At 56.1% G+C, this 55,560-nt stretch carries 57 protein-coding genes (1 of these 57 cut by a window edge); 26 read left to right on the top strand and 31 right to left on the bottom strand.

Annotation, left to right across the window (positions count from 1 at the left end; genetic code table 11):
• The first annotated feature begins 37 nt into the window (after positions 1-37).
• The 4 genes from rph to ACR0DG_RS14705 are packed head-to-tail and all read left to right on the top strand — an operon-like array spanning position 38 to position 2,861.
• Positions 38-751 carry a ribonuclease PH gene (rph, locus tag ACR0DG_RS14720; protein WP_480699372.1) on the top strand — a complete coding sequence of 238 codons (714 nt, stop codon included), beginning with the start codon at positions 38-40 and terminating at the stop codon, positions 749-751.
• Positions 748-1,362 carry an RdgB/HAM1 family non-canonical purine NTP pyrophosphatase gene (gene rdgB, locus ACR0DG_RS14715; RefSeq protein ID WP_480699374.1) on the top strand — a complete coding sequence of 205 codons (615 nt, stop codon included), beginning with the start codon at positions 748-750 and terminating at the stop codon, positions 1,360-1,362. The genes rph and rdgB overlap by 4 nt, the downstream gene beginning before the upstream one ends.
• Entirely contained in the window at positions 1,352-2,506 is a 1,155-nt protein-coding gene (gene hemW / locus ACR0DG_RS14710) for a radical SAM family heme chaperone HemW (protein ID WP_480699376.1), read from the top strand. The genes rdgB and hemW overlap by 11 nt, the downstream gene beginning before the upstream one ends.
• Position 2,507: 1 nt before the next feature.
• A complete protein-coding gene (locus ACR0DG_RS14705; protein WP_480699378.1) occupies positions 2,508-2,861 on the top strand; it encodes a YbaN family protein in 354 nt (117 codons plus the stop codon).
• Here ACR0DG_RS14705 and ACR0DG_RS14700 read toward each other — a convergent pair.
• From ACR0DG_RS14700 to ACR0DG_RS14670, 7 genes are all read right to left on the bottom strand, one after another.
• Entirely contained in the window at positions 2,851-3,744 is an 894-nt protein-coding gene (locus tag ACR0DG_RS14700) for a ParB/RepB/Spo0J family partition protein (protein WP_480699380.1), read from the bottom strand. The genes ACR0DG_RS14705 and ACR0DG_RS14700 overlap by 11 nt on opposite strands.
• Positions 3,745-3,763: 19 nt before the next feature.
• Positions 3,764-4,567, bottom strand: coding sequence for a ParA family protein (locus tag ACR0DG_RS14695; RefSeq protein WP_480699382.1), 804 nt, complete (start codon positions 4,565-4,567; stop codon positions 3,764-3,766).
• Complete coding sequence (gene rsmG, locus ACR0DG_RS14690; RefSeq protein ID WP_480699384.1) at positions 4,560-5,174, bottom strand: 16S rRNA (guanine(527)-N(7))-methyltransferase RsmG; 615 nt, start codon at positions 5,172-5,174, stop codon at positions 4,560-4,562. Before rsmG ends, ACR0DG_RS14695 begins: the two co-directional genes overlap by 8 nt.
• Positions 5,171-7,039, bottom strand: a complete 1,869-nt coding sequence (gene mnmG / locus ACR0DG_RS14685; protein WP_480699386.1) for a tRNA uridine-5-carboxymethylaminomethyl(34) synthesis enzyme MnmG — start codon at positions 7,037-7,039, stop codon at positions 5,171-5,173. Before mnmG ends, rsmG begins: the two co-directional genes overlap by 4 nt.
• 12 nt (positions 7,040-7,051) lie before the next feature.
• Complete coding sequence (gene mnmE, locus ACR0DG_RS14680; RefSeq protein WP_480699388.1) at positions 7,052-8,338, bottom strand: tRNA uridine-5-carboxymethylaminomethyl(34) synthesis GTPase MnmE; 1,287 nt, start codon at positions 8,336-8,338, stop codon at positions 7,052-7,054.
• 30 nt (positions 8,339-8,368) lie between these two features.
• Positions 8,369-9,640, bottom strand: coding sequence for a transcription termination factor Rho (gene rho, locus ACR0DG_RS14675; RefSeq protein ID WP_170771337.1), 1,272 nt, complete (start codon positions 9,638-9,640; stop codon positions 8,369-8,371).
• Between the two features lie 126 nt (positions 9,641-9,766).
• Positions 9,767-10,216: a CopD family protein gene (locus tag ACR0DG_RS14670; RefSeq protein WP_480699391.1), complete on the bottom strand. Its 450-nt coding sequence runs from the start codon at positions 10,214-10,216 to the stop codon at positions 9,767-9,769.
• Between the two features lie 404 nt (positions 10,217-10,620).
• On the opposite strand from ACR0DG_RS14670, the gene ACR0DG_RS14665 reads away from it, so the two are divergent.
• The 4 genes from ACR0DG_RS14665 to dnaQ are packed head-to-tail and all read left to right on the top strand — an operon-like array spanning position 10,621 to position 13,355.
• A complete protein-coding gene (locus ACR0DG_RS14665) occupies positions 10,621-11,220 on the top strand; it encodes a Maf family protein (RefSeq protein WP_480699393.1) in 600 nt (199 codons plus the stop codon).
• Positions 11,217-12,050 carry a shikimate dehydrogenase gene (locus tag ACR0DG_RS14660; RefSeq protein ID WP_480699395.1) on the top strand — a complete coding sequence of 278 codons (834 nt, stop codon included), beginning with the start codon at positions 11,217-11,219 and terminating at the stop codon, positions 12,048-12,050. The genes ACR0DG_RS14665 and ACR0DG_RS14660 overlap by 4 nt, the downstream gene beginning before the upstream one ends.
• Positions 12,047-12,640 carry a dephospho-CoA kinase gene (gene coaE / locus ACR0DG_RS14655; protein ID WP_480699396.1) on the top strand — a complete coding sequence of 198 codons (594 nt, stop codon included), beginning with the start codon at positions 12,047-12,049 and terminating at the stop codon, positions 12,638-12,640. Before ACR0DG_RS14660 ends, coaE begins: the two co-directional genes overlap by 4 nt.
• Positions 12,633-13,355 (top strand): DNA polymerase III subunit epsilon, encoded by a 723-nt coding sequence (gene dnaQ / locus ACR0DG_RS14650; RefSeq protein ID WP_480699398.1) that lies wholly within the window; start codon positions 12,633-12,635, stop codon positions 13,353-13,355. The genes coaE and dnaQ overlap by 8 nt, the downstream gene beginning before the upstream one ends.
• A 27-nt stretch (positions 13,356-13,382) precedes the next feature.
• Here dnaQ and secB read toward each other — a convergent pair whose 3' ends face one another.
• Together secB and ACR0DG_RS14640 are read right to left on the bottom strand one after the other, a co-directional pair.
• Positions 13,383-13,880: a protein-export chaperone SecB gene (gene secB, locus ACR0DG_RS14645; protein WP_480699400.1), complete on the bottom strand. Its 498-nt coding sequence runs from the start codon at positions 13,878-13,880 to the stop codon at positions 13,383-13,385.
• A gap of 64 nt (positions 13,881-13,944) precedes the next feature.
• Complete coding sequence (locus ACR0DG_RS14640; RefSeq protein ID WP_480699402.1) at positions 13,945-14,436, bottom strand: FxsA family protein; 492 nt, start codon at positions 14,434-14,436, stop codon at positions 13,945-13,947.
• Between the two features lie 108 nt (positions 14,437-14,544).
• Here ACR0DG_RS14640 and ACR0DG_RS14635 point away from each other — a divergent pair, with 108 nt between their 5' ends.
• The 3 genes from ACR0DG_RS14635 to ACR0DG_RS14625 are packed head-to-tail and all read left to right on the top strand — an operon-like array spanning position 14,545 to position 16,822.
• Positions 14,545-15,204 (top strand): Tim44/TimA family putative adaptor protein, encoded by a 660-nt coding sequence (locus tag ACR0DG_RS14635; RefSeq protein WP_480699404.1) that lies wholly within the window; start codon positions 14,545-14,547, stop codon positions 15,202-15,204.
• A 35-nt stretch (positions 15,205-15,239) separates the two neighbouring features.
• Positions 15,240-16,235 carry a murein transglycosylase A gene (gene mltA / locus ACR0DG_RS14630; protein WP_480699406.1) on the top strand — a complete coding sequence of 332 codons (996 nt, stop codon included), beginning with the start codon at positions 15,240-15,242 and terminating at the stop codon, positions 16,233-16,235.
• Positions 16,235-16,822 (top strand): Smr/MutS family protein, encoded by a 588-nt coding sequence (locus tag ACR0DG_RS14625; RefSeq protein WP_480699408.1) that lies wholly within the window; start codon positions 16,235-16,237, stop codon positions 16,820-16,822. The genes mltA and ACR0DG_RS14625 overlap by 1 nt, the downstream gene beginning before the upstream one ends.
• Here ACR0DG_RS14625 and ACR0DG_RS14620 read toward each other — a convergent pair.
• From ACR0DG_RS14620 to hslU, 3 genes are all read right to left on the bottom strand, one after another.
• Complete coding sequence (locus tag ACR0DG_RS14620; protein WP_480699410.1) at positions 16,819-18,039, bottom strand: MFS transporter; 1,221 nt, start codon at positions 18,037-18,039, stop codon at positions 16,819-16,821. The genes ACR0DG_RS14625 and ACR0DG_RS14620 overlap by 4 nt on opposite strands.
• A complete protein-coding gene (locus tag ACR0DG_RS14615; protein WP_480699412.1) occupies positions 18,036-19,133 on the bottom strand; it encodes an alpha/beta hydrolase in 1,098 nt (365 codons plus the stop codon). Before ACR0DG_RS14615 ends, ACR0DG_RS14620 begins: the two co-directional genes overlap by 4 nt.
• A 98-nt stretch (positions 19,134-19,231) precedes the next feature.
• Positions 19,232-20,539, bottom strand: a complete 1,308-nt coding sequence (gene hslU / locus ACR0DG_RS14610) for an ATP-dependent protease ATPase subunit HslU (protein ID WP_480699414.1) — start codon at positions 20,537-20,539, stop codon at positions 19,232-19,234.
• 180 nt (positions 20,540-20,719) lie between these two features.
• On the opposite strand from hslU, the gene ACR0DG_RS14605 reads away from it, so the two are divergent.
• Positions 20,720-21,961 carry an MFS transporter gene (locus ACR0DG_RS14605; protein ID WP_480699416.1) on the top strand — a complete coding sequence of 414 codons (1,242 nt, stop codon included), beginning with the start codon at positions 20,720-20,722 and terminating at the stop codon, positions 21,959-21,961.
• Here ACR0DG_RS14605 and hslV read toward each other — a convergent pair.
• Positions 21,950-22,510, bottom strand: a complete 561-nt coding sequence (hslV, locus tag ACR0DG_RS14600) for an ATP-dependent protease subunit HslV (protein ID WP_480699418.1) — start codon at positions 22,508-22,510, stop codon at positions 21,950-21,952. The two genes, ACR0DG_RS14605 and hslV, sit on opposite strands and share 12 nt — an antisense overlap.
• 197 nt (positions 22,511-22,707) lie before the next feature.
• Between hslV and ACR0DG_RS14595 the strand changes: the two genes are divergently transcribed.
• Complete coding sequence (locus tag ACR0DG_RS14595; RefSeq protein ID WP_480699420.1) at positions 22,708-22,902, top strand: DUF1127 domain-containing protein; 195 nt, start codon at positions 22,708-22,710, stop codon at positions 22,900-22,902.
• Positions 22,903-23,022: 120 nt separating this feature from the next.
• Here ACR0DG_RS14595 and trxA read toward each other — a convergent pair whose 3' ends face one another.
• The 8 genes from trxA to regB all read right to left on the bottom strand — a co-directional run bounded on the left by trxA (position 23,023) and on the right by regB (position 34,850).
• Positions 23,023-23,343, bottom strand: a complete 321-nt coding sequence (gene trxA / locus ACR0DG_RS14590; RefSeq protein ID WP_170397826.1) for a thioredoxin — start codon at positions 23,341-23,343, stop codon at positions 23,023-23,025.
• 60 nt (positions 23,344-23,403) lie between these two features.
• Positions 23,404-26,763: a double-strand break repair helicase AddA gene (gene addA / locus ACR0DG_RS14585; protein WP_480699422.1), complete on the bottom strand. Its 3,360-nt coding sequence runs from the start codon at positions 26,761-26,763 to the stop codon at positions 23,404-23,406.
• Positions 26,760-29,687 carry a double-strand break repair protein AddB gene (addB, locus tag ACR0DG_RS14580; RefSeq protein ID WP_480699424.1) on the bottom strand — a complete coding sequence of 976 codons (2,928 nt, stop codon included), beginning with the start codon at positions 29,685-29,687 and terminating at the stop codon, positions 26,760-26,762. Before addB ends, addA begins: the two co-directional genes overlap by 4 nt.
• Positions 29,680-30,366 carry a nucleotidyltransferase family protein gene (locus ACR0DG_RS14575; protein WP_480699426.1) on the bottom strand — a complete coding sequence of 229 codons (687 nt, stop codon included), beginning with the start codon at positions 30,364-30,366 and terminating at the stop codon, positions 29,680-29,682. The genes addB and ACR0DG_RS14575 overlap by 8 nt, the downstream gene beginning before the upstream one ends.
• Complete coding sequence (locus ACR0DG_RS14570) at positions 30,363-31,367, bottom strand: aminoglycoside phosphotransferase family protein (RefSeq protein ID WP_480699428.1); 1,005 nt, start codon at positions 31,365-31,367, stop codon at positions 30,363-30,365. The genes ACR0DG_RS14575 and ACR0DG_RS14570 overlap by 4 nt, the downstream gene beginning before the upstream one ends.
• Entirely contained in the window at positions 31,364-31,837 is a 474-nt protein-coding gene (gene tsaE, locus ACR0DG_RS14565; RefSeq protein WP_480707201.1) for a tRNA (adenosine(37)-N6)-threonylcarbamoyltransferase complex ATPase subunit type 1 TsaE, read from the bottom strand. Before tsaE ends, ACR0DG_RS14570 begins: the two co-directional genes overlap by 4 nt.
• Positions 31,838-31,878: 41 nt before the next feature.
• A complete protein-coding gene (locus tag ACR0DG_RS14560; protein ID WP_480699432.1) occupies positions 31,879-33,387 on the bottom strand; it encodes a PAS-domain containing protein in 1,509 nt (502 codons plus the stop codon).
• A 65-nt stretch (positions 33,388-33,452) separates the two neighbouring features.
• On the bottom strand, positions 33,453-34,850 hold the full coding sequence (regB, locus tag ACR0DG_RS14555; RefSeq protein WP_480699434.1) for a sensor histidine kinase RegB: 1,398 nt from the start codon (positions 34,848-34,850) through the stop codon (positions 33,453-33,455).
• A gap of 92 nt (positions 34,851-34,942) precedes the next feature.
• Here regB and ACR0DG_RS14550 point away from each other — a divergent pair, with 92 nt between their 5' ends.
• From ACR0DG_RS14550 to ACR0DG_RS14540, 3 genes are all read left to right on the top strand, one after another.
• A complete protein-coding gene (locus ACR0DG_RS14550) occupies positions 34,943-35,563 on the top strand; it encodes an SCO family protein (protein WP_480699519.1) in 621 nt (206 codons plus the stop codon).
• An 86-nt stretch (positions 35,564-35,649) separates the two neighbouring features.
• Positions 35,650-36,204: an ActR/PrrA/RegA family redox response regulator transcription factor gene (locus ACR0DG_RS14545; protein ID WP_480699436.1), complete on the top strand. Its 555-nt coding sequence runs from the start codon at positions 35,650-35,652 to the stop codon at positions 36,202-36,204.
• 144 nt (positions 36,205-36,348) lie between these two features.
• Entirely contained in the window at positions 36,349-36,720 is a 372-nt protein-coding gene (locus ACR0DG_RS14540) for a VOC family protein (RefSeq protein WP_480699438.1), read from the top strand.
• Between the two features lie 52 nt (positions 36,721-36,772).
• On the opposite strand, the gene ACR0DG_RS14535 is transcribed toward ACR0DG_RS14540, so the two are convergent.
• Both ACR0DG_RS14535 and ACR0DG_RS14530 read right to left on the bottom strand, forming a co-directional pair.
• Positions 36,773-37,579 (bottom strand): hypothetical protein, encoded by an 807-nt coding sequence (locus ACR0DG_RS14535; protein WP_480699440.1) that lies wholly within the window; start codon positions 37,577-37,579, stop codon positions 36,773-36,775.
• Between the two features lie 151 nt (positions 37,580-37,730).
• The gene (locus ACR0DG_RS14530) at positions 37,731-38,324 is read right to left on the bottom strand and encodes an HD domain-containing protein (RefSeq protein ID WP_480699442.1); all 594 of its coding nucleotides are present in this window, start codon (positions 38,322-38,324) and stop codon (positions 37,731-37,733) included.
• Between the two features lie 205 nt (positions 38,325-38,529).
• Here ACR0DG_RS14530 and ACR0DG_RS14525 point away from each other — a divergent pair, with 205 nt between their 5' ends.
• The 3 genes from ACR0DG_RS14525 to ACR0DG_RS14515 all read left to right on the top strand — a co-directional run bounded on the left by ACR0DG_RS14525 (position 38,530) and on the right by ACR0DG_RS14515 (position 41,100).
• Positions 38,530-38,850 (top strand): hypothetical protein, encoded by a 321-nt coding sequence (locus tag ACR0DG_RS14525; RefSeq protein WP_480699444.1) that lies wholly within the window; start codon positions 38,530-38,532, stop codon positions 38,848-38,850.
• 101 nt (positions 38,851-38,951) lie between these two features.
• Complete coding sequence (gene ahcY / locus ACR0DG_RS14520) at positions 38,952-40,340, top strand: adenosylhomocysteinase (protein WP_480699446.1); 1,389 nt, start codon at positions 38,952-38,954, stop codon at positions 40,338-40,340.
• Positions 40,341-40,353: 13 nt separating this feature from the next.
• On the top strand, positions 40,354-41,100 hold the full coding sequence (locus tag ACR0DG_RS14515) for an extensin-like domain-containing protein (RefSeq protein WP_480699448.1): 747 nt from the start codon (positions 40,354-40,356) through the stop codon (positions 41,098-41,100).
• A 36-nt stretch (positions 41,101-41,136) separates the two neighbouring features.
• On the opposite strand, the gene ACR0DG_RS14510 is transcribed toward ACR0DG_RS14515, so the two are convergent.
• Positions 41,137-42,213: an L-dopachrome tautomerase-related protein gene (locus tag ACR0DG_RS14510; protein WP_480699450.1), complete on the bottom strand. Its 1,077-nt coding sequence runs from the start codon at positions 42,211-42,213 to the stop codon at positions 41,137-41,139.
• A gap of 92 nt (positions 42,214-42,305) precedes the next feature.
• Between ACR0DG_RS14510 and ACR0DG_RS14505 the strand changes: the two genes are divergently transcribed.
• Complete coding sequence (locus ACR0DG_RS14505) at positions 42,306-43,208, top strand: LysR family transcriptional regulator (protein ID WP_480699452.1); 903 nt, start codon at positions 42,306-42,308, stop codon at positions 43,206-43,208.
• A gap of 115 nt (positions 43,209-43,323) precedes the next feature.
• Positions 43,324-43,665, top strand: a complete 342-nt coding sequence (locus ACR0DG_RS14500) for a DUF2853 family protein (protein ID WP_480699454.1) — start codon at positions 43,324-43,326, stop codon at positions 43,663-43,665.
• 200 nt (positions 43,666-43,865) lie between these two features.
• Here the strand turns inward: ACR0DG_RS14500 and ACR0DG_RS14495 are convergent, their stop codons facing one another.
• The 4 genes from ACR0DG_RS14495 to tsaD are packed head-to-tail and all read right to left on the bottom strand — an operon-like array spanning position 43,866 to position 46,607.
• Positions 43,866-44,288 carry an EVE domain-containing protein gene (locus tag ACR0DG_RS14495; protein ID WP_480699456.1) on the bottom strand — a complete coding sequence of 141 codons (423 nt, stop codon included), beginning with the start codon at positions 44,286-44,288 and terminating at the stop codon, positions 43,866-43,868.
• Positions 44,288-44,557 carry a YciI family protein gene (locus tag ACR0DG_RS14490; RefSeq protein WP_480699458.1) on the bottom strand — a complete coding sequence of 90 codons (270 nt, stop codon included), beginning with the start codon at positions 44,555-44,557 and terminating at the stop codon, positions 44,288-44,290. The genes ACR0DG_RS14495 and ACR0DG_RS14490 overlap by 1 nt, the downstream gene beginning before the upstream one ends.
• Positions 44,558-44,559: 2 nt before the next feature.
• The gene (locus tag ACR0DG_RS14485) at positions 44,560-45,516 is read right to left on the bottom strand and encodes an NAD(P)H-dependent glycerol-3-phosphate dehydrogenase (RefSeq protein WP_480699460.1); all 957 of its coding nucleotides are present in this window, start codon (positions 45,514-45,516) and stop codon (positions 44,560-44,562) included.
• On the bottom strand, positions 45,513-46,607 hold the full coding sequence (tsaD, locus tag ACR0DG_RS14480) for a tRNA (adenosine(37)-N6)-threonylcarbamoyltransferase complex transferase subunit TsaD (protein ID WP_480699462.1): 1,095 nt from the start codon (positions 46,605-46,607) through the stop codon (positions 45,513-45,515). Before tsaD ends, ACR0DG_RS14485 begins: the two co-directional genes overlap by 4 nt.
• A 97-nt stretch (positions 46,608-46,704) precedes the next feature.
• Here tsaD and ACR0DG_RS14475 point away from each other — a divergent pair, with 97 nt between their 5' ends.
• Genes ACR0DG_RS14475 through ACR0DG_RS14465 form a run of 3 tightly spaced genes read left to right on the top strand, consistent with a single transcriptional unit; the run spans position 46,705 to position 50,215 of the window.
• The gene (locus ACR0DG_RS14475) at positions 46,705-47,418 is read left to right on the top strand and encodes a uroporphyrinogen-III synthase (protein WP_480707199.1); all 714 of its coding nucleotides are present in this window, start codon (positions 46,705-46,707) and stop codon (positions 47,416-47,418) included.
• Between the two features lie 54 nt (positions 47,419-47,472).
• Positions 47,473-48,714, top strand: a complete 1,242-nt coding sequence (locus tag ACR0DG_RS14470) for a COG4223 family protein (RefSeq protein WP_480707197.1) — start codon at positions 47,473-47,475, stop codon at positions 48,712-48,714.
• A gap of 10 nt (positions 48,715-48,724) precedes the next feature.
• Entirely contained in the window at positions 48,725-50,215 is a 1,491-nt protein-coding gene (locus tag ACR0DG_RS14465; protein ID WP_480699467.1) for a heme biosynthesis HemY N-terminal domain-containing protein, read from the top strand.
• On the opposite strand, the gene ACR0DG_RS14460 is transcribed toward ACR0DG_RS14465, so the two are convergent.
• Genes ACR0DG_RS14460 through ACR0DG_RS14450 form a run of 3 tightly spaced genes read right to left on the bottom strand, consistent with a single transcriptional unit; the run spans position 50,212 to position 53,301 of the window.
• Positions 50,212-51,246: an ABC transporter substrate-binding protein gene (locus tag ACR0DG_RS14460; protein WP_480699469.1), complete on the bottom strand. Its 1,035-nt coding sequence runs from the start codon at positions 51,244-51,246 to the stop codon at positions 50,212-50,214. The two genes, ACR0DG_RS14465 and ACR0DG_RS14460, sit on opposite strands and share 4 nt — an antisense overlap.
• Positions 51,243-52,637 (bottom strand): sensor histidine kinase, encoded by a 1,395-nt coding sequence (locus ACR0DG_RS14455; protein WP_480699471.1) that lies wholly within the window; start codon positions 52,635-52,637, stop codon positions 51,243-51,245. Before ACR0DG_RS14455 ends, ACR0DG_RS14460 begins: the two co-directional genes overlap by 4 nt.
• Positions 52,630-53,301: a response regulator transcription factor gene (locus tag ACR0DG_RS14450; protein WP_480699473.1), complete on the bottom strand. Its 672-nt coding sequence runs from the start codon at positions 53,299-53,301 to the stop codon at positions 52,630-52,632. The genes ACR0DG_RS14455 and ACR0DG_RS14450 overlap by 8 nt, the downstream gene beginning before the upstream one ends.
• Before the next feature lie 198 nt (positions 53,302-53,499).
• Here ACR0DG_RS14450 and ACR0DG_RS14445 point away from each other — a divergent pair, with 198 nt between their 5' ends.
• On the top strand, positions 53,500-54,597 hold the full coding sequence (locus tag ACR0DG_RS14445; protein ID WP_480699475.1) for an MHYT domain-containing protein: 1,098 nt from the start codon (positions 53,500-53,502) through the stop codon (positions 54,595-54,597).
• A 138-nt stretch (positions 54,598-54,735) separates the two neighbouring features.
• Positions 54,736-55,560, top strand: the 5' portion of a protein-coding gene (locus ACR0DG_RS14440) for an FAD binding domain-containing protein (protein ID WP_480699477.1). The gene runs 9 nt beyond the window's last position; only the first 825 of its 834 coding nucleotides appear in the window; its start codon is at positions 54,736-54,738; the stop codon falls past the right edge of the window.

Genomic DNA, 55,560 nt, shown 5'->3' with positions numbered 1-55,560 from the left:
GGACGTTATCCCCAACCCAGCAAACAAAGGAAATTCCATGCGACCCTCAGGACGTAATCTAGACGAAATGCGCGCTGTTTCCATCGAGACAGGTTTCACCAAACATGCCGAAGGTTCCTGCCTGATCAAGATGGGCGACACCCATGTGCTGTGCACCGCCACGATCGAGGATCGCGTGCCGCCCTTCATCAAGGGCTCGGGCCTGGGTTGGGTCACCGCCGAATACGGCATGCTTCCCCGTGCAACCAACACCCGAATGCGGCGTGAGGCGGCCAGCGGCAAACAAGGCGGCCGCACCGTGGAGATCCAGCGCCTGATCGGCCGCGCCCTGCGCGCCGGCGTGGACCGGGTTGCTTTGGGTGAACGTCAGATCACCGTCGACTGCGATGTGATCCAAGCCGATGGCGGCACCCGCTGCGCCTCGATCACCGGCGGTTGGGTTGCCCTGCGTCTGGCGGTGAACAAGCTGATGAAAGCGGGCGACGTGATTTCTGACCCGCTGGTCGATCCGGTGGCCGCTGTGTCTTGTGGTATCTATGCCGGTCAGCCGGTGCTGGATCTGGACTATCCCGAAGACAGCGAGGCCGGCGTGGACGGCAACTTCATTATGACCGGCTCGGGCAAGCTGATCGAAGTGCAGATGAGCGCCGAAGGCTCGGTCTTTAGCCGCACGCAGATGGATCAGCTGATGGATCTGGCCGAAAAAGGCGTAGGCGAACTGGCTGCCGCGCAAAAGGCTGCGACCGCATGACCCGCAAGTTCGATAGCGACAGGCTGCTGGTTGCCACTCATAACAAAGGCAAGCTTGAGGAGATGGCGCATCTGCTTGAGCCCTTTGGTGTGACCGTGATTGGCGCGGGCGAAATGAACCTGCCCGAACCGGAAGAGACCGAGGATACCTTTGTCGCCAACGCCCGGATCAAGGCGCATGCTGCGGCCAAGGCGACCGGCCTGCCTGCCCTGTCGGACGATTCCGGGATCACCATCGATGCGCTGGACGGCGCGCCCGGCGTTTACACCGCCGATTGGGCCGAAACCGGAAATGGCCGCGATTTCCTGATGGCCATGACCCGCGCCCATGATGAGCTTGAGGCGAAAAACGCCCCCCACCCCCGCACCGCGCAATTCCGCAGCACGCTGGTGCTGGCCTGGCCCGACGGTCATGACGAGGTGTTCGAAGGCATCGCCCCCGGCCATCTGGTCTGGCCCATTCGCGGCGAAGGCGGGTTTGGCTATGACCCGATGTTTGTCCCCGACGGCTATGACATTACCTTTGCCGAGATGGATCGCTGGGAAAAGAACAAGATCAGCCATCGCGGCCGCGCGGTGGAGATGTTCGTGAAAGGCTGCTTTGGCGGATGATTGGCGCAACGGGGGCTTTGGCCTGTACGTGCATTGGCCCTTTTGCGAGGCCAAATGCCCCTATTGCGACTTCAACAGCTATGTTTCTCGTAATATCGATCAAAAACAATGGCTTAAAGCTTATCTGAGCGAGCTGCGCCGCTCGGCCGCGGAAACGCCGGACCGGGTGTTGAACACGATCTTCTTTGGCGGCGGCACCCCATCCTTGATGGACCCAGAAACCGTACTTGCCGTGATTGACGAGGCCCGCGCGCTGTGGCGACCAGCCAATGACATGGAAATCACGCTTGAGGCCAATCCCGGCTCGGTCGAGGCGGGACGCTTCGCCGCCTATCGCGATGCAGGGGTCAACCGAATTTCCATGGGCGTGCAGGCGCTGAACGACGAAGACCTGCGCCGTTTAGGTCGCATTCATACCGTCGCGGAAGCACGCGCCGCGTTCGACATCGCTCGCTCCTGTTTTGATCGAGTGAGTTTCGACATGATTTACGCGCGCCAGCACCAGACGCTAGATGCATGGCGCGCCGAACTGACCGAAGCCCTGTCAATGGCGGTGGATCACCTCTCGCTCTACCAACTGACCATCGAAGAAGGCACCGCCTTTGGCGACCGCTATGCCGTCGGTAAACTGCGCGGACTACCCGAGGATGACCACGCCGCAGACATGTATTTGGCAACCCAAGAAATCTGCGACGCACATGGCCTGCCGGCGTATGAGGTATCCAACCACGCTCGTCCTGGCGCGGAGTCGCAGCATAACCAAATCTATTGGCGCTATGGCGATTACGTTGGAATTGGTCCCGGAGCGCATGGTCGCATTACCATTCAGGGGCAGAAATTCGCGACTGAAACCTATCTGTCGCCGAACGCATGGCTAAATGCTGCCTCCAATGGATCCGGTGAGAAAGAAAGGGCACTCCTATCATCCCAAGATCAGGCCAATGAATACCTTATGATGTGTCTGCGTTTAGTAGAAGGTCTATATATAGACAGATTTAACCAATTATCTCTGCACCCGATACCGTTAGATAAGCTGGAAAACCTGTCAGAGCTTGGAATGATCGAACACAGAAACGGGCGTTTAGTTGCTACGACAGATGGGCGGGCCGTTTTAAACGCCGTGATCCGGGAATTGTTGGTGTAGAATGCAGTATATTTGGGCCGCTTTGGGATTGATCTGTGTGGCGCTTGCGTTCGTCGGAATCGTTTTGCCGCTGCTGCCCACCGTTCCATTTCTTTTATTGGCTGCCTTTTTCTTTGCGCGTTCATCCTCTCGGTTACACAACTGGCTGATGACACATCGTGTGTTCGGCCCGATGATACTGGATTGGCAAAGATCTGGTGCAATTCGTCCGGCCGCAAAAAAAGCAGCAACCGTTTCGATTGCCGCTGTCTTTGGGATTTCTATATTAATTGCCGTCCCGACTTACGTTCTGCTTATTCAGGCCGTGGTGTTGGGCGGCGTTCTGATCTTTATCTGGTCCCGTCCTAACGGCTGAGTTTAGCACAGAGATCATCCAGCTGATCGAGGTTTTCATAGGTCAGGACCACCTGCCCTGTTTCGGTCCCAGCCTTATGATTAATCGTCACCTTCATCGCCAAAATGGCGGACAAGTCCTTTTCCAAAGCCCTTGTATCTGCATCTTTACCCGCATCCAGATTTCGTGACTTAGGTACCGATTTTACAGGATCTTCGTTCTGCTTCTTGACCAAAGCCTCAGTGGCACGCACAGAAAGCCCGTCGCGCACGACAATTTTTGCCAGCTCAGACGGATCTTCGGCGGTAATAAGCGCCCGGGCGTGACCCGCCGAAAGCTTCCCTTCGATTACCAACTTCTGAACATCCAAAGGCAAAGACAACAACCGCAAAAGGTTGGCGATGTGACTGCGGCTTTTCCCTAGTGCCTCGGCCAGCTTTTCCTGGGTATGTCCAAAGCGATCCATAAGCTGCTTGTAACCCGCCGCCTCTTCTACCGCATTCAGGTCAGCGCGTTGGATATTTTCAATGATTGCGACTTCCAGAACCTCGGTATCGTCAAAATCACGAACAATAACCGGTATGTCGTGGAGCTGGGCCATCTGAGCGGCCCGCCAACGGCGTTCCCCTGCAACGATCTCATAATCGCCTTCCGAAATCTCGCGAACAATCAGAGGCTGGATAATCCCCTTCTCTTTGACCGAGGATGCAAGTTCATCCAGCTGTTCCCGTGAAAACGTTCTGCGTGGCTGATTGGGGTTGGCATGCAGCTTTTCAATCGGCACCGTCATATCGGGTCGCCGTGGTTCAATCGGAGAGCGGACTTCGGTGTCCTGAGTCACATCCGCCATCAGGGCAGACAAACCACGTCCCAGACCACGGGGTTTTGCTTTTTTGGCGGCCAAGTTGCCCTCCTCGTACCGCTCAGGCGGCGGCTTTTTTGTTTTTATGGATGACTTCTCGTGCCAAATGCCGATATGCCATCGCCCCCAGAGACCCGGAATCATATTGCAGCACAGGCAACGCATAAGACGGAGCTTCGCTTACCCGCACATTCCTGGGTATCTTGGTTTTAAATACCATCTCACCCAGATTGTCACGCGCGTCTTTTTCGACCTGTCGAGACAAGTTGTTGCGGTTATCATACATGGTCAACACAACACCTTCGATTCTCAGGTCTGGATTTGCTGTCTGACGAACCTCTCGGATCGTCAACATCAACTGGGACAAGCCCTCCAACGCGAAAAACTCACTCTGAAGCGGGACCAGAACAGAATGAGCCGCGACCATGGCGTTTACCGTTAGAAGGTTGAGCGATGGAGGGCAATCAATCAGCACAAAATCCAACTCGAACTTGTCGATTGCGGTTTGTCGCAAGGCATCATGCAACAAATAGCTCCGTTTTTCGTTGGATATCAGCTCAATGTCAGCTGAGCTAAGGTCAACAGTCGCCGGGATCACGAACAAGCCACCGATTTCTGTTTCCTGAACCACGGCTTCCAATGGGGCGTCATCCAGGATCAAGTCGTATGTTGTCCAATCCCGATCTTCGACCCCCAGACCTGTCGAAGCGTTTCCTTGCGGGTCGAGATCAACCACCAGCACATTGCAACCGGCCTCTGCCAATCCCGCCGCCAGATTGATCGCCGTCGTCGTCTTTCCAACCCCGCCCTTTTGGTTGGCTACCGCAATAATCCGGGGCCCGGCTGGACGAGACAGATCAACCACGAGATACTCCTTTGATCTTAAGGATAACGGCTTGGGGTTCAGTTAGACTTGTAATCTCCTCAGCATCGAATTTCCATTCCTGGCGGGCGTCTTCAACTTCTTTTTTCCAGTTTGCGCCTTTCGGCAACAATGCCACCCCGGTTGGGCTTAAATGTCTGTCACAAAACGAAAATAGCGTTTTCAAATCCGCCAAAGCACGCGCCGACAGTACCTGCGCATTCAACGGTTCAACGGCTTCGATACGTTTTGCGAGAATGCTGCAGTTTGCGCCACACTCCCGAGCTACGTTTCTTAGAAAAGCAGCCTTTCTTTGGTCGCTTTCCACAAAAACAAACTTTGCCTCTGGGTTTTCAATAGCGGCGATTATCGCACAAACCATACCCGGGAAACCGCCACCGCTGCCTAAGTCCACCCAGTTTTCAAAATGGTCTACGCATCGATAGACCTGAACGGAATCATTAATATGCCGGCTCCAGATGTCTTTTAAACTATTTCTGGAAACAAGATTTATCTTTGGGTTCCAGCGATTCACCAACTCAACATAGGTCTGCAACCGCTCAGATGTTTCACGTGAAACATTTAACTCTGCTAGAACGCCCTCGTTCATGCTTTCCGTACTCGTTGATCGCGACGAAGCTTAGCGAGAACCAAGGTCAAAGCAGCGGGCGTAACACCCTCTACGCGTCCGGCCTGGGCAATGTTTTCAGGCCGAGCTTTTGACAGCTTTTGCTTCATTTCCGACGACAATCCTTCCAACGCAAAGAAATCGAAGTCATTTGGTATTTCATAGGCTTCATCCCGCTTCATCGCTTCTACATCTTTTTTCTGTCTTTCGATGTAGTTGGCATAAAGCGCGTCTCGTTCGATCTGCTGACGGATGTTCTGATCTACCTGCTCCAATTCGGGAACCAATGGAATTACATCCTCAAAAGTCACGTCTGGAAATGCAAGAACTGCCATTCCGTCTCGTCTGTTTCCGTCCTGGTTCACGTTTATACCAGCTGAGCGAACTTCTTTCGGTGTAAAGGTATTCTCGGTTAACAAGGTTTTCGCAGAAGAAAGTTTCTCCATCTTTCTTGTGAATGCCAATTCTCTCTTGGGACCGACACATCCGATATCCAGTCCAGCCGGCGTCAGGCGCTGGTCAGCGTTGTCCGCACGCAATGAAAGACGGAACTCTGCCCTGGATGTAAACATCCGGTACGGCTCAGCGACCCCTCGGGTCGTCAGATCATCAATCATGACGCCAATATAGCTGTCAGACCGTGTAAAATGGATCGGATCTCGACCCGATACAGCCAGAGCGGCATTCAAACCCGCAACGAGGCCCTGCGCTGCTGCTTCTTCATATCCGGTTGTCCCGTTAATCTGCCCTGCAAGGTAAAGTCCCGGAACATCCGGCAAGGCCAAAGATGAACTCAGAACTCGCGGATCGACGTAGTCGTACTCAATAGCATATCCCGGTTGCATTATCTCAGCATTCTCAAGCCCTTTTATGGACTGGACATACTCTTTCTGAACGTCTTGGGGTAAAGATGTCGAAATACCATTCGGGTAAATCGTATTATCGTTTACCCCCTCGGGCTCAAGGAAGATCTGGTGGGACTCCTTATCAGAAAATCTTACAACCTTATCTTCGATCGACGGGCAATATCTTGGTCCCACGCCATCAATATGGCCGCCATACATAGCTGATCGAGACAGATTCTTTTCAATAATCTCATGTGTTCGCGCGTTTGTATGGGTGATCCCGCATGAAATCTGCGGAGCAGCTACTGATGTAGACATGAACGAAAACAGTGTTGGCACATCGTCTCCGTCCTGTTTTTCCAGACCTGACCAGTCTATTGTGCGACCGTCCAACCTGGGTGGTGTTCCTGTTTTCAAACGACCTAAAGGCAGTTGGAAACTGTCCAACCTCTCAGCAAGTTTGACAGAAGGCCGGTCCCCCATTCTGCCGCCTGGACGCGCAACATCGCCGATGTGGATGACACCACGAAGAAAGGTTCCGGACGTCAGAATAACCGCGCCGCAGTGGAGCTCGGATTCATCGGCCAGCTTAATACCTATCACTTTGGATCCGGACATCAGGAAGTCTACAACTTCTCCGACGATTACTTCCAAACCAGCCTGAGCCTGAGTTTCCTTTTGCATCGCAGCACGGTACAGCGCACGATCTGCTTGGGTTCTTGGGCCTTGTACAGCCGGACCTTTCCGGCGATTCAGCAGTCGAAATTGGATACCTGCCGCATCAGCGACACGACCCATAACGCCATCCAGCGCATCGATCTCACGTACCAGATGCCCCTTACCCAGCCCACCAATGGCTGGGTTGCATGACATGACCCCGATATCTGACGCAGATAATGTAACCAGCGCAGTCTTTGCGCCCATGCGCGCAGACGCATGTGCTGCTTCGGTTCCAGCGTGACCAGCGCCAATAACAATGACATCGAATTCCGAATGTTTCACGTGAAACACTCCTTACTTACCAAGACAAAAGCTCGAGAATATCTCATCCAAAAGATCCTCGACCCCTATTCTGCCAACCAACGATTCGAGCGCCCGAATAGCAATGCGCAATTCCTCGGCAGCGATATCATACAAGTCCGGACCTGATTCCAGAACAGACATTGCTGATTGCAAAGCATCAAGCGCCTTGTTTAGCGCAACCCGGTGCCGTTCCCGGGTAGCTATCCCAGATGTAGTAGATCGCTTACTAAGTTCACACGATATATCGGAAACTAAGCGATCAATACCTTCACCCGTTTTGCCAGATATTCCACCTTTCTGATCTTTCCGAAGATCAGATTTTGGTAAGACCTGAATATCCCCAGCCTGCATTTCAATACCAAGGATCAGAGGATCCTCTGCCAAAAAAACTCTTAAGTCCGCAGACTCCGCTCGTTTGCGAGCAAGTTCGATTCCCAGATTCTCGACATAGTCCTCAGTCTCGCGAAGCCCTGCTGTATCCAACAAGGTGACCGGTAGGCCATCAAGATCCATCCTTACTTCGATAACATCGCGCGTCGTGCCCGCGTATTCCGAGGTTATGGCCGCGTCCCGTCCAGCCAACGCGTTCAACAAGGTCGACTTTCCGGCATTCGGTAATCCAACAATCGCGACCTCAAAGCCGGTTCGAATGCGTTCCGCGATCCGCACACCCTCTGCCTGATGCTGTAAATCTCGCATCACACCAGACATAAGATCCCGAACCTCTGGTGTTACGTCGGTCGGAACCTCTTCGTCTGCAAAGTCAATAACCGCTTCCAACAGGGACGCTGCCCGGATCAGATCTTTGCGCCACCGTTCAGCCAGATCACCCAACTCTCCGGCGAGAATGGTTTGGGCTTGGCGGCGCTGTGCCTCGGTTTCCGCATCAATGAGATCCGCAAGCCCCTCGACTTGTGTCAGATCCATCTTACCATTCTCAAGAGCACGGCGCGTGAACTCACCCGGTTCTGCCAACCGCAACCCCTTTGTATCGGACAGGCATTTCAGCACAGCGTTTACCGTTGCCGTACTGCCATGTATTTGCAGTTCAGCAACATCTTCACCTGTAAAGCTCGAAGGGGCTGCAAAGGTTAAGACCAAACCATCGTCCAGGCGCTGCCCGTCTGGCGCGGTAAACGTGCGAACCCGCATTCCGCGAGGCGGCAATGCGCTGCCGGTCAGCTCGGCGGCAGCATCATGCGCTGACGAGCCAGTGATGCGGATAACCGCCACCCCGGCTTTGCCTTGCGCGCTGGCCAAGGCGAATATCGTATCCATTCGAAGGCCTCGCGTCGGTTAAGACCTGTGTCAGGTATTCATCGAATCGAAGAACTCGCCGTTCGTCTTCGTCTGCTTCAACTTCGACAGCAAGAACTCGATCGCGTCGGTCGTGCCCATCGGATTGAGGATGCGGCGCAGAACGAAGGTCTTGGCCAGATCGCCTTTGTCGACCAACAGGTCCTCTTTCCGAGTACCGGATTTGAGGATGTCGATGGCCGGGAACACGCGCTTGTCTGCAATTTTGCGATCCAGAACGATTTCCGAGTTACCGGTGCCTTTGAATTCTTCAAAGATCACCTCGTCCATCCGGCTGCCGGTATCGATCAGCGCAGTGGCGATGATGGTCAGCGAACCGCCCTCTTCGATATTCCGCGCCGCACCAAAGAAGCGCTTGGGTCGTTGCAACGCGTTCGCGTCCACACCACCGGTCAGAACCTTACCCGAGGATGGGACCACAGTGTTAAACGCTCTACCAAGTCTTGTGATCGAATCAAGCAAGATAACAACATCTCGTTTATGCTCGACCAGACGTTTTGCTTTTTCGATCACCATCTCAGACACGGCGACGTGACGCGTCGCCGGTTCGTCGAAGGTTGAAGATACAACCTCACCCTTCACCGAGCGCTGCATGTCCGTCACCTCTTCGGGGCGTTCGTCGATCAACAGGACGATCAGGTAGCATTCGGGGTGGTTCTGTTCGATCGAATGGGCGATGTTCTGCAGGATCACCGTTTTACCGGTCCGCGGCGGCGCCACGATCAGCGACCGCTGGCCTTTACCGATGGGTGCAACCAGGTCGATCACACGGGCCGATTTGTCCTTGATGGTCGGATCTTCGATTTCCATCTTCAAACGCTCATCCGGGTACAGAGGCGTCAGGTTGTCGAACAGGATCTTGTGCTTGGCCTTTTCGGGATCTTCGAAGTTGATCTTGGTGACCTTCGTCAGCGCAAAGTACCGCTCATTATCGTCGGGCGCTTTGATCTCACCTTCGACCGTATCCCCGGTGCGCAGCGAATGCAGGCGGATCATGTCGGGCGAGACATAGATATCGTCAGGACCCGGCAGATAGTTCGCCTCAGGCGAGCGCAGAAAGCCAAAGCCGTCCTGCAGGACCTCAAGCACGCCATCACCGCCAACAGTCCAGCCCTCATCCGCGCGTTCGCGCAGAATCTGGAACATCATTTCGCCCTTCCGCATGGTCGAGGCGTTTTCGATCTCCAGCTCTTCGGCCATCGCCAAAAGGTCTTTGGGGCTTTTGGCCTTTAGGTCAGCCAGATTCAGGGATTCATTGGACATAGCGATACGAACCTTGGCCGTAGGGATCACGGCACGGAATTGAATTTCAGTACGGAAGATACGCCGCCCGGACGGGCGTGTTATGCGTTACATACGCATCCAGAGAGCCCGAGTCAAATGACCCTCTCAGAACTTCAGAACGACTGCCAGAACGATGATAACCATCAAAACGGTCGGAACCTCGTTCATCATGCGATACTGGCGTCCTGACAGCTTGTTTTGGCCTGCCAGGAAATCCTTGCGCCGGGCCATCAGCCAGTGGTGGAACCAGGTCATACCGATCACGCCAGCACCTTTCAGCCAAGGCCAGGTCCAGTCCCATCCGACGATCCCCGGCGTGAACACCATGATCAACCCGCAGAGCCACGCTACGATCATCGCAGGGCGCATGATCACACGCAGCAGCTTTTCTTCCATTTCAAAGAAAATGTCCTGCGCGCCTTCCACGGCTTGCGCTTTCTCAACGTGATAGACGAACAATCGAGGTAAATAGAACAATCCGGCCATCCAAGAGATCACGGCCATGATATGAATGGACTTCACCCATGGGTAAATCGCGAAAAGAAGATCAGTCATTCTGACTCCGTCGATTGCTCGGGCTCTTCCCTAATAAAAAAATAAGAAAAGAAAAAGGAAGATGGTTTTGTAGGGTGCTTAAATTCCGTGGATTACTTTTTTACACACGCGTTTTCCCCAAGTGGATTAATTCCCAGAGGATATGAGTGATTCTGTTGAGGGAATTTATTTCAACATAAAAACAATCACTTATATGGAATATGAATATGAATCTCTGGGGATAACTCTATGGTTAAGTTCTGGGAGAACGGTTATCCTCGAGGTTGAAGTTATCCTTGTCCTGATTGGACAGAACTTGAGCGAATCTGGGAAGTTCGCGGCAAAAATCCCGGGCTTGCGTGTCAACTGGAAAACCATACAAACCATCCCGGAACCGTTAACGATTTGCTCAGGGGGTTTTCCACATGTCTGTCCCCATCATCTTGGCCTCGGGGTCGTCCATTCGGGCTCAGCTGCTGAAAAACGCGGATGTGCGATTCAGGGTGGAAACCGCACGGGTCGATGAAGATACAGCCAAGCAAGCGTTGTTGGCCGAACAGGCCAGCCCGCGCGATATTGCCGATACGTTGGCTGAGATGAAAGCGCGCAAGGTCAGCGATAAGAATCCCGGGGCGATGGTTTTGGGGTGTGACCAGGTGCTGGACTTTGAAGGACAGCTTATGTCCAAGCCGAAAACGCCCGAGGATGCCTTTGCCCAGCTTAAGAAGATGCGCGGAAAACGGCACATGCTTTTGTCTGCGGCTGTCATCTATGAGAATAGCGAACCGATCTGGAGGCATGTCGGTCAGGTCCGACTGCGAATGCGTATGAGCTCGGACGCGTATCTGCGTGACTATGTCGATCGTAACTGGGACAGCATCCGACACGCCGTTGGGGCCTATAAGCTGGAAGAAGAAGGTGTTCGCTTGTTCGCAACCATTGACGGTGACTATTTTAACGTCTTGGGTATGCCCCTGTTGGAGTTGTTGAATTTCTTGGCCGTCAAAGGGGTGATTGATCAATGAGCAAGGCAAAAATTCCTTTGGCCGGTGTAATTGGGCACCCTGTGGCACATTCAAAATCTCCGCAGCTGCATGGGCACTGGTTAAAAACCTATGGGTTGCCGGGTCATTATGTTCCTATGGATGTCGCCCCCGAGGATCTTGATACGGTTTTACGTGCGCTGCCCAAGGCGGGTTTTGTTGGAACGAACGTCACGGTCCCGCACAAAGAAGCTGTTCTGAAACTGGCGGATGAGGTCACAGATCGCGCGCGTAAAATCGGTGCGGCGAATACTCTGGTTTTTCGGAATGACGGGACGATCCATGCCGACAATACGGACGGATACGGGTTCATGGAGAACTTGCGTAGCGGCGCGCCAGATTGGAAACCCGGTGATGGGCCAGCGGTGGTTATCGGCGCCGGAGGTGCTGCTCGGGCTGTGTTGCAGGCGTTGGTCGATGCAGGCTTGCCCGAAATATTGCTGACAAACCGAACAAAAGAGCGCGCGGAACATTTGAAAGAAGAGTTTGGCCCGACCATCAAGGTGGTTGATTGGTTGCAGGCCGGGAATGTCCTGGAACTGGCGGAGCTTGTGGTTAATACAAGCTCACTTGGTATGCAGGGTCAGCCGGAACTGCGCGTGCCTTTGGATGGATTGCAGCCGGGTGCCGTTGTGACCGATCTTGTCTACGCGCCTTTGAAAACGCACCTCTTGAAAGCGGCCGAAGAGGCCGGATGCACGACAGTCGATGGGTTGGGTATGTTGTTGCATCAGGCTGTTCCCGGTTTTGAAAGCTGGTTTGGTGTTCGACCCGAAGTGAATTTTGATCTGAGAGCCGCCGTTTTGTCATGAGTTTCGCACTTGGACTCACAGGCTCGATCGGGATGGGCAAAAGCACGACCGCGCAGATGTTTGTCGACGAGGGCTGCGCGTTATGGGATGCAGATGCAGCCGTACATAGACTCTATTCAAGGGATGGAGCCGCAGTTGAACCCATGCAAGCTGCATTTCCTGATGCAGTCGTGGACGGCGCGGTCAGCCGAGAGATGCTTAAACAAATCATCGGGCGCGATAGTGCCACCCTGAAACAGATTGAAGCGATTGTGCATCCTTTGGTTGCCGCTGATCGTGCAGCGTTTCGGCAAAATACATCGGCCGACATACTGGTTTTTGACATCCCCTTGTTATTCGAAACCGGAGGGGACGCGGCGATGGATGCCGTTGCCTGCGTTTCAATTCCCGCGACAGAACAAAGACGCCGCGTGATGGAGCGCGGCACAATGACCGAAGTCCAGTTTGAACAGATCCGCACCAAGCAGATGCCGAATGACGAGAAATGCGCGCGGTCGGATTTTGTGATCGTGACGGATACGCTGGACCATGCCCGCGCGCAGGTGCAGGATGTGGTCAGGCAAATACGGGCGGGGATGGCAGATGCGTGAGATTGTACTCGATACCGAAACCACGGGGTTTGATCCCGAAAGCGGCGACCGGATTGTCGAGATCGGCGCGGTCGAGCTGTGGAACCATGTCGCCACGGGCGAAACCTATCACGTCTACATCAACCCCGAACGCGGGATGCCGGATGAGGCGTTTGGCGTGCATGGAATCGGCCCGGACCTGCTGGAAAACCCACGCCCGCCGGAAAAGGGTGAGGTGACGCTGAAGGACAAACCGGTCTTTGCCAAGGTCGGTCAGGGATTTCGCGATTTCATCAAGGATTCCAAGCTGGTGATCCACAATGCGTCCTTCGACATGAAATTCCTGAACGCTGAGCTGAAATGGATGGGCCTGCCGCAGATTCCGATGGATCAGGCGCTGGATACGCTGGCCATTGCGCGCAAACGTTTTCCCGGCTCGCCCGCATCACTGGATGCGCTGTGTCGGCGGTTCAACATCGACAATTCGAACCGGACGCTGCACGGGGCCTTGCTCGACTCAGAAATTCTGGCTGAGGTCTATCTGGAACTGATCGGTGGGCGGCAGCCGGATTTCGGCCTGTCTACATCAGCCGCTTCAGGTGCCGGAGGGCAAGATGACTGGCGGCCCGTGGCGCGCCCGACACCTCTGACGTCAAAAATCACCGAGGATGAACGCGCAGCGCATGAGGCTTTCGTGGAAAAACTGGGCGAAAACGCTTTGTGGACCCGCGCCTGAGCTGACCTCTGGCGCGGGTCAAAGATTTTAGGCGTCGGCCTTTTGCGCCTCTGCTTGACGGCGCATCAGTTCGTTGCGGTAAAGGGCCACAAAGTCGATATTGTCCAGGTTGACCGGCGGATATCCACCATCGCGGGTCACGTCACTGACAATGCGGCGCAGGAATGGGAACAACATCCGCGGGCATTCGATCATCAGGAACGGGTGCAGCTGATCTTCGGCGACACCTTCCACGTGGAACAGACCGCAATAGTCGATCTCACACAGGAACAGGACATCTTCCAGACCTTTGGCCTTGGATTTGAGGTTCAGCTTGATCGAAACTTCGTACTGGTGCTCGGCGCCGCGTTTTTTGGCGTCCAGATTAACCTGAACAGAAATCTCAGGCTGTACGTCACCAGACACGCCCTTTTGGGCCATTACGTTTTCAAAAGACAGGTCACGAATGAATTGTCCCAGAACGCGCATCTGAATCTGAGGGGCGGCTTGGGCCGCGGTGTTTTCTTTGGCGTCTTCTTCGGCCATGGATCTACTCCGAAACTAAAATTCGCCACTGCTTAGCAAGTTGGGCGCGCCACCTCAATGCAGGTCACGGTCCTTCTACCCATTTCGATGGCTTTGAGGGGTCTTTGCGGGGGCGAACCTCGGTAAATTCTCCGTCAATTATGTCATCCTGTTCGAAAGGATCGGCCCCTGTGTGAAATTGCGCACCCGTTCCCATTTGAAAGTGGGTGACGTTGACCTTTGACTTGAGGTAGCGAAAGACGGCAACGCGAATGCCGGGAACAAGCAACGCGAATCCAACAGCATCGGTGAAAAACCCAGGTGTCAGCAGCAACACGCCTGACAGCAAAATCATTGCCCCGTGGGCCAAAGGTTCAGTCGGATCATCTAGTTCCGCAAAAGACCGCTGTAGATTGGCCAGTGCCATGCGACCTTGTGTCCGCACCAAAGCCGTGCCCAAAACCGCTGTCAGGACTACAATCGCGAGTGTTGGCCACAGGCCGATCAAGCCGCCAACCTGGATAAACAGGGCGATCTCGATGATCGGAACCAATAGAAATGCCAAAAACAGATACATATGCGTTATCCTTTACAGCGGGTCGGGCGGTGGACTTGCCCCAATCTGTCACCTACATAGTGGCATGAGGTCGCGTATACAAAGCCGCGGTCTGATAAAGAGGATGAAATGAACGAACCGATGATCCAGTTGCTGGTCCTGGCCGGAATTGCCGTTTTCCTGATCCTGCGCCTGAAAAGCGTTCTGGGTACACGGGAGGGTTTCGAAAAACCTCCTGTTCAACAACAACCCGACACAGGTAAGTCGCGCCGTGACTTTGAGGTGATCGAAGGTGGCCCCGACCACGACATCACCGACCACGTTGAAGAAGACAGCGAACAGGCCCAAACCCTGACCGCAATGAAACGGATCGAGCCCAGCTTCTCGGTCAGTGAGTTCGTGCAGGGTGCGCGCGGTGCCTATGAGATGATCGTCATGGGGTTCGAAAAGGGTAATCTGGATGAAATCCAGCCCTTCCTGTCAGAAGAGGTATTCGACACCTTTGTCTCGGTCGTCGCAGCCCGTGAAGATCAGGGCCTGACCATTGAGGCGGAGTTCATCGGTGTGCGCGAAACATCTCTGGCCGACGTCAAGTTCGACAAGGACACCAATGAGGCCGAGATCACCATGAAGTTCGTGGGTGAGCTGACATCGGTCGTACGCGATCGCGGCGGTGACATTATCGAAGGCAATCCGAACACAGTGAAACGGCAAAAGGACAGCTGGACCTTTGCCCGCGTGATGGGTTCGGATGATCCTAACTGGCTGCTTGTTGCCACGGACGCATGATTGCAACGCTTCGGTCGCTATTGCTGGTCGCTTTCATGAGCACCTCTGCCAGCGCCGAAGCGACACGTTCCATTGTCACGTTTGATGATCTTGATGGCTGGGCCGATGACGACCACGGCGCAGCCCTTTCTGTATTTCTGAATACATGCGGTGATCTGAAAGACCCTGATTGGCGTGCTCTGTGCGGAGTTGCACGCAGTTATGGACCTGAAGCCGCTCGTTCCTTCTTTGAGCTGTTTTTCAGACCGGTTCTTATTGAGGACGGCAAGGATGCCTTGTTTACCGGGTATTTTGAGCCGGAACTGGATGGGTCCAAAACCCGCACGGAACGATACAGATATCCGGTCTATAAAATGCCACCCGAGGCGCGGCGTGCAGAACAATGGCTGTCCCGTCGCGAGTTACTGTCAGGCAACATTATGCAGGGCCGTGGTCTTGAGATCGCGTGGGTCGACGACCCGGTCGAGCTTTTCTTTTTGCAAATTCAAGGCTCGGGGCGCATCCGTTTACCGGACGGCAGCGCGCTGCGTGTCGGGTACGGAGGTGCCAACGGGCACCCGTATCGCTCAATCGGGTCCGAGTTGATCCGGCGGGGCGCACTGGCCGCGCATCAGGTCAGTGCCCAGATGATCAAGTCATGGGTTCGAAAAAACCCGGAGGCCGGAGCCGAGTTATTGTTTCACAACCCTTCTTACGTCTTTTTTCGCGAGGTGACGCGTGTCGCACCCGAATTTGGACCGCTGGGCGCGATGAACCGATCGGTTACAGAGATGCGCAGTATCGCCGCTGACCCAGTTTTCACGCCACTGGGTGCGCCGGTTTGGGTAGAAAAGGACGGCAAACAACCTTTGCGTCGGCTGATGATCGCGCAGGATACGGGATCAGCTATCAAGGGCGCACAGCGGGCCGATATCTTTTTCGGCACCGGGGATGCCGCCGGAAAGGCGGCCGGGCGTTTGAAAGACCCAGGCCGCATGGTCGTTTTACTGCCCATTCAGCGCGCATATGCCCTGCTTCCGGATGAGTTTTGATGTCACGCCGCAAGCTGACTGCAGACGAAATAGATTTGTGGCGCAAGGTCGCCAAGCAGGCGGAGCGCCTGCACCCAGAGCTGCCTCAGACTGTGCACCCCACGTCCTTGCCGAAGCCCAAACCAACTAAGCCACCCAAAACACGGCTAGAACCCTTTGAGCTTGGCCGAAACGTCAGTCTCAAACCGTCCGGTAATGCGCTGAAACCAACCGTAACCGAAAGCCTTCAGGCCAAACCGATCCAGATGGACAGCAAGGCATTTGGCCGAATGAAACGTGGCAAGATAAAGCCCGAAGGCAAGCTGGATCTGCACGGAATGCGCGTGGACACGGCGCATCCTGCGCTTATTCGTTTTGTTCTGACGGCGCAGGCCCAGGGGAAACGGCTTGTGCTGGTGGTAACCGGAAAGGGCAAGGATCGCGACGAACCGGGTCCAATACCCACACCGCGCGGTGTTCTGCGCAATCAGGTTCCGCAATGGCTGTCATTGCCACCTTTAGCGCATGTGGTTCTGCAAGTGACACCTGCCCATATCAGCCATGGCGGCGACGGGGCCTATTACGTCTATTTGCGGCGCACGCGTTAAAGCGTGTGTGCCACACGGTTGATCCCGGTCCAGACCAGAGCGCAAACCCCAAGGAAAAAGAAACCGATCCACAAAAACTGTGCATCGAGTGGTATGCCTTGATCAATCAGAACACCGGTTAGCCCGGGGCCAATCGCAGACCCCAATACCATCAGCGATGTGGCTATTGCTTTGATCGCTCCGATATGTCGGGTTCCGTAGAACTCAGCCCAAAAGGCGCTGGGCAATGTACTGTTTGCACCTACTGTCACGGCCAGAAACGTCAGGGCAAGTGCAGCTGTACTCGGGGTCGCCATGACAGATACGATCATAAATCCAATGGCCATTGGCAGTTGGTAGAACGGCATCATCCGCGCCGTTCCCCACCTGTCCAAAGCCCAACCCGCGGCAAACATCGAAACAACCGAAACACCAGTATACAGAGGAAACAGGGCAACAAGATTTATGTGCTGCCACCCTTTGATTTCCGCCAAATGGACCTGGTGGAAAAAGAATGCAGTCGTAAAGGCCGGGGGCGCCATCAAGGCGGGGGCGATAAGCCAGAACAGCGGGTTGAACAGCGCTTCTTTCCGTGTCCAGTGGCGGCCTTCCATTCCCGTGGCAGAATATTCGCTCGCCAGGCTTTGCGGTGTACGCTCCAGACGCAGCATGCGCCACAAAACGGGGATTCCGATCATTACGATCCCGGCTGAGATTACCCAAAGCCAACGCCAATCCAGATACAGCATTGCTGCCACAAAGGTGACCGGCAGAATGGCCTCTCCGATTGAAAAACCGGCCGACGCGATAGATAAGGCCTTGCCGCGTGTTGCGGTGAACCAGCGCGCCATTGCGACGGCGGCCAGATGAGTGCTCATCCCCTGCCCGAACAGACGCAGCAGAAACACGACCACCGGCAGCAAAAACAACCAGATGTTTAAGGCCATAGCCAAAGTGGCCAACGCCAGCCCGGCCAGAACGGCGGGGCCCAGAACGCGGACGCGAAACATATCGGTCAGCCCACCGGCCCAAATCATGACGATTGCAGAGGCGGTTGTTCCCAGAGAATACAATCCACCCCAGGCACCATGGGTCAGGCCAAACTCAGCCCGGATTTCTCCAGAAAAGACAGAGATGAAAAACGTCTGTCCGAAACTGGACATGAACGTCAGCAGGACCCCGGCGCCTAACCAGGCCGTATTGTCACGCAGATACCGGCCCAGGTTAAATTGTGTCACGGAGCGCTAACCTGCGCCTGACCAGTTTCTGTCAGAACTATTTCCGTCGCACCGTCCGGATTGCGGACGCTGGCTGGCGCGATCACATCAAGCCCACGCTGTTCGGTGCCGAATGTGTTGCTGATCCTTCGGGCTGAATTGATGATTGCCAGCAAAGCCGGAGATGTCGCGGCCACGAAATGCGAGGATTCTGCATCATCGTTGAACGCCGTCGTATCCAGGATGTTGATCTTGTACTCAGACAAAGCTTCGGCGGAACTGATATTGCCCAACCGCTCGCCCTTCGTGGTTCCGCGTAGCCGGGCTGAGATATTCAACAACTTGTCCTTCTGCGAAACCATCACAATGAAGGGATCAGGTGGCGTCTTGATCGTATCCATTTGCGACCGGAACAGATCCACATCCAGATCCGGCGCGATCAGCACCACACCCTCGATATTCTTGTTCGACCAGCCGGGTTCTCGTAGTTCGGCCTGCCGCAACATCTCCATCGTCAGGGCAGTACCCATGGAATGTGCAACCAGAATCACGCGCCTTACCCCGATTGATTTCAGATCCCGAACCGTTTGTTCTAAACCGTCGCGCGCAAACAGCATGCTGTCCAGATCATAGGCATAGCCATACCCCGTGGCCTGGCTGGGCCAGGAATAAACCATTGTGGCACCCGGGATTTTCAGATCATAGCTGAGCTGCGCTGCCCGAAACGCGGTTTCAGATTGGGTCGTGTTATACCCATGAATAAAGATCGAAACCTCGTCCTTTCCTTGCAGGCGCGACCTGAGATCGCCTGGACCCTGCAACTCGTCCACGCGGGCCATGACGAATTGCTTGTCCGGATTGGGATTAGCATATGAGAAATCCAGTGTTCCGGGCGTGTGATTGGGCGGTATCGAGACCGTCATTTCCAGAAACTGCAACGTCTCACCGCGCCGAAACCCATAAGAGCCATCCGCTTCGCGGGCGCGCGTCGTGGTGGCAAACACAGTTTCCGGCGTACCCACTTCCAACGCGGTGGGTACGGTCTGGGAAACAGTGCGGTCGACACAAGCTGTCAGTGTCAATGAAACGAAAGTAATTAAAGCAAAACGAAACACGTTTAAATCCTCAGAGAATCTTGCGCAAAAGCTAACCGATTTCAGCCCTGCGTACAGCGACGCAAGGTGAAAGGCACGGCAAAAACCGGCTTATACTGTTACAGGACGTAACGGCTGAGGTCGGTGGACTTGGTCAATTCGCCAAGGTTTTCGTCAACGAACGCGGCGTTCACGGTAATCTCGGTGCCAGCCTTGTCAGGTGCGTTGAAAGACAGTTCTTCGAACACGCGTTCCATAACCGTATAAAGCCGGCGCGCGCCGATGTTTTCTACAGTCTGGTTCACATCCGCTGCGATCTTAGCCAGCGCTGCAATGCCATCTTCGGTGAAGCTCACCGTGACCTCTTCGGTTCCCATCAGGGCAGTGTATTGGCGGGTAAGCGCATTATCAGTCTCTGTCAGGATGCGTACGAAATCCTCTTCGGTAAGTGCACGCAGTTCGACGCGGATCGGCAAACGCCCCTGAAGCTCTGGTAAAAGGTCCGACGGCTTGGCGATGTGAAATGCACCTGAGGCGATAAACAGGATATGGTCGGTCTTGACCGGGCCATGCTTGGTTGAAACTGTGGTGCCTTCGATCAGAGGCAGCAGATCGCGCTGCACACCTTCGCGGCTGACATCCCCGCCGCGCGCATCCGAGCGCGCGCAAACCTTGTCGATTTCATCCAGAAACACGATGCCGTTCTGTTCGACCGCTTCAAGTGCCACACGGTTCACGGTTTCATCGTCCAGTAGCTTGTCGGCCTCTTCCCCGATCAGCGCATCATAGCTTTCGGCTACGGTCATGCGTTTCTTGACAGTGCGCCCGCCGAACGCCTTGCCGAAGATATCGCCTAGGTTCATCATGCCCATCTGACTGCCGGGCTGGCCGGGAACGTCGAACATCGGCATCGGATTCGACGTGTCGGACAGTTCCAGCTCGATCACCGTGTTATCCAATTCTCCGGCTTTCAGCTTTTTACGGAACATGTCGCGGGTCGCTTCGCGGGCGTCCGTGCCTGCGATCGCCTCGATCACGCGGTCCTCGGCAGCCTGATGAGCCTTGGCTTTGACGTCTTCGCGCATGAACTCGCGGGTCTGGATGATTGCCGCATCAGCCAGATCACGCACGATCTGTTCCACGTCTCGGCCAACATAGCCAACTTCGGTAAATTTGGTGGCTTCGACCTTGATAAAAGGCGCGCGCGCCAGTTTGGCCAGACGGCGACTGATTTCGGTTTTGCCGACACCGGTGGGGCCGATCATCAGGATGTTCTTGGGATAAACCTCTTCGCGGATGTCGTCGGCCAACTGTTTGCGCCGCCAACGGTTACGCAGGGCGACAGCCACCGCGCGTTTGGCATCCTTTTGCCCGATGATAAAACGATCCAATTCCGAGACAATCTCGCGCGGGGTCAGGTCGGTCACAGGGGCAGTCCTTTCGGTCGGCTTTAGGCAGGTGCGGATTAAGTAATCACCGCAGGGGCGAAAACAACAGAGGCAGCGTTGGTTAGCAATGCGCTACCCGGTTTGCAAATGCTTTCCGTAGGTGAAAGGCGCGCGGTCTGCTACCGTGATTTCAAGGCGTTGAGGGTCAGGAACAAAGCTATGACGAAAATTGCCAAGATCACCCTTCTGTTCGTGGTGTTTGTTGATCTGCTTGGGCAAGGATTGGTCTTCCCCATCATCAACTCGCTGATCATGGAGTCGAAATCCGGTTTCCTGCCCGAAAACACACCAATGGGACAGCGGCATTTCTATTACGGGCTGGTAATTGGGTGCTTTTTCCTGTCGTGGTTTCTAGGTGTGGTCTATGTTTCGAAGGTTTCGGATTCTATCGGACGCAAGAACGCGCTGTTGGTGTGTCTGGGCGGGGCGTTGATCGGGTATGCGCTGACGATCGCGTCGCTTTACCTCAACAGTCTGTTGTTGCTGATTATCGGTCGCTCGATCACCGGGTTCACTGCTGGCAACCAACCCATCGCCCAAGCGGCAATGATTGATGGCAGCACCGATGCTGCCGACCGCGACCGCAATATGGGATATATCGTGACCGGCGTCAGCTTTGGCCTGGTCGGCGGGCCGATCATCGGCGCCCTCCTGTCCGATGCCGCCCTGTTGGGCAGTGTGGCCACGCTGAAAACCCCGTTCTACGGCGCTTTTGTTCTGGTCTTGATCGCAATCTTCCTCGTGATCACCTTTTTCAAAGACACCCGTACCGAACGTGCGCCGTTTGTTTTTCGTCCGCGCGATGTGACCGACAGTCTGATCGCCGTGCGCGGGCACCCGATGGTTCTGAAGATCCTGCCGGTCTATTCCTTCTTTATGATCGCCAACGTCACTTTCTATGTGTTCGTCGACAATTATTTAACCAGCCGGTTCGGTTACGGCGTGATCGGTGGCAGCGTGGCGATGGTGGTGATTGGCTTTGCGCTGGCTTTTTCCAGCACGTTCCTTGTGAAACCCGCGCAAGAAAAGTTCAGCAAACACAAAATCATCTATACCTCGTTGATCATTATGGTGATCTGCGGCTTTGCTTTCGCATTCAGCCCCAACGGCGTGCTGAGTTATGTGCCGGTCTTTTTCTTCTACTTCTTCTTTGGAGTGTCTTACCCCACACTGCTAGGTCTGTTTTCCTCTGCCGTTAGTGAAACCGATCAAGGCTGGGTCATGGGTGTCACAACAGCCGTGTTCTGTCTGACCGGAGGTATAATGTCGCTTGTCGGCGGCGGCTTAATGAGCATCGACATCCGCGTGCCCTACTACATCGTCATCGTTGCGGCGATACTGGGATTGATCGGAATGCATCGCCGCTGGAAAGGGAAAGAGATCAAGGCGCTACTGGCCTGAGATCTCCTCGACCGTCAGATTGCCATTGGTGTAAACGCAGATATCCGCGGCAATTGCCATCGCCTCGCGCGCGATCTGTTCGGCTGGTTTGTCGCTGTCCATCATCGCGCGTGCTGCTGCCAGTGCGAAGTTTCCGCCAGATCCAATAGCGGCCACGTTATGTTCAGGTTCCAGCACATCCCCTGCCCCGGTGATGACCAACAGGTCTTTGCCGTCGGTGACGATCAGCATCGCCTCGAGCTTTTGAAGGTACTTGTCTGTCCGCCAGTCCTTGGCAAGCTCGACCGAGGCGCGGGCCAGTTGGCCGGGCGTGGCCTCAAGCTTGGCCTCCAGCCGTTCCAGCAACGTAAACGCATCAGCGGTCGAACCAGCGAAACCGGCAACAACTTCGAAACCGCCGGGCGAAAGGCGGCGCACTTTCCGGGCAGTGCCCTTGATTACGGTCTGACCCAGACTGACCTGTCCGTCCCCGGCAATCACCACATGGCCGCCTTTTTTGACGCCAATGATCGTTGTGCCGTGCCAACCGGGAAAGTCGTTGTCTGCCATCGGGGCCTCCAATTTGATCTGGCACCCTATATGGGCCGGACCCGCCGTCAGCGCAACAGTTCACAAACTGCCTAAAAGATATGCAAGAATCGCAGATCGGGGTTACCAGACTAGCAATTGTGAGATTCGAGTGTTGGTTCTACATGAGCCTCACAACCGACATGAGGTCGGCTGTTTCAGTTAAAAGGAATGCGCAAATGGCAACCACCGCGAATATCCATGCGCCGCTCGGAGCAGCTACCATCCTGCATGTAGTGGACGCGTTCTTCGGAACCTATGAAAAAGCAGTAGCGTGGAATGAATCCCGCAAAACACGTAAGGCACTGTGGCAACTCAGCGACGCTCAGTTGGAAGACGTTGGTCTGTGCCGCGCGGATATCAGCAAGTTCTGATCCGCGACCCATATCGTGTGATAGATGAGCCGCTCGTCCGAGCGGCTTTTTCTTTGTCTAACGTAAACGAAAAAAGGCGCCCCGCTTGAGGCGCCTTTCTTTTCCGTCAAATCAGCCAGATCAGATGGATTCGTCAATCCAGCTTTGCAGGGCTGCCTTGGGGGCCGCGCCCGCGCGGTTCGAAACAACCTGACCGTCCTTGAAGATGAACAGGGCCGGAATGCCGCGCACACCCATAGCCGCTGCAGAGTTGGGGTTGCTGTCTACGTCTACCTTGGCGATTTTAACCTTGCCACCATACTCGGACGCCAGCTCTTCCAGAGCGGGGCCGATCTGTTTACAGGGGCCACACCATTCAGCCCAGAAATCGACAACAACAGGGATGTCGGAATTCTTGACTTCGGCGTCAAAGGTATCGTCGGTTACGGCTACGGTCGACATATTCTGTCTCCTGAATGGGGTAAACTCGGGATCAGAACGTAGGGTCGCGATGGCCCAAGGTCAAGATATCTGGGTGCGCGCCAAGGCATCCGTCACAATATCGTGTGGCAGCCACATCAAATCCGCGGTTCGAGTCCAAAGAATTGCCGTGCTGATTTTCCGATCCGGGTAAATCTGTGCCAAAGCGTTGGCATAGGCCCCCATCTGACGCAGCAAACCCTCGGGGCAGGTTTCGGGGCGATCTGGAACGGTGGCATTTGATTTAAAATCAACCACCTGTACCTCGTCTTCGGTCACGATCAATCTGTCTATCACGCCGTGCATCCTTTGCCCGTTCAGATCTGCGGTCACCGGAACCTCGGCCAGAGCGTCTTTGGCAAAAACCGCCTGCAGGTGTTCTGCGGTCAACACCATCTGCGCCTCGTTTAGCAGCTCCTGACGTTCCAAGGCGGGTGTGTCGGGCAGAATCCTTTCGCTAAGCTGCGGCCAATCTGCCTGGGATATCGAAGGTAAATGTTCCAGCAACAGATGCAGGCGCGTGCCGCGCAGCTTTGCTGCCTCTTCATCTTGTCCCGCGTCCCCGGCAAGGGCTTTGGCCCCACCAAGATCCGATGGGCTGAGCGTTTTCGTCTCGGGCAGCGCGTCCTGGGCCGGGACCAGGAACATAGCTGGCAGATCTGTTTGCGAAACGGTGGCTTCGTCATGTTTGATCAAAGGAAGCCCATCCCAATCGCCATGAGACAGTCGTAAGGTTTCGGTGCCGGGAACAGCTGTGGCCCCTGCCCGTTCCATCGCGGCCTTTATCATCTGGTACCAGCTTGTGCCGTCTTTTCCGACATCACCCGCAGCACCAACGATCAACCATTTCTCTGCGCGCGTCATGGCGACGTATAACAGGCGCAACCGCTCGTTTTCTTCGCGCTGGCGCGCCTCGGCACGGGCGCGGGTAATCAGATCAGGTGATGCGTCAGCCGGTACCTTCCAGACGGGCATTCCGTCGGACACCATGATTTCCGCATCGCGCGGCGCCTGTCGTTTGCCCGTGTCAGGCAGAATGACGATTGGTGCCTCCAACCCTTTTGAGCCGTGCACCGTCATCACACGGATCATGTTGCCGACCCCACTCATCTGCCGTTTGATTTCCAGATCGTCGGTCTGCATCCAGACAAGAAATCCGGTCAAACTGGGGATATCGGTGCGTTCGTAGGCCAGCGCCTGAGACAGCAGGGCGTTTATGCCGTCTTCGGCTTCAGCCCCCAAACGGCCCAGCAGTTTGCGACGCCCGTCGTGTCGGGTCAGGATTCGTTCGATCAGATCATAGGGGCGCAGAAAATCAATCTGACCGCGCAGATCGTTCAAAATGGCTAGTGTTTCGGGGAAGTCGTCGGCTCGGCTGCGCAGCGCGGCCCAAAGATACTGTTCCCGACGCCGGTGCGCCAGATCGAACAATTGCTGCTCGTTCCAGCCAAACAGGGGTGATTTCAGCACGGTTGCCAGCGACAGGCTATCTTCGGGCGTCGCAAGAAAGCTGAGCAATGCGGCCAGATCCTTGACCGCCAGTTCCGCACCAACCTTTAAGCGATCAGCGCCTGCAATCGGCAATCCTTCGGCCTTGCATGCGCGGATGATTTCGGCAAACAGGTCCGAGCGGCGTTGAACCAGAACCAGAAAGTCCCCCGGCTGCACAGGGCGTCGGATAAACCTGCCGGGTACGTCGCTGTCGTCGGGAACAGTTTCGCCACCGTCGATCATCGCCTTGATTGAACACGCTACTTTTTCGGCAAGGATCACTGTGTGGTGACGCGCGCCAGGTCGATCGACCGGATCAGTCCAGTCCGTGTCCTCAGCATCGTCGACCTTTTCCACGACAGGCCAAAGGTCGACCCGACCGGGAAGATCAGCCTTAAACGCCCGGTGCTGACTTTCTTTGTGAAATCCCGCCTCCGTCCGGTTTTCGAACAGAATATCGACCAGAGACAGGATCGCGCTGGAAGACCGGAAAGAATACTCTAACGTCGAATCCCACAGTTTAGAGCCTGATTCAGATAGTTTTCGCCCAAACTCTGCCTGCATCCGATCGAACGCCTTAGGATCGGCGCCCTGAAAAGAATAAATCGACTGTTTCTTGTCCCCGACCACAAAGATCGTCCGCTCGACACCCGAACGGGCCCCCTCGCCGCTGGTAAATTCCTGAGCCAGTTTCTCGACCACATCCCATTGATCCGGGCTGGTATCCTGAGCCTCGTCCACCAGAATGTGGTCGATCCCGCCATCCAGCCGGTACAGTACCCATTCCGCCACAGCTGGGTCGTTCAAAACTTGCCTTGCCCGCAGGATCAGATCGTCAAAGTCCAGCCAACCGCGAAGTTGCTTGCGTCGTTCGTATTCTGGTAAAAACGTCGCTGCGAACCGGTGCAGGACATGCGTTTTGCGCGCGGCCACCAGTGCCAACCGCTGCTCGCGGGCGGCTTCAACCCGCAGCATCAGCGCCTCGAGCTGTGGCATCTGACCTGCAAGTATCCCTTCACGCAGTGCCTTGGTTGGAAAACTGTTGATCTTGGCGGTAAAGGGCTCTTTCGCGGCTTTGCCCGTCAGAAAAACGCTTTCCAGCAGTGGAAGGTGGGTAATGTGCGCTTGGGTAAAAGCATCCAGTTTCGCTGCGGCTTTGGCGTTGTTCCCACCACTTTCGGATAGCGCGGGCAGGATTGAGCGGATCAGCTCGACTTCGCCGCCCAGAAAGACGCGGTCTTTCAAAGCGTCTTCATCGAATCCGTGGGGCAATCCGAAACGCTCAAGGATGTCGTTCCAGTCTAAGGGATGCAAAAAGTAACTGCGTTTTTGCGATATGGCAGAGGTCAGGTTTTCAAACCCGGTGTCCGTCACGAACCGCGCAACATCTTCAATCAAGCTGACTTGCACACCTTCGGCAAAGTCTGAGACGATCTCTTCGCGCAGTAAGGCGGCTGCCCGGTCCTCCATCTCGGTGAATTGGGGGCTGACACCTGCCTCAAGGGGAAACCGGCGCAATAGCGAGGCGCAGAACGAGTGAATCGTCTGTATTTTCAACCCGCCTGGCGTTTCGATGGCGCGGGCAAACAACGTGCGCGCCTGAGCCAAACGATCAGGGGTTAGGTGGCCCAGAACTCCAAGATCGGTCAGTTGCGCCACCAAACGATCGTCACCCAGCATCGCCCATTCACCCAGCCGTTTGAACAGACGGTTCTGCATCTCGCTGGCGGCCGCCTTGGTATAGGTCAGGCACAGAATGTGCTGCGGCTGCACCCCGTCCAGCAACAGCCGTGCTACCCGATCGGTCAACACGCGGGTTTTTCCAGACCCCGCATTCGCCGCCAACCAGGTCGAGGCATCAGGCCGGGCGGCCTGAACTTGACGTTCGGTGGCGTCGTTGCGGGCGCTCATGTTAAATCCTCAGGCGTTGTCTCGTCTGTCCGATCCCATTCTCCGAACCGGGCCAGATGATCATAGTCGCCAATATCGGTGTCCTTGTGCAGCATACGGCGGGAAGAAAAGCCTTGTTCAGGGTCTAAATAAGCAGAAATCAACTCTTTTAACTCGGCAAGTACCTTGTCAGTCGGTTCCTTCAGTAGCGGAGCGGGAACCTCTTTATAGCTGCCGCCCATACCGATAAAGATCGCTTCGGCCACGGGCAGTGGATCAAAGCCTTCGATCCCGCCTTGTTCGGCAATTGCGGCTTCGATCAGCAATTGTTTGTCGAACTTGCTTTGTTGGCTTTCGGTAGGGGGCGCGCCCGTTTTATAGTCCACGATCCGCAACCCGCCCCTGCTGTTCACATCAATCCGGTCGGCGCGACCTGCAATGGTGAAATCCAACGGGCTTAGTACAAGTTTCATTGCGGCCTCGAACGCGACCGGGCCGCCATCGCCACGACGGGCGGCTTCGGCATTCAGAAAGTCGTCTGCGATCCGTTCCAGCCGCGCGAGCCAGAGTTTGCGTGCCGTAGGCCATGCCACGTGCTGGTCCAGTAGTGTTTCAGCTCGTTTCAAGAAGTTTTCGCGGGTCAGTAGCGCGCTGTCCAGCACGCTGTCCTTCACGAAATGCTCCAATATCTCGTGGATTACGATTCCGCGCAGCAAAGCATCCGGAGCCTGCACAAGCGGGTCCAGCGGCTTGAGGCGAAGCACATGTTTGGCGTAAATCGCATAAGGGTCGCGGATCAGTCGCTTGATCTCGGTAACACTCAGGCGGCGTGGTCGGGCAGAGACAGGTGGACGCGGTGAAGGACGTGGTGCAGGCATGATCGGCGGCGCGGATTCAAGCTTGCCAGCCCAATCAAGCCATTGCTGACCTCGGGTTCGCATCGCGACAAGCGCATCCGGACCGCCCTGCCCCGGCAACCCTTGCAGCAAATTCGTCAAACGGTTCAGCCACCGGGATGGTACAGTTTCCGCATCGTCGGACCGTGATGCGCGCGTCAGCCAGACCTCAGGCGCGCCAATGGCCTGTTGAAAGTCGTGCGCCGACAGCCCGATACGCCGTTCTGGCAGCAGCAAACCGGCTTTGTTGCGCATTTGCCGGTTCAGCCAGGGATCGGGTGCCGGGGCTTCGGGCCAGCTGCCTTCGTTCAATCCCCCCAGGATAAGAAGATCAGCGCCTTGAACCCGCGCCTCAAGCGTACCCCAGATCATAATGCGCGGGTGTGGTGCGTCACGGTCGCGGACCTCTTCGCCAGCCAGCAAGGCACCTAAAAGATCCGCAAAGTCATGCGCGGTCATAGTACCGCCGTGATGGGCTTCATTTTCGAGTGTGGTCAGAACGGACAGCGCTTTTTGACCTGCATTCTTGTCCCAAAGCGTTCCGGTTTTGCCCGTGCTTCCGGCCGAGATACCCTCGGCCAGTTGCCTCAGGCGCGTGACCCAATCAGACAAGGAAAGTGCGGCAGTCACGGTTTGGTCGCAAAAGTGCTGGTTCAGCCAGCGAACCCAGTCATCCGGGACGTCCTTGCGGACTGCAAAAGCTGTAAGGCTGATGCTATCCGGAAACGGAGGCCCGTGCCGTCGCAAATCCAGCTCAAGATCACGCGCATGCAGTAGATGAGCGCCGCGGTTTTCGCCGTCATGGCACAAAGGATGTTTGAGCAGGGTCAGCAGCGCTTCGCCGTCAAGCCGACGCACGAACAGGCCCGCCACATGGCGCAGAAACCGGCCTGGTGGCGACAGTTGCAGCGGTAATCCCGCGCTGTCGTCGGGCAGAATGTTCCAGCGATCCAGTGCTGCACTGACCTGCCGGGTCAGCATGCGGTCAGGTGTAATCAATGCTGCGGTTTGCCCGGTTTCGGCGGCCTCGCGCAGACGCAGCGCAATGGCCAGCGCCTCATCCCGTGGCGATTGCGCTTCGACCAATGTCAGATCAGCGGTCGCGCCGTCCAGATCTGTTAGTGCGGGTCCTTCGGACATCCATGCATCGGTGATTGGTGCGGGGCGTAATGCCAGTGAAATCAACTTGTTGCGCGCGGCCGAGGGCGGCTGATCTTCGGTCCAATGCTTGATCTGACCGGGCTTCAGATCAAGCTGGGTCATCAGTTTGCGAAACCGGTACTGCGGATGGTCTTCTGAACTCAACGCGTCGTCCAACCCATGCCAAACATGATCCGGTTGGTCGAAATCGTAACCGGGCAGGATCAATGCGCCTTGCGGTAGGCGGGCGATGGCCTCCATCAACATCAATGTTGTTCCACGAGAGCCGGTGGATCCCGCAAGGATAACGGGATGTTGCGGGGGTTCATGCTGCCATCGCTCAATCAGGGTCTCAACGACCCGTCTTTGTCGCGCCTGCGCGTCCAGTGCGTCACCACCTGTATCCACAAACTGGTCCGCGATCCCGACAAAGGCCTGAGTACGCGCCCAGTGACCCGACATATCGCTGACATCAAGATTGCGGATGGCGTCCGTAGAAACACCTTCGCCCTGCATCTCGTCAATCAGCGCGGCGAGGCTGTCGGATAAATCGAACAAGGATGATCGTGCGGCCAGATCAGGCTGCTGGTCCAATAGTTTCGCGACAAGCTGGGTCAGTTCAAGCCGCCGCCGCAAGGCTGGAATTGCCGGGGGAATCTGCGCAAGATCGACGCTTTCTCCCAGATCGGTCACAAGTGATATCTGGGGCAAAAGGGCCGCCGGACCTTGGTCAAACAAGTCACGCACCCTGCGCGCCATTCGCCGCGTGTTGACCACAAGCTGGACGCCAGCCAACACTTCTGGAGCCATGTCTTGGGTTCGCGCACGCAAACCTTCTACCAGCGCTTTGGGGAAATCACTTCCCGGTGGAACAGCATAAACACGCGGATGAGCGTTGGGATCAAACATCGGCCAGCAGCCCTTCGGCCAACGCAATCCCTTCGGGTCTACCCACATCGCACCAACGACCGGGATAGGTTATGGCGAACAGTCGGTCTTTTTGATGCATGCGATCCCATAAAACATTCAGCGAAAAGGCTTTGTCTGGAATATCAGCCAAGCCTTCTGTTTTCATGATCTGCGCGCCGCCATAGATCAATTCTCCGCCGCGTGTGATGCGACCGGAACTGTCCGCGGTAAAATCACCGGTTCCCGCATGCCCAATTGTCTGCGAGATCGGGATGCACATCAATAACGCGTCCATATTCTGGGGATCCCACGCGTCGCGCAGCATCGTCAGCGGATTAGGCCCGGACCAGATAGCGTCCGAGTTCAACGTAAACACTGTATCAGTGTCTAACAAAGGCAAAGCGGCACGCAATCCACCGCCAGTTTCGAGAATGCCCGGTTCTTCATACGACAGCAAAACGCCCTTCGGCGCGAGATGTTCTGTAAGCTGATCAGGCAAATAGTGCAGGTTCGCGACCTTGCGCACAGGTTCAAGGTCGCTGGTCAGATCAAGCGCGTGATCAATCAACGGGCGCCCAGCGCACTCGATAAGCGGTTTGGGTCGATCTTTGGTCAGCGCACCCATGCGGGTTCCGAACCCGGCTGCAAACAGCATGATTGCCTCGGGGGAACGGGTCATTTTGATCGAAGCCTGTCTAGGTTTTCAGAAGTCGGCCGGGGCAGGGCATCGCGAACAAGATCAGCCACTGTAATCAGCGCAGGGTGTTCCAGATCTCGCATCAGATGCGCCCATGTCGCTGGAATAAGGTCAATATATTTGGGTTTTCCATATTCGGTCGCGAGGCGCGCAAAGCCACCGAGGATTCGCAAGTTCCTTTGCGCGCCAAGCACAGCATATGCCGTGCGAAAGTCGTGGTCGTTTATGCCGGTTTCCGAGATATACCGGCTGACCATCTGCATTTCCGTTCCAGGCGCCACATCTCGGCGCACGTCTTGCAACAACGAGACGAGGTCGTAAGCGGGATGACCCAACATAGCGGTTTGAAAGTCCAGTAACCCGACCCGCGAGACGCCAATACGTTCAGGTAACCAGATCAGGTTTTCTGCGTGGTAATCCCGTTGGACGACAACTTTAACCCCGGACGTTTCCCGGTGCAAAATATCTGCAAACCTGTCTTCGAACCGCACCCGGACGTCTTCATCATGTGAGCCGTCCACAGATTGGGCGTATTTTGTGAATGACAGGGCAGCAAGCTCGGTCATCAGGGCCGGGTCATAAGACTGCAGCGGTAGTGTTGGGGCTTCGTGGAGCGCTATCAGAACATCCGTTGCTGCCTGGTACAGCTCGCGCTCTCTTTCGGGTGTTTTTTTCAAAACCCGGGCGAACAGATCGTCGCCCAAATCTTCGAGCAATAAAAACCCGAATTCGGTATCTTCGGCGTATATTTCAGGTGCGCTCAATCCGATTGATCTGAGGTGGTTGGCCATGCGCACAAACGCCTCTACGGGTTCTGCTTGCCCTGGAGGGGAGTCCATCAATACGGCTGTTTCGCCCGTTTCGCGGATTGTAAGCCGTTCATAACGGCGGTTTGAGGCATCCCCGGCAAGAGGGGCCCTGTCCGTATTGGCCCATCGGGTCTGAGCGATCAGTGCTTCGGCCACTACTGCCCGGTTTGTCATGCGGCGCTCTCCAATTTTCCTGACCATTTGACATCTGTCCAAGTAAATGTCACATGCCGTTTTTCCAACGTGTTAGGGTCTGTTTTGAACTGTATTGTCAAGGCTGACGCCGGCCTTAGGGCACCCAGCTTGTCCGGCCATTCGACCAAGCAGATCTCAGTATCGAACGCTTCGATCAATCCCAGCTCGTCGACCTCTTCCAATGCGTTCAGGCGATAAAGATCGCAATGCCAGATTTCACCCAAGCTGGTTTCGTAGGTCTGAACCAGTGTAAACGTGGGGGATGGTACATCCTCTAGGGGTGTCATGACCGATTGGATCAGGCTGCGGGCAAAATGTGTCTTTCCACTGCCAATTTCACCTTCAAGAAGAACGATGTCACCGGGCTGCAGGTTTTGGCCTAAACGGGCCGCCAAAGCAGCCGTTTCTGCAGGTGAATTCAAGGTCATTACTAAAGGCGCAGTCGTCATGGCGCCACAATGACCGCGCGGTCGGCTCGCTGCAACCCGGTTCAGGCGCTGATCCGTTGATCCTCTGATCGGGCAGCGACGGCATCCTCGGTTGCAAAGCTAACAATCGTCGCGCCATTTTGCATTGGACACACGATACAGGTTAGCCGCTGGCCTTCGCGTGTCCGCAATTGCGCAGACCACTCAACCCGATGGTCGCGCATTTCGATAAACTCACGGATTTCTCCGAAAACCGGCGAGGCGGCACATTGATCTTGCCATTTACGTGTAACTTCCAGGACTGTGTCCGGCTCAAACCCGGTGTCGCCCGTGTCGCCCCAGAGTTCTTGATAGGCAAAGTTGGTAAGCGCAAGCGTTCCGTCATCAGCAAAAACAGCGACGGCATCGGCGAGCTTGTCGAGAACGGACTGCATAAGATCCATCTCAGAGCGGAAACGCCGGGTGAGGGTGATCTCGGCCGTGATGTCTTCAAATAAAAAGGCCACGGCACCATCGGGATGTGGACGACCGCTGACAGAATAGACCGACCCGGACGGCAGAGACCACGTTTCCTGATAGTTACCGTCTTCAGCCGCCTCAAGCAGGTCATTCATCTGACTGCGCCAACTGCGATAATTCTTGGGTTCCGGCATCATGTGCTGGTCCCGCAGCCTGTCGAAGAAACTGGACAGACTGGGGCGGCAACTTAGGAAATCCGGGGGCAGGGTGGTCAGATCAATCAGGGCGGGGTTGAACAGCGCCAGTTGCCGGTTTCGGTCGAAAATGGCCAACCCAATTGACAACTGTGCAAAGGTCTTTGTCATCGTTTGCACGAATTTTCGCTGCGCCGTTTCGGCGTCGACAATCGCGTTGATGTCAACGGCATAGCACAGATGCCCCTCGGGATGATTTACCAGCGTCAGGTCGAACCACAGCTTGTTTTGAGTGGTATCCGACGAGATTGAAACACGTGTCTTGGCAGTTGGCCGGTTTTCGTTATCAAAGCCCGGAAATAAAGGGGCCGTCAGGTCGGTATCTTGCCCCCGTACCTTGCGCACCAGCGATACGTAAGCGGCGTTGCACCAACGCACACTATCTTGCGCATCAAGCAGCCAGACGGGGTAGGGCGCGCGCTCCATCGCAAGGCGGATGGGATCGTTCGCTTCGCGGTGAACAGTCGCCGGGCACTGGCTGCTCTCGCGCAGACGGACACGGAAAATGCCGTCAATCCATTCGCACAGCACGTCGCGCTCGACCGTGCAATCGATGGCCGGGACGACCATCCGGCCTTCTTGTTGGATGAGCTCGGGTTTTTCAGGGAAAGCCGGGAAGTCGCGGTGTAAAAGGCGGCGCAAGTCGGACCAGGTTCGAATATCCTCGAACCCTTCCAGCGCGATATCGGAATGGCTGATTAACCTTTCACCGTCGAACAGAAAAACCGGATCGAACAGAGAGTTGGGTGAGGACAGGCCAAAGTTGTCACCCCTGTGCCGGCGGCGCGGCAAAAGCCACTGAACGGCCAGACCGGCAGATACCAAGCTGATTACGGCCAGGATAATCCAATCGACCATGCGCGCGCCCTAAACAGAAAACACCGCAGCGCAGTATGGTTACCAATGGTTAACGAGGTCTTAATTCACACTTCAATGCGTTGATTAACACCCGAAGGCACAGGCGTATCGCCAAGCTGCGCATCGACCAGATTACGCGGCCACGTCACGCGCACGATCGCACCCCGGCGTTCGGGGTTGTCCGACAGGGTTTGGTAGGGATCAGAGCCATTGGCAAAATCCAGTTCGGCCCCGCTGCGTTCCAACAGCGTTTTCGCGATGAACAGTCCCAACCCCATCCCTTCATATTCCGGGCGCGTGCGCTGCTCGGTCTCGGCCCGGCGACGTCGCATGAACGGGTCACCAATCCGGCCGATCATCTGCGATGGGTACCCGCGCCCGTCATCCATGATTTTGACGGTGATCTGCGTCGGGCTCCATTCAGCCTCGACCCAGACATTCGCTCGGGCGAAGTCGACGGCATTTTGTATCAGGTTTCGCAGGCCATGAATGATTTCAGGTTTGCGCAGGATTGAAGGCTGCTGCACATCCCCGTCGCCAACCGGTCCTTCGGCGAATTGAACGGATTTGCCACGATGTATATGCGGCTCAGCCGCTTCGTGAACCACTGTTGACAGCGGAGCTTGCCGCAGATGCAGGTCATCTTTCCCGGCCCGGCCCATATCGCGAAGAATGTCGCGGCAGCGGTTGGCTTGTTCTCGGATCAGCGCGGCGTCTTCCTTGAGGTCCGGGCGATCGTCAAGTTCTTCGATCAGCTCTGAACTCGTCAACTTGATCGTGGCAAGAGGTGTTCCCAGCTCATGCGCGGCTGCGGCGACGACCCCGCCCAGGTCCGTCAGTTTCTGCTCTCGGGCCAGTGCCATATGTGTGGCCGATAACGCCTCGGACATGGACTGAACCTCAGAGCTGACGCGGTGGGAATAGGCCCCCAAAAACACGATTGCGATGACAATTGCAGCCCAGTTTCCAAACAGTAAAATATCCGGAATATCCAGATCCATGCCGCTGTCAGTGCGCAATGGTATGTGGAATTCGGCCAACAGCGAGGTCAGGATGATCGCCACCAAACCAATGATCATGGTTGACCGCGTGGTCATCACACTGGCCGAGATCGTAACAGGGCCCACCAACAGCAACGCAAACGGATTGTTGAGACCGCCGGTCAGGTAAAGCAGAACCGTTAGCTGCAGCAGGTCGAACAAGACCATCAGAAAGTTTTCAAACTCAGAAAGCCGCTTGTTTCGTGGAAAAATCAGGATCGCCGTCAGGTTTCCCATGATCGAAATGCCGATGGCCAGATAACACAGCATAACGTCTAGCTGCACACCATAGGTCTGTTGTGCGACTGTGATGGCGGTGATCTGGCCAACAATGGCCACCCAGCGCAACAGGATCAGCGTTCGCAGTCGGATCCAGCTGCTGCGTTCCTGTCCGCGCCACAATGTGATGTTGGAATTGGCCATTGGTCGACTATGTCCTGTTGCATCGGCTGATCATCTTGATAGGTGTCCCGGCCGAAACGATCAACAACCCCTCTGATCTCAGGATTAATGTCATGGTCCGTCTTTACGCTATTCTTGCTGCTGTTGTTCTGGCCATTGGTATGGGTGCCATGTGGCTGCTGACGCGCGGCCCCGGTTCGGATGACAAGTTCGCTCAATGCCGATCAAGCCAGATCGCAGGTGGAACCGCAGCAATCGGAGGGCCGTTCGAATTGATCAACGGCGCTGGTGAAACGGTCACTGATACCGACGTGATTACCGAGCCAACACTGGTCTATTTCGGCTATACATTCTGCCCCGATGTTTGCCCGTTCGATATGTCCCGCAACGTCGAGGCCGTGGATGTTTTGGCAGAACGCGGTCAGTCGGTCACACCGCTTTTCATCTCGGTCGACCCGGATCGTGATACACCCGAAGTGGTGGCAGACTATGCCTTTAACCTTGGTGGCAAGACGATCGCGCTGACGGGAACGCCCGAGCAGATCAAGGCTGCCAGCCAAGCCTACAAGACCTATTACAAGGCGCATGACAAAAGCGATGAATACTATCTGGTGGACCATTCGACCTTTACCTACCTGGTCACTCCGCAGGATGGTTTCATCGAATTTTTCAATCGCAACGACAGTGCCGGGCAGATGGCCGATAAGGTCGGATGCTTTCTGGACAAGATCTAGCCTGAAACACGCTGTTTGACCTTTGCAATGGCGCTGCTATTACTCATGTTTAAGCCAAATGCGTGAAATAGCGGAAAGAATAGAATATGGCGGACAGCTCTGACCTGGATATCGGCCCCGACAAATCCCTGCTATTGGTTGATGATGACGAGCCGTTTCTGAGGCGGCTGGCCAAGGCAATGGAGAAACGCGGCTTTGAGGTTGAAACCGCAGGTTCCGTCGCTGCAGGCCGCGCGATCTCGACAGCGCGCCCTCCTGCTTATGCCGTGGTTGACCTGCGGCTCGAAGATGGAAACGGGCTGGATGTGGTCGAAGTGTTGCGTGAAAAACGCCCCGACAGCCGGGTCGTGGTTCTGACCGGTTACGGAGCGATTGCCACCGCCGTAGCGGCCGTCAAGATCGGTGCAACGGACTATTTGTCGAAACCTGCAGACGCCACAGATATCACCAACGCCCTGTTGGCCAAGGACGACGAATTACCGCCGCCGCCCGAAAACCCCATGAGCGCCGACCGCGTGCGCTGGGAACATATCCAGCGGGTCTATGAATTGTGCGACCGCAATGTCTCGGAAACCGCGCGCAGGCTGAACATGCATCGCCGGACTTTGCAGCGGATCTTGGCGAAACGCAGCCCGCGTTGAGTTGAGGTCTTACACCGGCAGATCTGGAGCCCAGTAGTTTACGGCTGGCCTGATTTCGACTGTCACAGCTTCGTGACTTGCACCTCCGCGCCCTGAGGCCAAGTGTCCGTCTTGGAAGAACACTTAACAAGACAGGAATCTCACATGATCGGCTATGTGACCATCGGCGTTTCGGATATGGAGCGCGCGAAGAAGTTTTATACGGATCTGCTCTCGGATCGCGATGCAAAGGTTACGTTTGATGCTGGTCGCATAGCGTTCATCGGCAATGAACCGGGCGCGCCTATGTTGGCTGTCTGTGAACCCTATGATGGCGGTGACTGCGCGCCGGGGAATGGCACCATGGTTGCGTTTTCCGCCGACTCGAAAGAGCACGCACAGGCGATGTATGAAAAGGCAATTAGCCTTGGCGCCACCGACGAAGGCGAGCCGGGTCAGCGCGTTCCGGATGTTTTCTACGGTGCCTATGCCCGCGACGCGGACGGCAACAAGCTCTGCTTTTACGTTTTCGGTTAAAGCTGCGCCAGAAGGGGCCGTAGGGCTCTATTTGTCGAGCGGGATACGAAAGCTAAACCGGCGCATCGGAGGGGTCGATACCACATTTTCTGCACAATTTGTGGAGGAAACTGTCCACGGGTATTTTCCCTCCGTAATTTCGCCGAATTAGCGCTCTTAGGTTTGTGGAGTATAGATGGATTGACATAGAATTTGTTGGAATTTGGATATCTGACTTGTTTAAGAGCGCAGCTTTGTGCCGTGCTTTTATTGGGTAAAGGACCTCACTACTGGATGAATACTTCACTTCCCCGTTCAGGTTCATGAAGTAACGCAGAGCATCCGGACCATAAGTACCCCAAGGAAAAAACTCCGGTTGAACCGGGAGGTTCTTGCTTAGATGATCTTTTCGCATCTTTTCGTCCCACCAAGGGGGAAATTCATCATTCTTCGACGCGAATTTTATCAATTGACTGAGGGTCTGGCTTTGCTTTGGCAAAGCCAAAACGCTGTTCATAATGGTTTTCCCAACGCCACCAAATAAGAAACCGTTCTGCGTTTCGAGAGTACGGAGCGGATAAACATCAGTGTCCACCCAAATGAAGTCGGTCTTTTTCAATAGGTGCATACGAAAAATATCTGCATGCAAAGCAGGGCTTCCACGCAGAATACCACTGCCAACTTTTTGGCGCAGAGTTTCTTGAGTCTCATAAATTTCGTTTGCATTGGCCGCAATGGCAAAGGGCGGCATATTTTGAATTGGATTGTACGAATAGAGCGTCACTCTTTGTCCAATGTCATCGAATGCTTTGAGGCAAAGCAGGTCGAGAAAACTCAAACGTTCACCAATCCAAAGCGAGGCAATTCTATTTCGCTCCATGTCGAGCTCTCCTAAGTCTGCAAGTGTCTCTCGCATAGGCTTGTTTGGAGATCAACGGCCAGCAGGTCTTCTAACTCTGTGCAAGAGATTTTGGATGTTGTTTAGAAGTGAAAATAGCAAGTTGAAAAATACCCTAACATAATGATCTTGATCAAATTCTGCTCATAAGCTGGCTGTGCTTGTCTTCAAAAGCCCGCCTAACCTGTACGGGTGGGCGCAGTCTAATCATCAACCCGTCCATAACTGACTTATCCGGACGGCCAAAGAACTTGGACGCCTCGGCCTCGGAGAAACCTGCGATCTGGGTTGCTTCCATCCAGGCGCTGATTTTGTCGGCTTTTTTAATTTGCCGCTTCACCGTTTTCGGTACGGCTGCGGGCAGGCCAAAGCGGATGTGGATTGCTGCGGCAAGCCGATCATCCAGTGCCCCATAGCCCGGCCCCACTGCGGACTTGACCGGAGATATCATGTCGCCAATCACATATTCGGGTGCATCATGTAACAACGCCGCAAGCCGCCATTTTACCGGCGCATTGGGCGCGATGCGGCCAAAAAGCTCTTCGACCAGAAGTGAGTGCTCGGCCACGGAATAGGCGAAATCACCTGCCGTCTGGCCGTTCCACCGGGCCACAAACGCCAGACCATGCGCGATATCCTCAATCTCGATATCTACGGGCGTTGGATCCAACAGGTCCAGCCTGCGGCCTGATAGCATTCTCTGCCATGCACGTGGTTGTGTTGCCATTATGCCATGCCCCGTCTGAACAGCCGCGATTGCGCCGCATTTTTGTGGTATGGTTTACCTGTCAAGATCACCAGCTGCCAACTTTTTCTTGAGCATTCGTGCTTTGAACAAGTGCGCGGTGATACCGACATGAAGTACCGAGGGGGGCGCATGCTTCTCCCGGTGTGCCCCTCTCGATCGAAACTCGTATCGAAAGGAGCTTGTTATGTTCAAGCGTTTGTTTGGAATTGCCCTGGCCTTTGGAATGGCTGCCACTGCCCCCCCTGCTTTTGCTCAGCAGCAAAATTGCGCGCAGCGAGAGCACGTGGTCGCCAAATTGCAGGACAGTTATTCAGAACAGCTGGCCTTTGGTGGATTGCAGAAATCGCGCGGCGGGCAATCGGTTATGGAGGTTTGGACCTCAAAGGAAACGGGAAGCTATACCGTTTTGGTGACCCATGCGAATGGCGTAAGTTGCATCGTCGCCGTTGGCACCGATTTTTTCGAAGCGATCCCCAAGATCAAGGTAGAAGGCACGCCAAGCTGATTATGGCGGCATAAAATCCCGTTTCCGGCCATCGTCGTTGCCACGTCCGCAAAGGGATGTTAGGGCAACCCGGACCAAGATTTACCGGAATGGAGTACCTGATGGCCGGGGACTATATCGTAAAAGACATTTCATTGGCCGGGTTCGGCCGTAAAGAACTTGATATTGCTGAAACGGAAATGCCGGGGCTGATGTCCTTGCGTGCCGAATATGGCGAAAGTAAACCATTGGCAGGGGCCCGTATTGTCGGTTCGCTGCACATGACAATCCAGACCGCAGTTCTGATTGAAACACTGGTTGCGCTGGGCGCAGATGTGCGCTGGGCGTCGTGCAACATCTTCTCAACCCAGGACCACGCTGCCGCCGCGATCGCCGAGGCTGGTATCCCCGTCTTCGCCATCAAGGGCCAGACGCTGGAAGAGCATTGGGATTACCTGGACAAATCCTTCCTGTTCGAGGACGGCCCGAACATGATCCTGGATGATGGCGGCGACGCGACGCTGTACATCCTGCTGGGTGCCCGCGCCGAAGCAGGTGAAGACATCATCCCCGTTCCGGGTTCGGAAGAGGAAGAGGTGATCAAGAAACAGATAGCCAAACGCATGGCTGCCTCACCCGGATGGTTCACAAAGATGCGTGACCAGATCCAGGGCGTGTCCGAGGAAACCACCACCGGTGTGAACCGTCTGTATCAACTGGTCAAAGACGGTCACCTGCCGTTCCCGGCGATCAACGTGAATGACTCGGTCACTAAGTCGAAATTCGACAACAAATACGGCTGTAAGGAATCGCTGGTCGACGGTATCCGCCGCGCCACCGACACCATGATGGCCGGCAAGGTCGCTGTCGTGTGCGGCTATGGCGACGTGGGCAAAGGCTCGGCCGCGTCGCTGGCAGGGGCCGGTGCCCGTGTGAAGGTTACCGAAGTCGACCCGATCTGCGCGCTGCAAGCTGCAATGGACGGGTTCGAAGTCACGCTTCTGGAAGACGAAGTCGCATCGGCGGATATCTTCATCACCACCACCGGCAACAAGGACGTGATCCGCATCGAGCATATGCGCGAGATGAAGGACATGGCTATCGTCGGCAACATCGGTCACTTTGACAACGAAATCCAAGTTGCCAGCCTGAAGAACCACAAATGGACCAACATCAAGGAACAGGTGGACATGATCGAGATGCCCTCGGGCAATCGTCTGATTCTGCTGTCCGAAGGCCGTCTGCTGAACCTCGGCAACGCCACCGGGCACCCATCCTTCGTGATGTCGGCATCCTTTACCAACCAGGTTCTGGCGCAGATTGAGCTGTTCACCAAAGGCGACCAGTACGAAAACAAGGTCTACATCCTGCCCAAGCATCTGGATGAAAAAGTCGCGCGTCTGCATCTGGATCGTATCGGCGTGAAGCTGACCCAGATGGATAGCGAACAGGCAGCCTATATCGGCGTAAAACCCGAAGGCCCCTATAAGCCCGAGCATTACCGCTACTGATCGCGGATCGGGTATGACCAAACGCAAAGGACGCCGCCGGATATTGCATCTGGCGGCGTCTTTCTTTTCGATCATCGTATTTCTATTTCTTGTTGGGTCGGGTGGGTATTTGCTCCTGGCGCACCCAAAATCCCCACTTCCTGCGCATTGGAACCCTTTGCGGGACTTGTCCCTGACCGCTCCTGTCACGCCGGTCACGAAGTTCCAGTTGAACAAGGCGCTGGCGGATGAGGCGCAGTGCCGGGTGACACTTTCACAGGCGGATATCGCGTTTTCCGAGATGGAGGATCTGGTGGTTGATCGCAATTGCGGCATTGCCGGGCGAGGTTTGCTGTCGGGGTTGCGAACTGCCCGCGTCAGCGGGGTTGAGACTCGTTGTACAACAGCTCTGCGTTTGGCGATGTGGGAGCATCACGTGGTTCAGCCCGCTGCGCGGGACCTGTTGGGGACTGACGTACGCGCCTTGCGGCATCTGGGTAGCTACAATTGCCGCCGCATGCGCACGGCGCAGGGAGAAAACAGCGGATGGAGCAGTCACGCAACGGCGGACTCGATTGATATTGCCGGGATTGAGCTGGCGGATGGTAGAACACTCAGTCTGCTGCGAGGCTGGGCCGAGCCGGGACCTGAATCAGAGTTTCTGCACCGAATTGGGAAAGGGGCCTGTGACTGGTTTCGCGTGGTGCTGGGCCCGAACTTCAATCGCCTGCACGCGGATCACTTCCATCTGCAAGGCCCCGGTTGGGGCTATTGCCGATAGGTGTCCCGGCCCCACATTGCAGGGCCGGGAGTTTCTTTAGCGTCCGCTGACCGCGTCAGACAGCGATTTGAACCGGACGATCTTGTAGATGCCTTTTGATGCATCCTCGCCATTGTTCAGAACGGGTGAGCGGTGCAACTCGTTAATCGTGGCGTAGACATATCCATCCGCACCGATCGAGAATCCGTCTGGCCACGGCAATTCATCATCCGACTGGAACAGCACTTCATAGCTGCCATCCGGTTTGGTGACACCCAGCGCATTGTCCGTCATCGCGGTGATATAGACGTTGCCGCCGGTATCCACGGTCGAACCATCCGAGATCGGCTTGTCGCCATAGCGCTCAACCTTGGCCTCAAGATCCGCGTCCGACAGGCTTTCGTCCAGCAGTGCGGCGGTTGGGATGCGGTACATTGCGCTGGCCGTCATGGGCGCGAAATAGACCCATGTGTTGGTCGGATCGACGGTGATCGGGTTGATGCCGATCTTGGCGGGATTGCCGCCCAGTGTGATCTCGCGCCCGTCGATGACCATCGGGGTATCTTCAGGAATCGTATATTTAGAGCCTTCCAGAACCCGCCGCGCGCGCCCGGTCTCCAGGTCAACCACGATGATGGCCGAGTTCTGACCGTCACCTGTATCCGAGATGTAGATGGCCCCATGATCGCGGTCCACGGCCAGATCGTTCAGGAACGATGTCGGGCGCGCAACAGGTGCGCCGATATAATGGATCGCATGCAGCGTCTCGGTTTTGGTGTCCCAACCAACAACGCGCCCGGTCTGGTTTTCACCCTGACCGTCCAGCATCCACAGGATACCATCGCGGTCAGCCCGCAGACCCAGAACGCCGTTCAGCCCGTCGGCGTCATCTTTCGGTGCGCGGGCCCATTTTTCGGTCGGGTAAGGCTTGGTTGACCCATCGGGCATGACCTCAACCACCCGCAGTTCGGGGCCGTAGAATTCATGCACCGACATGAACATGCGCCCGTCCGGGCCAATAGCCAGGTTGCCCGGGGGCATAGCTTTTTCGAACTCAAGGTATGTTTCCAGCTCGGCGGCAGCAGCCGGCAGAGCAAGCGCTAGGGCGCATACACTGGCGTAAAGGGATTTCATCTGTTCCTCCTCTGATGATTGCAGAGCAGATACCATTTGAATTTTTTGCCGATAACTGGCTGAATTTCAAAACCAGTGTTAGGATTTTTCGAATGTACCATGTGAATGACCTGATGACCTTTATTTCCGTGGCCAAAACAGGCGGAGTTGGTTCGGCCGCCAAGGCCCAGGGCCTGTCCGCGGCGACAGTCAGTCATCGCATTACAAAATTAGAAGAAGTTCTGAACCTCAAACTGTTTCACCGCAACAGCCGCAAGGTACAGTTAACGAATGAGGGGATGATCTTTCTGGACCGGATTGAACCAATTCTGGCCGAACTGCGCGAAGCCGAATTGGACGCAGGAAGCGGAACCGGGGCATTGCGTGGGCATTTGCGGGTTACGCTGTCTCCTTGGATATTGTCTCGGTTCGTTATGCCGCAGATGGAGTCGTTTCAGCGTGAACATCCCGACCTTTCGATCGAGTTTCTGGCAGTGGATCGCTATGTATCGTTGGTGGATGAGGGGATCGATTGCGCCATTCGCGTTGGTCAGATGGCCGACAGCACGCTCAGAGCCCGCAAGCTGAGTGACAATGATCGGATCATCTGTGCGTCACCTCGATTTTGCAAAACATACGGCACCCCGCAAGTGATCGAAGATCTTCGGGTTATGCGCTGGGCGTGTTTGCCGTGGCAAACGCGGCTAGAGATCACGGGGCCGCATGGTGCCGGTCAATTTTCAATTCCACGCGGGATTGCGGTTTCAAACTCGGACATGTTGACCGAGGCTGCTGTGCAAGGTCTGGGTTTGGCCGTTAAATCCCGCCTGGCCGTTCAGCGAGAGCTGGAAAGCGGCGCGTTGGTTGAAATAATGCCGGGTGTTCTGCGGTCGCCGGATGCGCCCATATCCTTTGTTCACGCGGGCAATGCGACACCGGGTCGAAAGGTGCGCGCCTTTTCAGACTTAGCCAGCCGCGCCTTTGAAAAACCGGTTGGTTCGAGACCGGCTGCTTAGGGGGAAACGGGAAAAATTTTCCCTTTGAGCGAACACATCCTCTGATTAAAATCCATGCACTTGTTTGAAGGACATGTGAAATCGTGGCGAAGGCCGCATTACGGGAGAATTATTCATGGGAAAACGCGACGAGTTGATCGCTAAATATGCCGAAGACCTGAAGTCCAAATGTGGAATGGACGCGGATATGGACCTGTTGACCAAGGTCACGATCGGTTGCGGCCCGGCGATCTATGACGCTGATGCGGCAACTGTGGCGGCAACGCAGGAAGGCGAGATTGAAACCGTCAAGAACAACTTCCTGATCAAAAAGCTGGGCCTTGCCGATGGCCCCGAGCTGGATGAAGCGATCAATAAAGTGCTGGAAACCTACGGCATGTCCGAGCGCAACAAATATCGCGCGGTCGTCTACTATATGCTGACCAAGCATTTTGGGAAAGAATCGGTTTACGGCTAAATCCACAAACCTGACGCCCGCTTCACCCGAGGTGGGCGTTTTCAATTTTAAGCAGTTGGTGTTTGTACTGACAGCCTAAAACCGACTAATGTACCAATGTGACCAGGATGGTCAGAACCGGAATTTCTATACGCGTGTGGTGAGTCGGGAGCACGCGGGGTAGGGAAGGTTCTGCATCCGTCGGAACCTTCCCTTTTTTCTCAATCCGCTTGTGTTTGTCCTAATTCGCAGATCACCTGCCATTCGGTATCTGTAACCGGTTGCACGGACAGGCGTGAGTTCTTGACCAATACCATGTCGCCCAACCGCTCGTCTGATTTGATCTGGTCCAGCGTTACCTCTGTCACAAAGGGTCGGATGGCTTTTATGTCCACGCATTCCCAACGATCGTCGTCGGTGGTGCTGTCAGGATGGGCTTCGGCGCAGACCTCGACGATGCCGACGATCGCTTTGTCCTTTTGGGAATGGTAAAAGAATCCCCGGTCGCCCATCTGCATCTGTCGCATAAAGTTGCGGGCCTGATAGTTTCGAACGCCGTCCCATTCTTCGCCTGCCTCGCCTTTTGCAACCTGTTGGTCCCAGCTCCAGGTGGACGGTTCGGATTTGAACAGCCAAAACGCCATTAGCCGACGACCTTTTTCCATGTAATCAGGTCAACTGATTGAAACAGACCTGCCTTGGCATAAGGGTCATTGTCCGCCCAGCTTTGCGCAGCGGCCATGTCTTCGACTTCGAGAATAATAAGTGAGCCGATCATAGCGTCCCCATCCAGCAGAGGGCCAGCCTGCGCCACAACGCCTGTTTCCTCGATATAAGCGAGGTGGGCGGCGCGATTGTCCAATCGGGTTTGCAACGCGCCGTCCTTGTCACGGGCGATAAGAGCGATCAGCATATTTATTCCTCCTTTAGGGGTCGGTTGAGCAGGGTTTCGATGGCTTGTGTTACGCTGTATGCGCCATGACTCAGATCGGCCACGGTGGCACTGATGGGCATATCCAGTCCTTCGGTCTTGGCAATGTCCGCCATGGCGCGTGCGGTGGCGACGCCTTCGACAGTTGTGTTGGAATCAAAGGGCTTCCTTAGACCCAAACTCAGGCCAAAACGATAGTTTCTTGACAATTCTGACGCACATGTGAGCACCAGATCGCCCAGTCCCGACAGGCCCATCAAGGTATCGGGGCGCGCACCCCGCATCAGCGCAAAGCGCTGCATTTCGGCGAACCCCCGGGTCATCAAGGCCGCGCGCGCGCTGTCGCCCAGCCCCGCTCCGATGGCCGCGCCGCATGCTATTGCAATAACGTTCTTGAGCGCGCCGCCCAGTTCGGCTCCGATGATATCGGTTGTGCGATACAGGCGCAGATTGCTTGTGGTGAGCGTATGCTGCAAACCCATCGCGTCGTCGGCACAAGCCAGTGTCAACGCAGTCGGAAGGCCCCGCGCGATATCATCAGCAAAGCTGGGACCCGTCAGCAAAGCAGGGCGCGCATCCGGGACAGTATCGCGAATGACCGAAATTGGTCCAAGGCCCGTGGACAGCTCAATCCCCTTGCAGCAAGCGACCAGCGTCTTTCCAGAAAGAACAGCAGCGTGGTCCAGCAGAGCGCCCCGAAGTTGCTGCATTGGGACTGAAACCAGGATCGTCTCACTCTCTGCGGCCTTCGCAATGTTCGAGGTGGCTGTGATGACGTCCGGCAAACGCATGCTCGGTAGCCGTGCGGCATTCTCGCGCCCGCCCTGCATAAGCTGCGCCTGCTCTGGATCCCGAGCCCACAGCGTGACGGGTCCGTTTCCCGCCAATGAAATCGCCAAAGCGGTGCCAAACGCCCCTGATCCCAGCACTGAAATGCTCATGCTTTGGCACCTTTTTTACCACTGCCCAACATGGCTGGACTGGTCTGATCCAAAGGCCACCGAGGGCGCGCGGTCAGATCCAGCCCGTCACGTGCGCCGGCCCGGAAACGCTCGAGCCCGGCAAAGGCGATCATGGCTGCATTGTCCGTGCAAAGCGCAAGTGGTGGGGCCGTGAAACGCGTGCCTTTTTCATGCGCAACAGTCTCTAACACGGAACGAATGGGCGTATTTGCGGCCACACCACCGGCGACCGCGATCACAGGATCAGATGGGTTTTCTTCAAGATAGCTGTCAATCGCCCGTCGTGTTTTCTCGGCCAGAGTATCGACGATGGCCTGCTGAAATCCCGCGCATAGATCGGCGCGGTCCTGCCGTGTTAATCCGCCCTTTTCCGCCACGATCTGATCCCGCATGCGCATCAAAGCGGTCTTGAGGCCGGAAAAAGACAAATCACAACCCGGCCGATCCAAAAGCGGTCGCGGAAATCGGAACCGCTTGGGATCGCCGTTGCGGGCTTCGGCCTCGACCGAGGGGCCACCCGGCTGCGGCAGTCCCAAAAGGCGAGCGGTTTTATCAAATGCTTCGCCGGGTGCATCGTCGATCGTGCCCCCAAGGCGGGTGAACTGTTCTGGTCCGTGGGCGATCAGGTACTGGCAGTGTCCGCCCGAAACCAGAAGCATCAGGTATGGACAAGCGATCCCATCCGTCAATCGCGGTGTCAGGGCGTGCCCTGCCAAGTGGTTGACACCAATCAGCGGCAACCCGGTTGCCGCGCTGATCCCCTTGGCGCACATGACGCCGGACATTACGCCCCCGATCAGGCCGGGGCCGGCTGTTACGGCGATGGCATCCATGTCTGAAAGGGTAAGGTCTGCGGCCTTTAACGCCTGAATCACGCAAGTATCCAGCTTTTCGGCATGCGCGCGCGCGGCGATTTCGGGTACGACACCCCCATAGGCGCTGTGCAAATCGGTTTGTCCATGAACAATCGAGGATAAGATTTGCGTGCCATCACCGCCTTGGCGCACAACAGCAGCCGCTGTGTCGTCACAGCTGCTTTCCAGTCCGAGGACAGTAAGTGTTTGCACCATTGGCCTGATCCGTTAAACCTTGATTGCCAAGCGGGGTATCACCCTGTGCGGATGCAAACAATCCCAAGGCCCAAGGCGCCGACTGTTGTATTTGTTGATGACCCGCCCGCGCGCGGCCTCTGAAAGGTTCATCGCGCAGTTGCCAACCCGCGTCCGATCCCGGGTTGAAGTCATCTATTCTCCGATACTCGAGATCAAACCTCTGCCGGTCCAACAGCGCATTAACGACATACGTGGGTTGATTTTCACCTCGGCCAATGCCGTGAATGCTGCAGCGTCAATGGGGGTTGATCGATCCCTGCCTGCATATTGTGTGGGCTCTGCGACAACGGGAACGGCAAAAGGTGCAGGATGGGCCGCCAGTATGATGGGACAAACGGCTGAGGAATTGGTTGCCGCGCTTTTGCAAACCCGGCCGCAAAGCCCGCTGCTGCATCTAAGGGGTGAACACACACGTGGAAACATCGCCGAAAGGTTGACCGAATCCGGTCTGACCGTGACAGAGCAAGCCGTTTATCAGCAGAACCTGTTACCGCTGACACCAGATGCAGCGGCCGCTGCAGCAGGGAACATTCCTGTGATTGCGCCAATTTTTTCGCCCAGAACGGCGCGACATTTTGCCGACATTTGGTCCGGATCGGCCCCGTTATGGCTGGTTGCAATCAGCCAGGCCACCGCTGAACCCCTTTTTTCTTTGCCCCACGCGCGTCTGAAGATCGCGAAAGAGCCCACACCCAAGAAAATGCGGAAAGCCGTTAAAAAACTTGTGAAACATGCGTTGCGGGTTGAGGGCGACGAGGCCACCGATTAACTTAGTCAGGTCTGTTGTTCAGGTCTTTTCGGATTCGTTAAGGGGAATATTGCGGTGGCTGGTAAGAAGAAAAATGATCAAAAGCCGGTGGAAGACCCAATTCTGGATGAAGTGACCGAAACCGTTTCTGCATCAGACGATTCCCTAGTTGACGAATTAGAGGCCAAGGAAGACGCACTTTCCGAAGCCGAAGCCGAAGCCGAAGCCGAAGCCGAAGCCGAAGCCGAAGCCGAAGCCGAAGCCGAAGCCGAAGCCGAAGCCGAAGCCGAAGCCGAAGCCGAAGCCGAAGCGAACCTTGAGCGTTTTAAGGAAAACCTGTCCGAACGTAATACCGAAAAGAAAAGCGCTGGATTTATGCCCGCGCTGATCGGGGGCGCTATTGCGGCAGGTATCGGTTTTGCCGTCGGAAGCGCGGGGATGTTCTCGTCAGGTGACTCGGACGCGGTCGCCGCGTTAGAGGCAAAACTGGCCGAACAGGCAGATCAGCTTGAAACACTGACCAAATCGTTGGCAGATGGTGCGGGTCTGTCGGCAAAAGTAGATGAGCTTTCGGGTCAGTTGGCACCGGTTTCGTCAGATCTGGACGCGGTTAAGACAGCACTTGATGGTTTGGCTGGAAAGGTCGACCCGCTGACTGACCGTTTGACCGAATTGGAAAGCGGGGCCTTGACCCAAGGTGCCACACCCGAAGCGACCGCAGCTTTTGAAGCGGAACTGAAAAAACTACAGGATTCGTTAGCCGCCCAGCGCGCCGAAGTGGAAAAAATGGTTGCCGATGCCCAGGCGCTCGAGGCCAGAGCGTCGGACGAGGCATTGGCGGCAACCAATGCGGCGATCCTGTCGAAACTGCATAGCCAATTGGATGCGGGCCTGCCCTATGATGCGCTGGTGTCTGAGTTGTCGGCCGGCGGTGTCGACATACCCGAGGCTCTGTCTGCTCCGGCGGACAAGGGCGTTGCAACGCTTTCTGCCTTGCGCGAGTCGTTTGATCCCGCGGCGCGTGTTGCGCTTGCCGACGCGCGAGAGGCTGACAAAGGCACTGGTATCGTCGCATTCCTGCAGCGGCAGACAGGTGCGCGATCAGTGACGCCTCAGGATGGTGACGATCCGGATGCGATTTTGTCACGCGCTCAGGCGGCGTTGTTGGATGGCAACGTGTCTGGCGCTTTGGATGAATTGAAATCCCTACCTGAAACGGCTCGGGCCGCGATGACGGATTGGGAACAGGCGGCTCAGACGCGGGTAGCTGCGGTTGACGCCGCAGATGCGCTTGCCTCTGGCGCGAACTCGAACTGAAGGACCTGCCATGCTTTGGTCACTGTTAAAAATTCTGGTTTTTGTTGCGATTGTCGGGCTTCTCGCTGTGGGCGCGGGCTTTTTGATGGAAACCAGCGGTGGTGTGCAAATCACGGCGGGTGGAACCGAATACACGCTGGGGCCGCTACAATCTGTCATTGCGCTGGGCGTGATGGTGTTTGCGATTTGGCTGTTTTTCAAACTTCTCACCTTGTTGGTCGCGACGCTGAAATTCCTGAACGGCGATGAAACGGCGCTGTCGCGTTATTTCGACCGTAGCCGCGAGCAACGCGGATATCAGGCTTTGGCTGATGGCTTGATGGCGTTGGCCTCGGGCGAAGGGCGCGTGGCTATGAACAAGGCGACCAAGGCTGAAAAACTGCTGAACAAGCCGGAATTGACCAATCTTCTGGTGGCGCAGGCCGCCGAAATGAACGGTGATACCAAGAAGGCATCGGAAACCTACAAAAAGCTCGTGACCAACAATTCCACGCGCTTTGTTGGCGTTCGCGGAATCCTGAAACAAAAGCTGGCCGAAGGCGACGACGACACGGCGCGCAAACTGGCCGAAAAAGCGTTGGCGATCAAACCGCGCCATGCGGAAACGCAGGATATTCTGTTGGGTCTGCAAACCAAGTCCCAAGATTGGAGCGGCGCACGTTCCACGCTGACGGCCAAGTTGAAATCGGGCCACTTGCCACGCGACGTGTTCAAGCGGCGTGATGCGGTTCTGGCTTTGTCCGAAGCCAAAGGCATTCTGGATGAAAACGCCACCGTCGAACAGCAAGAGCATGCAATCGAGGCGAACCGTCTATCCCCTGATCTTGTGCCTGCCGCTGCAATGGCCGCGCGGGCCTACATCAAAAAGGGTAAGCCGCGCGCCGCTACAAAAATCCTGAAAAAGGCGTGGGAGGCACAACCGCACCCTGATCTTGCGCATGCTTTTGCCGAGATCGCTCCGGATGAAACTGCGGCCGAGCGTATCAAACGCTTTGTTGCGCTGACCCGTGTGCACCCTGAAAATATGGAAACGCGCCTGATTTTGGCTGAGCTGAACATCGTGGCCGAAGATTTCCCCGAAGCTCGCCGTGCGCTGGGCGATGTGGTCGAAAAACAAGCCGACGCAAGGGCATATACCTTGATGGCTGCAATCGAACGCGGCGAAGGAGCCTCGGATGCGGTTGTACAAGGTTGGCTGGCCAAGGCGTTGAATGCACCCCGCGGTCCGCAATGGGTGTGTGACAACTGTCATGATATTCAGGCGGAATGGGCGCCCGTCTGCCAGAACTGCCACAGCTTCGATACGCTCAGTTGGCAAACGCCCCAAACACCCGAAATCGCTTCGGCCACTGGTGTACACATGCTGCCGCTGATTGTAGGCGCGATTGAGGACAAGGCCGAACCAGACATGGATGAGGCGGAAATCGACTCTGACGTCATCGAAATGGATGCAGAGCCGGCTCGCCCGGATGTTGAGCCTGCCGCCGAAGAAAAAGTCTAACGCGCGGTTTCGACGTCAAAGGCATCATTCCAAAGTTTGAACAGCTCTGCGCGGCGGTTCTGATCTCTGGCGACCAATAGCGCGGGGGACAGGGCAATAAAACGTTGTGCGCTGGGGTTCAGACCGGTATCCGCCGTGTCCATCTGCGCGACAAGCCCGGACGCGGATAGCAGGGCCTGAGCTTCGGGGGACAGAAGGAAATCCAGAAACCCGGTTGCTGCTGTTTTGTTCTCGGCTTGCCGGGGGATCATCAGCGCGCGCGACAAAACCAACGTATAGTCTTCCGGCAAGATAACTCCGACGCCGGGGGCATTGGCATTAGCCACGTACGACCCCAACACATTATAGGCGATCAGAAACCGCCCTTCTGCAACGTCGCGAATGATCTCCGAAGAACAGCAGGTAGCGACGGCATCAATACGAGCGAAACCTTCGATGAGCGAGCCAAAGGTCGTCGCTTCGAGGCTGTCGCCATAGGCAAACAGATAGCCCAACCCCGACGCGGCAATATCATAGGTTGCCACGCGGCCTCTTAACAAATCGGGTTGGGTGCGCATCGCATCAAGCAAGGCAAACCTGCTGCGCGGAACGTCCTGATCCTGCAGAAGCGTCTTGTTATAAGCGATGACGGCAGGCTCCGTTGTAATACCCCACAGCTCATCCCTCCACCGGCGCGCATTTGGCAGCGTGTCGGTCAGGTCGGACTTGTACCGATAGCCACAGGCCGAATTGACCAGCCAGACCATCTGCTGGATGGCCGAGGAAAACACCACATCCGCCGGGTCGGCCCCCGTTTTGCAGACCGTGCGACTATGCTGGAACAAAGCGTTCGAGCCCCATTGTTCATAGGTGATCGAAAGCCGCGGGTTCAGGTCGGCAAAACGCTCCATAACTGGGGCGATAATTGCGATATCGGTCGTGGACCGGATCAGCATGGGCTGGCTGCCGCTGCCGAAACTGGCTGTGGCTTCCTGCGCGCGCAAGGGGAAGGCGGTTACAATCAGACTGATCAGAAACAGGACCCGGATCATGGATATTCCTTTTCCGTTGCGGCGGGGAAACTCAATGCGGCGCGAAATCCGGTTTCGGTACGTGCCATGTTGACGTGACCATCGAATGCCTCGGCCGTGGATTTCACGATCGACAAGCCCAGCCCCGTGCTATCTTCGCCAGATGCCGAAGTACGGTTGAAGCGATCGCCAAGCTGGTCAGCGATTTGCGTCGCCGGACCGCAGCCTTGATCCTGCACCCACAAGATCGCGCGATCCCCGTCCAAACATGCGCCAATGCTGACAGGCGGTTTGCCGTGACGCAGCGCATTGCCCAAAAGGTTTTTGGCTGCCTCGCCGATTGAAAACGCGTCGGCGCTGACCAGTACGGGGTCTTCTCCGATCTCAAGCCGCGTTTCAACGCCGGGCGCAATGACCTCGTGATCGCCGTGCTCCAGAACGTCCAGCGCAACTTCGCGCAGATCGACCGGAAGACGGGGTGCGCTATCAATGCGGTGAATAACCATTGCGCGCGACAAAAGCTGATCCAGCAGTGTACCCAAAGAGCGCGTGCGCCCCAGTAACCTGTCCACAGCACGTTTTCGCGCGGGTTCATTCGGGTCATCCTGCGCTATTTCGGCCTGTACCCGAATTGCTGCGACTGGGGTCCGCAGTTGATGCGCGGTGTCGGCGATCAGGTTACGCATCGTTTCAACCTGGCGATCCAATCGCCCCATGAAACGGTTCATAGCGTTCAACATCACTTGCAATTCACGCGGAAGACCATCGCTTGCCATTGGCGTCAGATCATGCGGGTCCCGGCGGGTGAGGTCTTCGGACAACGCCTCAAGCGGGCGCAAGGCGGACCGGGTGACAAACCAAGACATAATCAGCAGCAAGGCGCCAGCAGCGGCCATTGGAAGCAACGCATCTCGCATCAGACCAGCGGTCATGGATTGACGCGCGCGCAGGGTTTGGCCGACCAGAACCTCGACCTCGCCCGAGAAATCCCGTTCGGCAAACAAACGTGCCACGCGCACAAAGCGCGCGGGCTCGCCGTTCAGGTCAGCCGCGAAATACAGCGGCGTGCCTGTCTGATCCGGGACATCGATAACCGTGTCGCGATCCAGCCCGGTGATAAAGGGCCCATCAGGGACCTGAACCGCATAGTAGATCCGATCATCCGGTGCCTGGGCCAGCAATTGAAAAGCAGAGACGGGCAAATCCACCACAGGCTCGCCATCCTGAATGCGGACCGACTCTGCGATATCGCTGGCGGCACCCAGCAACAGCCGGTCATAGGCCTGCCGTGCTGCAAGGCGTCCGTTTGCCCAGATTGAAAGACCCACGAGAAAGCCGCCCAACAGTAAGATCAGCACAACCGCACTTAGAACGCGGGCAGTCAGGCTGTGGGGCAGGTGAAGCTTAGCCATTCAGACCGATCCGGTATCCGACACCGCGCTGTGTCGTGATACTGATGGGGCTGCCTGCGAATTTTTTGCGAAGCCGCGCAATGTAAAGCTCGATCGCGTTTTCACCCACATCCGCGTCGTCGAATCCATAGAGCGAGTCATAAAGGCGCGCCTTGGACAGGTATTGCCCTTCATGCCGGATGAGCGCATCCAGCACGGCGGCCTCGCGCGCTGTGAGGTTCAGTCGCTTTCCGTCCAGCGTCGCACTGCGATCCTTGGGTGCATAAACAAGCGGACCGAGGTTGATCTGCTCGCTTTTTCGATCCGCGTCGCGACGGACCAAAGCGCGCAAGCGCGCCTCAAGTTCGCGCTGATCAAAGGGTTTGCCCAGATAGTCATCCGCGCCTTTGTCCAACGCCGCCACGCGATCTTCGACCGAGGTGAGTGCCGTTAGCATCAGAACCGGCGTTCGATCACCTGATGCGCGCATCCGTCCAAGAAAGTTCAGGCCCGAGCCGTCGGGTAGGTTGATGTCCAGCAACATGGCGTCATAGCTTTGCACCGCGCGGAAATCCTGAGCGGATTCTACCGTGGCGGCCAGATCACACACGACGCCGGACCGTGCCAAATGGGCGACTACGCCTTCGGCCAGATCTTCGGCATCTTCAACCATCAAAACGCGCATGCCCTCTCCCCAAAGCGTGACGCAGAACCGCTATGCGCTCATTATTCGGGAAACAGGTTCAACCTGCAAGGACACGCAGCGGCGCATCAGGGCAACATGCATCGGCACCGGGGTACAGAAGGCGCCGTTTTGGCCAATTGTCCCAGTCAATTCCGTTTGCTAACGTCTGCGCACGCCGGGGGAGGGCGTGCGACGCCAATGCTAGACTATTCGCATAACGCCTGGTTGGTGGCGGCTTCACTGGCCGTGGCGCTGATGGCTGGTTTCACCGGTCTGTACCTGACGCATGGCGCGTCCAAGATGGATAACCAGCGTCGCAAATTCACGGTTGCTTTGGCCGCAGTGGTCTTGGGTGGCGGTATTTGGTCGATGCATTTCGTCGCCATGCTGGGCCTTCAACTGCCGATCCTGTTTTACTACGACGCGCTGATTACCTTGATTTCGGCGCTTGTGGCGATCCTGATGGTGGGGCTGGCGTTGCTGCTTTTGCATTTCCGCCCCCGTACCATGCCTACCATCGTCGGGGCAGGTGTCATCGTAGGTCTGGGTATCGTCGTCATGCACTATGTTGGCATGGCCGGGATGCAATTGTGCCGCCCGGTCTACAGCGCCTTTGACGTGGTGCTTTCAACCCTCGCGTCGGTGGTGCTGTCCGTGCTTGCGATTTGGGTTGCGTATGACAGCCGTACCCACCGGAATATCCTGCTGGGGACTGCTTGTTTCGGCGTGGCTGTGTTTACCATGCATTTCGTGGCCACCGGGCTGACGGATTTTGTTGCGACCGACACGGCCGGTGCGGCGGGGCCTGCGCTGGACAATCAGGTCTTGGCCATGGGAGTGACGGTATCGGTATTTCTGATCTGTGGCGCGTTTCTTCTGACGGGTATCACCTTTATCGAACCCAAGCCCGAGGTCGCGGTTGCGCCTGAACCTGCCCCTCAGCCTGACCCGACCCCGACCTTGCGCGCCGGCGTGCCGTTTGAACGCGAAGGTCAGACCTTTTTCGCGGAGCCCACGCAAATTGCTGCCATCCGGGCCGAGGGGCATTATACCGTTCTCTATATGGATAAAGAGAAACTGTTTTGTCCCTGGTCCATTACCGAGGCCGAGACGCGGCTGAAACCAGACGGTTTCCTGCGTGCCCATCGCAGTTATCTGGTGAACCCCAAACATGTCTCAAGTTTTGAACGGCACAAGGACAACGGCACCTGCTATTTCGACGGCGTGGATGCGTTGACCAAAGTGCCGGTTAGCCGGTCGCGCCTTACTGACATTCGCGACGCGCTGGGCCTTTGATCGCAGTTCGTGCAGCCCATTCGCATTTCGTGAAACAAGCTGCGCGCCCCGTTTCCGGTAGCTGGAACCGCTGATCCTATCCCCCTTTTCTGGATGCAGGTCCCCCAAGGCATTGTGTCGGACCCAGGGAGGAAAAATATGATACCAGCCGGATTCGAGTATCACCGGCCGGGCGACATCGCCTCGGCCATTGGCATTTTGCAGGAACATGGAGATGAGGCGCGCGTGATCGCGGGCGGGCACAGCCTGATCCCGATGATGAAACTGCGCATGGCCGAGATGGGCCACTTGGTCGATCTTCAAGCCATCGATGAGCTTAAGGGCATCGACGTCGGGGCGGATACCGTCACTCTGGGCGCGATGGTCACGCAGCACGAGCTGATTACCCACGAAGGGCTGGCTGCTGGCGTGCCGCTTATTCGCGAGGCGGCACTTCAAATTGCTGATCCTCAGGTTCGGTATGTTGGCACTGTCGGCGGCAACGTGGCGAATGGAGATCCGGGCAATGATATGCCGGGGCTGATGCAGTGTCTGAACGCGACGTACCATTTGTCCGGCCCTGATGGCAACCGCAATGTCGCCGCGCGTGAGTTTTATGAGGCGGCCTATTTCACCGCCCGTGAAGACGAAGAGATCCTGACCCGGATTTCGATCCCTGTTCCGGATGCAGGCGTTGGTCAGGCGTATGAAAAGCAAAAGCGCAAGATCGGGGATTATGCGACCGCAGCCGCCGCTGTGATGGTGGGCAACGGAACGGCCTCGGTCGCGATGACCAATCTGGCCGACACGCCGATCTGGTCCGAAGGTGCAAGCGCTGCGTTGGCCGATGGCGACGTGAACGGCTGCGTTGCCGCGATGCTGGATGCGATCGAGCCTGTGGCCGACAACCGCGGCCCCGTCGAATTCAAGAAACATGTGGCGGGCGTCATGCTGCGCCGTGCCATCGACCGCGCACAAAGCCGC

The sequence above is a fragment of the Ruegeria sp. BG8 genome, from assembly GCF_056538325.1.
The sequence above is the reverse complement of the archived record's forward strand: the minus strand, read 5'-3'. Positions and strand labels throughout refer to the sequence as shown.

Excerpts from the sequence above, each read along its gene's own strand:
- rph (WP_480699372.1), top strand. The coding sequence starts at position 38 with ATGCGACCCTCAGGACGTAATCTAGACGAAATGCGCGCTGTTTCCATC.
- rdgB (WP_480699374.1), top strand. The coding sequence starts at position 748 with ATGACCCGCAAGTTCGATAGCGACAGGCTGCTGGTTGCCACTCATAAC.
- ACR0DG_RS14705 (WP_480699378.1), top strand. The coding sequence starts at position 2,508 with ATGCAGTATATTTGGGCCGCTTTGGGATTGATCTGTGTGGCGCTTGCG.
- rsmG (WP_480699384.1), bottom strand. The coding sequence starts at position 5,174 with ATGAACGAGGGCGTTCTAGCAGAGTTAAATGTTTCACGTGAAACATCT.
- mnmE (WP_480699388.1), bottom strand. The coding sequence starts at position 8,338 with ATGGATACGATATTCGCCTTGGCCAGCGCGCAAGGCAAAGCCGGGGTG.
- rho (WP_170771337.1), bottom strand. The coding sequence starts at position 9,640 with ATGTCCAATGAATCCCTGAATCTGGCTGACCTAAAGGCCAAAAGCCCC.
- ACR0DG_RS14670 (WP_480699391.1), bottom strand. The coding sequence starts at position 10,216 with ATGACTGATCTTCTTTTCGCGATTTACCCATGGGTGAAGTCCATTCAT.
- ACR0DG_RS14665 (WP_480699393.1), top strand. The coding sequence starts at position 10,621 with ATGTCTGTCCCCATCATCTTGGCCTCGGGGTCGTCCATTCGGGCTCAG.
- ACR0DG_RS14660 (WP_480699395.1), top strand. The coding sequence starts at position 11,217 with ATGAGCAAGGCAAAAATTCCTTTGGCCGGTGTAATTGGGCACCCTGTG.
- coaE (WP_480699396.1), top strand. The coding sequence starts at position 12,047 with ATGAGTTTCGCACTTGGACTCACAGGCTCGATCGGGATGGGCAAAAGC.
- dnaQ (WP_480699398.1), top strand. The coding sequence starts at position 12,633 with ATGCGTGAGATTGTACTCGATACCGAAACCACGGGGTTTGATCCCGAA.
- secB (WP_480699400.1), bottom strand. The coding sequence starts at position 13,880 with ATGGCCGAAGAAGACGCCAAAGAAAACACCGCGGCCCAAGCCGCCCCT.
- ACR0DG_RS14640 (WP_480699402.1), bottom strand. The coding sequence starts at position 14,436 with ATGTATCTGTTTTTGGCATTTCTATTGGTTCCGATCATCGAGATCGCC.
- ACR0DG_RS14635 (WP_480699404.1), top strand. The coding sequence starts at position 14,545 with ATGAACGAACCGATGATCCAGTTGCTGGTCCTGGCCGGAATTGCCGTT.
- mltA (WP_480699406.1), top strand. The coding sequence starts at position 15,240 with ATGAGCACCTCTGCCAGCGCCGAAGCGACACGTTCCATTGTCACGTTT.
- ACR0DG_RS14625 (WP_480699408.1), top strand. The coding sequence starts at position 16,235 with ATGTCACGCCGCAAGCTGACTGCAGACGAAATAGATTTGTGGCGCAAG.
- ACR0DG_RS14605 (WP_480699416.1), top strand. The coding sequence starts at position 20,720 with ATGACGAAAATTGCCAAGATCACCCTTCTGTTCGTGGTGTTTGTTGAT.
- hslV (WP_480699418.1), bottom strand. The coding sequence starts at position 22,510 with ATGGCAGACAACGACTTTCCCGGTTGGCACGGCACAACGATCATTGGC.
- ACR0DG_RS14595 (WP_480699420.1), top strand. The coding sequence starts at position 22,708 with ATGGCAACCACCGCGAATATCCATGCGCCGCTCGGAGCAGCTACCATC.
- trxA (WP_170397826.1), bottom strand. The coding sequence starts at position 23,343 with ATGTCGACCGTAGCCGTAACCGACGATACCTTTGACGCCGAAGTCAAG.
- addA (WP_480699422.1), bottom strand. The coding sequence starts at position 26,763 with ATGAGCGCCCGCAACGACGCCACCGAACGTCAAGTTCAGGCCGCCCGG.
- addB (WP_480699424.1), bottom strand. The coding sequence starts at position 29,687 with ATGTTTGATCCCAACGCTCATCCGCGTGTTTATGCTGTTCCACCGGGA.
- ACR0DG_RS14575 (WP_480699426.1), bottom strand. The coding sequence starts at position 30,366 with ATGACCCGTTCCCCCGAGGCAATCATGCTGTTTGCAGCCGGGTTCGGA.
- ACR0DG_RS14570 (WP_480699428.1), bottom strand. The coding sequence starts at position 31,367 with ATGACAAACCGGGCAGTAGTGGCCGAAGCACTGATCGCTCAGACCCGA.
- tsaE (WP_480707201.1), bottom strand. The coding sequence starts at position 31,837 with ATGACGACTGCGCCTTTAGTAATGACCTTGAATTCACCTGCAGAAACG.
- ACR0DG_RS14560 (WP_480699432.1), bottom strand. The coding sequence starts at position 33,387 with ATGGTCGATTGGATTATCCTGGCCGTAATCAGCTTGGTATCTGCCGGT.
- regB (WP_480699434.1), bottom strand. The coding sequence starts at position 34,850 with ATGGCCAATTCCAACATCACATTGTGGCGCGGACAGGAACGCAGCAGC.
- ACR0DG_RS14550 (WP_480699519.1), top strand. The coding sequence starts at position 34,943 with ATGGTCCGTCTTTACGCTATTCTTGCTGCTGTTGTTCTGGCCATTGGT.
- ACR0DG_RS14545 (WP_480699436.1), top strand. The coding sequence starts at position 35,650 with ATGGCGGACAGCTCTGACCTGGATATCGGCCCCGACAAATCCCTGCTA.
- ACR0DG_RS14540 (WP_480699438.1), top strand. The coding sequence starts at position 36,349 with ATGATCGGCTATGTGACCATCGGCGTTTCGGATATGGAGCGCGCGAAG.
- ACR0DG_RS14535 (WP_480699440.1), bottom strand. The coding sequence starts at position 37,579 with ATGGAGCGAAATAGAATTGCCTCGCTTTGGATTGGTGAACGTTTGAGT.
- ACR0DG_RS14530 (WP_480699442.1), bottom strand. The coding sequence starts at position 38,324 with ATGGCAACACAACCACGTGCATGGCAGAGAATGCTATCAGGCCGCAGG.
- ACR0DG_RS14525 (WP_480699444.1), top strand. The coding sequence starts at position 38,530 with ATGTTCAAGCGTTTGTTTGGAATTGCCCTGGCCTTTGGAATGGCTGCC.
- ahcY (WP_480699446.1), top strand. The coding sequence starts at position 38,952 with ATGGCCGGGGACTATATCGTAAAAGACATTTCATTGGCCGGGTTCGGC.
- ACR0DG_RS14515 (WP_480699448.1), top strand. The coding sequence starts at position 40,354 with ATGACCAAACGCAAAGGACGCCGCCGGATATTGCATCTGGCGGCGTCT.
- ACR0DG_RS14510 (WP_480699450.1), bottom strand. The coding sequence starts at position 42,213 with ATGAAATCCCTTTACGCCAGTGTATGCGCCCTAGCGCTTGCTCTGCCG.
- ACR0DG_RS14505 (WP_480699452.1), top strand. The coding sequence starts at position 42,306 with ATGTACCATGTGAATGACCTGATGACCTTTATTTCCGTGGCCAAAACA.
- ACR0DG_RS14500 (WP_480699454.1), top strand. The coding sequence starts at position 43,324 with ATGGGAAAACGCGACGAGTTGATCGCTAAATATGCCGAAGACCTGAAG.
- ACR0DG_RS14495 (WP_480699456.1), bottom strand. The coding sequence starts at position 44,288 with ATGGCGTTTTGGCTGTTCAAATCCGAACCGTCCACCTGGAGCTGGGAC.
- ACR0DG_RS14490 (WP_480699458.1), bottom strand. The coding sequence starts at position 44,557 with ATGCTGATCGCTCTTATCGCCCGTGACAAGGACGGCGCGTTGCAAACC.
- ACR0DG_RS14485 (WP_480699460.1), bottom strand. The coding sequence starts at position 45,516 with ATGAGCATTTCAGTGCTGGGATCAGGGGCGTTTGGCACCGCTTTGGCG.
- tsaD (WP_480699462.1), bottom strand. The coding sequence starts at position 46,607 with ATGGTGCAAACACTTACTGTCCTCGGACTGGAAAGCAGCTGTGACGAC.
- ACR0DG_RS14475 (WP_480707199.1), top strand. The coding sequence starts at position 46,705 with ATGACCCGCCCGCGCGCGGCCTCTGAAAGGTTCATCGCGCAGTTGCCA.
- ACR0DG_RS14465 (WP_480699467.1), top strand. The coding sequence starts at position 48,725 with ATGCTTTGGTCACTGTTAAAAATTCTGGTTTTTGTTGCGATTGTCGGG.
- ACR0DG_RS14460 (WP_480699469.1), bottom strand. The coding sequence starts at position 51,246 with ATGATCCGGGTCCTGTTTCTGATCAGTCTGATTGTAACCGCCTTCCCC.
- ACR0DG_RS14455 (WP_480699471.1), bottom strand. The coding sequence starts at position 52,637 with ATGGCTAAGCTTCACCTGCCCCACAGCCTGACTGCCCGCGTTCTAAGT.
- ACR0DG_RS14450 (WP_480699473.1), bottom strand. The coding sequence starts at position 53,301 with ATGCGCGTTTTGATGGTTGAAGATGCCGAAGATCTGGCCGAAGGCGTA.
- ACR0DG_RS14445 (WP_480699475.1), top strand. The coding sequence starts at position 53,500 with ATGCTAGACTATTCGCATAACGCCTGGTTGGTGGCGGCTTCACTGGCC.